The sequence below is a fragment of the Arthrobacter sp. sptzw32 genome (assembly GCF_059089735.1).
Genome location: NZ_JBNHEZ010000002.1, coordinates 1 through 56,693, shown reverse-complemented (window position 1 = coordinate 56,693; position 56,693 = coordinate 1). Strand labels below are relative to the sequence as shown.

The window sequence follows — 56,693 nt, the reverse complement described above, 5'->3', positions numbered from 1 at the left end:
TGCGGGACGTGTTGCGTGGACGTGGAGGTGGAGACGGTGAGCCTGCCCGCCGCGGCCTTCAACTCGGCAATTCCTAAGTTGCAGGTAGTGCTTACGGGTGGTGCGGAGGAAGAAGTGTTTAGCCGGCGAGCTGGCGGCCGGCGGCCGCTGCCTGGCGGGTGCCGGCCCTGCTGCGCCGTGGAAGGGCCAGCTTGTCCAGGACCTCGAGGGCGCTTTGGTGCTCGTTGAAGGTGTACAGGTGGATACCGGGAGCACCGGCCTCCAGTGCTGCGTTGGCAAGGTCCACGGTGGCGTTTACGCCGATGCGGAGCCTTTCAAGGTCAGTGTCTGCGCCGCCGAGGCGCGCGATCAGCCGGGGATCAGGTTCCACACCCGCCAGTTCGCCAAGCCGGTTCAGGCGGCGGAGGCTGGTGAGGGGCATGACGCCGGGAATGATGGGGATGGTGACGCCTGCGCGCCGGGCCCTGGTGAGCAGGTCCGCGTACTGTTCGGCGTGGAAAAAGACCTGGGTGATGGCGAAATCGGCGCCCGAACGCTGCTTGGCGAGCAGCACCTCGACGTCGTGTTCCTCGCTGGGTGATTCAGGATGGCGGGTGGGATACGCCGCGACGCCCACCGCAATTTTCCCGGCACACAGCAGCGCCGAGCGGCGCTGTTCAACACGGCGGATCAGTTCGATCAGATCCTGTGCATAGCGCAATGACCCGGGCACATGGGCCCCGCCCTCCTTGGGCAGATCACCGCGCAGGGCGAGGATGCCGCGCACGCCGGTGTCCAGCAGTTCACCGATGATTCCAGCCAGCTCCTCCGGCGTGTTTCCGACGCACGTGAGGTGTGCCAGCGGGCGGAGGGTGGTTTCGATCAGGAGCCGGTTGATGAGTTCGACGGCGGTGTCCCGGTTGGAGCCGCTGGCACCATAGGTGACAGAGACGTAGTCCGGTTCCGTGGTTTCCAGCTCGCGGATGGTGGTCCAGAGGGTTTCCGCAGCTGCCGGCGAACGTGGCGGGAACAGCTCGTAGGAGAGGGCCACCGGAGCGGCGTCGGAAAGATTAGGGTGTGTGTCAATAGGGCTGGGTGGCGACATTTGCGTCCTTGGCTTTGGGCCATTAACGGCTGCCTGTCAACAGTTGTGACAGGACGCCGGCAATGATTCGAGTTTGGGGAACACGGAGGAACTTCACGAGGACGCAGCCGCGACTGTTACGCCTGGAATGAAGTTGTCCGTAGGCAAATGTCAGGCCCACATGGGGGCACCCACACCCTCCGCAACGGAGGATCGCTGACACGTTACCGCGGTAACTTGTATAGAACTCTAGGAGCGCCAGGAAGAGCATTCAAGGTGCGGACCGAATTAAGACGCAGTCTTACGCCCCGCTTCGGCCTTGTGGCAGAACAATCTTCGTTGCAACCCTTCCCGGTGCGGCTCCCTTACCGGGCCGTTCCGACAGAAAGGCCCCTCTCCCCACTGTGCCTTTCCAGGTTTATCCTTTTGACATGAGCGAGCTTCCAGCCAGTTACAAGGAGTTTCTCGCCGACAGAAGCGAGATGTTCATCAGCACCGTCAAGCCTGTCCTGCAGCAGTCTGCTGCGGACAAGCTGCATGGCGTCCGAGTCACCTACAACCCCGGCCCCACTGGCCATCAGGCCCACCTCGACGACACCCTCCCTTACGGAGTGGTCATCGAGGACATCGACTGACGTCCGCTTCCGGGCCAGGCCGCTCGCGCTGCAGGGCCGGTTCAACCCCTCACCGCGCCCGAAAGGGCGAAGGAACTTCCGGCGCCCTTGGCGACGATGACGTACATGGCCAGGACCGGCAGTGAGTACAGGATGGAAAACGCAGCCAGCTGGCCGTAGGCGACTGCCCCGTGCTGTCCGAAAAAGCTGAATATGGACACGGCGGCCGGCTGGTTCGCCTCAGAAAGGAGCAGCACGAACGGGACGAAGAAGTTCCCCCATGCCTGGATGAACACAAAGATGAACACCACGCCAAGCCCCTGGCGCATGAGAGGGAGGACGATGGTGCGCAGTGCCGTCATCCTCGACGCGCCGTCCACCCAGGCAGCTTCCTCCAGGGAGGCAGGCACTGCATCCATGAAGTTCCGGGTCATCCAAATGGCCATGGGCAGGGCGGTGGCGGACATAAATAGGATCGTGGCCGGCATCGAGTCCAGGAGTTCCAGCTGAACGAACAGCCCGTAAACCGGCACCATGATGGCTGTGATGGGCAGGCAGGTGCCGAAAAGGACGGCGTACATAAACGGCGTGTTGAACCTGGACCGGTAGCGGGACAGCGGGTAGGCGGCCAGCACGGCCGCAGCGAGGGTGACGGTGGCCGTGCCGGCAGACAGCACCAGGCTGTTCCACAGCGGCTGGAACAGCAGCCCGGGTGTCATGATGGCTGCGAAGTTTTCGAGACCGGGTTGGGCAGGGACCCTTGTTTCGTGCCCGGCCCCGGCGTCCAGGGAAGCCAGGACCAGCCAGAGCAGTGGCAGCAGGAAACAACAGCCCAGAATCAGCAGTGACACATCAGCGGGAGTGCTGCTGCCGCGCCCTGAATGGGTCCGCGCAGGAGCTTGCCCGGAAGGAACGGCTTCCGATGCGTGGGCGGGCGCTGTCATTGCTTCGACTCCCTGAGCAGCCGGATGTAGACGGCGCCGAAGACCGCCCCGATGAGGATCAGCACGCAAGCTACGGCAGTGCCGTACCCGATGTCCCCGAACCGGAAAGCTTCCTGGTAGGCCAGGATGGGCAGCGTGGTGCTTGCGTTGGCCGGGCCCCCGGCCGTCATCACCCAGATCAGGGTGAAAACGGCCAGCGTCTGCAGCGTGATCAGCATCAGGTTGGTGGCGATGCTCCCGCGGATCATGGGCAGCGTTATGAAGGCGAGGCCCTGCCAGCCCCGGGCACCATCCATTTGTGCGGCTTCGGCCACCTCAGCGGGAACATCGTTCAGCGCCGCGCGGTAGACGAGCATTGAGAAGGCTGTTCCCCGCCAGACGTTGGCCAGCACCACCGCGGCCATGGGCCAAGAGTAGAGCCAGTCCTGCTCGCCCATACCCAGGCCGCCCAGCAACTGGTTCAGGGTACCGTCGCGGCTGAAGTAGGCATAGGCGGCAAAGGCGGCAACGATCTCGGGAAGCACCCAGGCTGCCACCACCACTGTTCCAACAACACCGGAGACAACCCGGCGGGCGCGGCGCATGAGGACGGCAAGGGCAAGCCCCAGCAGGTTCTGCCCCAGGACCGCTGACCCGATAACAAACAGCACGGTGAGCCCCAGCGACAGGGGTAACACCGGATCCACCAGCAGCCGCTGGTAGTTTTCCAGGCCGATCCAATTGGGGCTGCGAGCGTTGCGGCCGGTCAGTCCGGCGTTGGTGAAGGACGCGTGGAAAGCCCACAGCACCGGGCCGGCAAGGAAAACCACCAGGAGCAGGACGGCAGGCAGGACGGGGAGGTAACGCAGCAGGCTGCGTCCCCTCGTTCGGGCCGGCACGTTTACTTCCGGACGGTGTTGTCGCCGCCCACGATGTCCGTGACCGCTGAGTCGTACTCCTCAGCGGCCTGTTCCGGCGAGCGGTTGCCGGTGATGACGGCCTCTGTGGCCTCCTGGACTGCGGCGGAAATCCGGGGATAGTCGGACGTTGCAGGGCGGTACCGCGTCACGGAAACGAGGTCGGAGACATCCTTCACGAACGGATTTGCCGCCTGGTAGCCGGAGTCCCCGGCAACGTCGCTGCGGACAGCGATCTGCGAACTGTCCAGCGTGAAAGCGAGGGAATTCTCCCGGTTCATCGCCGTGGTGAGGAAACTGAAGGCGAGGTCGGGCTCCTTCGTGCCGGCGCCGACGGCAAGGGTCCAGCCGCCGGACATGCTCACCGCTCCCGGGGCGCCGCCGTCGCGCGTGGGGAACGGGGCAACTCCCATCTCCTGCTCGTAGCCCGGCCACTCGTAGCTGCCGCCTTCCTGCCAGAACGACGGTGCGTAGGAGCCTTCCACGGTGGCCGCGAGCTTCCCGTTCGGGAACCATTCGCCGAACACCTTTTTCCACACGTTCGCATCCAGGGCTTCCGCAGGCGTTACGGCAAGCCCTTCGTTGTAAAGGGTCTTGAGGAAGGTCAGCGAGTCCTTGAAGCCGGCGGAACCCACCACCCACTTTTTCGTTTCCTCGTCGTACAGCGCAGACCCGGTTCCGTGCAGGAGCTGGTAGAAGCCCTGCATCACAGTTGCCTCCCCGGTGCCCTTTCCGGCGTACATGTTGAAGGGGACCACCGAAGGATCATTGGCCTTGATCTTGCGTGCGGTGTCCACGATGTCCTGCCAGCTGCGCGGCTTCCAGGGGACGGTAATCCCTGCCGCTTCAAGGATCTTCTTGTTGTACCAGATGGCCCGGGTGTCGGTGCCCAGCGGCACTGCGTAAATTCCGCCGTCGTCCGCCCGCCCTGCCGCCTTGGCGCCGTCGTCGAATTTGTCCCAGTCCGCCCAGCCCTCAAGGTGGCTGTCCAGTTTAAGGAGGTACCCGGCGTCGACGTCGGAGCGGACCTTGAAGGTGTCCTCGTAGAAGACGTCCGGCGCCGTGGAGGGCGACCTCAGGGCGAGGGCCAGCTTGGTGCCGTAGTCGTCGTCATTGCCCTGGATGGGCTGCAGCTCAACTGAGACTCCCGGATTCGCGGCCTCGAACTGCTGCTTCGCTGCCTGGAACATTGTGTCCAAGGCGGTGAAGGAATCAGTCTTCTGATAAACCACCTTCAGCGTCTTGGTCTCGTCCTCGGCAGCACCTGGCGTACACGCCGTCAGGACCATCAGCGCGGAAGCAATCAGGGACATGGTCTTCAGGGCCGGGCGACGCATGGTGCTCCATTCAATCAAGGCTGCGGTGCCCCTTTGTCGGCGGGCCCCAGCCGCGGCAATACGCAAATGCTAGATCGGTGCCCAGCCCCAGGCAAGGGCACCGTTTCAGCTCTCCAGCAGAAGCCTCTGGGCGCGGGGGGCAAGGGTATGTTCCAGCACCAGGGATGCTGCGCCGATGGCGCCAACATCCTCGCCCACCCCGGTCCCCACCACCTCGATGGGATGGATCAGCCGGGTGTCGCTGTTGGCATCGAGCAAGGCAGGAATCTTGTCGAGATACCGTTCGGCGAGGCGGCTCCAGAATGGCCCGCCGAACACTACCCGCTCCACGTCCAACGTGTTGGTCACCACCGAAGCCGCCCGTGCCACCCGCACCGCGGACTTGTCGATGATGGCCAGCGCCTGTTCGTTTCCTGCGTCGGCAAGGTCGCACAGCGCGGAAAAACTTTGCTGGATTTCTGCGCCGCTGTTGCCGGACCGCGAGCCGTCCAGGATACCGGCGGCTTCGGCCTCGGCCACCAGCACCTGCGGGATGCAGGAGGACTTTACGCAGCCGCGGAGGCCGCAGTCGCAGGGCGGGCCGTCCGGGTCCACCACGATGTGCCCGATTTCGCCGGCGTTGCCGGACGTGCCCCGGACCACCTCGTCGTTCAGGACGATCCCGCACCCGATGCCGGTGCCCATGTACATAAAGATGAAGCTGCCGGCCCCGCTCGGACCGCCTGCCCAGGTTTCCGCCACTGCCGCGCTGGTGACGTCCTTGTCCATGAGGACCGAGTAGCCGGTGGCTTCCGAAAGCGCGTTGCGCAGTTCCACCCTGTCCCAGCCCGGGAGGAGCGGCGGGTCAACCACCGTGCCGTTGTCCAGGTCGATGGGGCCCGGAGCCGCCACGCCAAGGCCGGCAATCCTGTCCGTGTCCACACCGGAATCCGCGACGAGCTGGGAGATCTCGGCAGCGATGGTGGCAATGACGGAGCCGGGATCGTTTCCGCCGGGCGTCTTGATCCGCGAGTGCTGCACCACGGCGCCCACCAGGTCCAGGACCACCAGGGTGGTCACGGCAGGGTCGAGGTGGACGCCAACGGCGAACATGCCGCCGGGGTTGAGGCGGAGGATGGTGCGGGGCTTGCCGGGACCGCTGCCCTCCTTGCCGGCTTCGACAATAAGGTTCTGGTCCAGGAGGCGCCGGGAGATGTTGGAGATGGTCTGCGGCGAAAGCCCGACGATCTGGGCGAGCTCCACCCTGCTGAGCCCCCCGGCAGTCCTGCGGATGGCGTCCAGGATCACCGTGAGGTTGAAGTCCCCCATCCTGGGCAGGTTGGTGCCGCGTCGTGGTGAGGGTTGGCGGATCTCAGTCACGGCGTCCCCTTCGTGTCCGGCACATAGATGCTGATGCTTGAATCGTACGTTACCCATCGGCGCAGACCCATAGGACCGGCCGACAGCGCGGCGCACCTTTGGCTGGCCATCCCTTCGGGCTGCTCAGGATTCAGGCATGGTCAACGCGGTATGCGGCGGGTGCTTACGGTCACCGTGAACTTGGGGTTTTGGCCTTTCACGACGGTGGGCCCGACGCGCCGCTCAAGCGCGGGCAGGTACGCAAGGTGGCGGTTGTAGACGGTCCACAGCTCGCCACCGGGGGCCAGCACGCGCCCTGCTGCTTCGATCAGCTTCAGGCCCGCCCCGGCATGGACGCCGGCGCCCACGTGGAACGGCGGATTGAGCAGGATCAGGTCCGCGCTCCCGTCCGGCATAGTGCCCATGGCGTCATCCTGCACAGCACGGATCCGTCCCGCGAGGCCGTTTGCGCGGGCAGTTGCCAGGGCGGAGGCGACGGCGGCGGCTGACTGGTCTGTGGCGGTTACTGTGGAACCGGGATGCTGCCGGGCGTACATTGCCGCAAGTATTCCGGTGCCGCAGCCGAGGTCCACGGCGTGCTGGGCGGGCCGCATGGACGGCAGGAACGTCAGCAGGAACCGGGTGCCGATATCCAGCTTTGGCCCGGCAAAGACCGCACCATGGGCGGCAACGTCGAGATCGATTTCTGCCAGGTTTTCGATGACGGGAAAGTGTTCCGGGCCTTCGCTCCCCTGAGGCCCGGCGGCGACAATCACCCGGGACTTCTGCCGGGCGAGCTGCGGCGTGACGGACTTGAAGTGACGCTCCAGGACCGCATTCATGCCAAGGGACATGTGCTTTACACGGCCCCCGGCCAGCAGCACCACGTCGGGGGAAGCGTAGCGGGCCACTGAGGCCGCAATTTCATCCAGCTCTGCAAGGGTCTTGGGCAGCTGCAGCACAACAGCTTCTGCACCCTCCAGAAGCTCGCGCCCGAGGGGCAGCTGGAGGAACGGGAGGCCGCTTTCGGTCCCGGCCTCCAGCACCTCCGCGGCATTCAGGCGGAGCGCCTGCTCGCCGGTGATGAGGTCCTGGTGCACGCGCAGCACAGCGGGGCTGAGCACTGCGTAGGCACCCAGGGTCAGGGCACCGTAGCGATCGCCGATGACGGTCAGTCTGCTTCCGGCGGACACGTGTTCCGCTGCCGAATCAAGCAGCAGGCGGTCTGTGGCATCCCAGGCCTGCAGGTTGGGCGCGTCAACATCCGGCCGCCGCCGAAGCACCGCAAAGACGTCCTCAAGAGTTTGTAGTGCCACCAGGTTCCTGCCGCCTTGTCCCGTCTGCAATGTGTGCCCTGCTCCCGCCATCAGCCCCAATTTACCGTCCCGGCAGCAGGCCGGACTCCCGGCAGTTTGAGGATGGAAGCGACTGCTGCGCGGCCCGCCCGGTTGGCGCCGATGGTTGACGACGACGGCCCGTAGCCCACGAGATGGACGCGCGGCTCGGCTGCCACCCGGGTTCCGTCCATCACGATGCCGCCGCCCGGTCCGCGAAGGTGCAGCGGGGCAAGGTGCTCGAGTTCGGCCCGGAAGCCGGTGGCCCACAGGATGACGTCTGCTGCCAGGAAGCCCCCGCTGGCCAGGCGGACGCCGTCGCGTTCAATCGCTGCAAACATCGGTTGCCGGTTGAGGGCACCGCGTGCCGCAGCCGCACGCAGGGCCGGTGTCCGGATCAGCCCGGTTACTGACACCACGCTTTGCGGGGGCAGGCCCTGGCGCACCCGCTCTTCGACCAGTGCCACTGCGTCGTGGCCGGCCTTCGCGTCGAATTCCGCCTCCCGCCACACCGGCTCCCGCCGGGTGAACCAGCTGGTGGAGGTGACGCGGGATATTTCGTCCAGGAGGCCGACTGCAGAGATTCCGCCGCCAACCACGATCACATGCTTGCCGGCGAACTCTTCGGCAGAGACATAGCCGGCCACATGGAGCTGCCTGCCCCGAAACGTGGACTGCCCGGGATAGACGGGCCAGAACGGCCGGGTCCAGGTGCCGGTGGCGTTAATGACCGCCGCTGCACTCCAGATGCCGGCAGAGGTGGCAACCAACAGCCTGCCGGCGGGGTCCCGGTCCTCGCGGCTGACCGACCCCACCTTGACCGGACGCTGGACGTACAGGCCCAGTTCCTCCTCGTAGGCGCGGAAGTAACGCGTCAGGAACTCAGAGCTCGGTTCCCTCGGATCCACCGCTGGCTTGGCGATGCCGGGGAGGTCGCTGATGCCGTTGACGGTGGCCATCCGGAGGCTTTTCCAGCGGTGCCGCCATGCCCCGCCGGGACCTTCCTCGGCGTCGAGCACTACGAACTCCAGCCGCCGGCGCTGGAGGTGATAGGCGGCGGAAAGACCTGCCTGGCCCGCGCCGATGACAACAACGTCGGCGCGGGCAGGATTCACCCACCCATGATAGTCGTGCAGGGCGTGCCTGCCTTAGTCTTGGCCCCAAAGGACATAGGGAGGACTGCCATGACCACCAGCAAAGGGAACGCCGCACGACTCGCGAAAGCCCTGGCCATCGTGCTGGGCACGGAAGGAATACCGCTCCGCCTGCGCGCATGGGACGGCTCGGAGGCCGGGCCGGAAGGAGCGCCGCTGCTGGAGTTCCGGTCCCGGCGAGCCCTGCGGCGGATGCTTTGGTCCCCAGGCCAGTTGGGCCTCAGCCGTGCCTACGTTTCCGGCGACATTGATGCGCCCGGCGACGTATTTGCCGCCTTCACCGCTTTGAGCTCCGCCGGGAAGTTCGCTCAGCCAGGGCCCTTCAAGCCGCTCACCGCCGGGGAACTCTGGACACTGCTCCGGACGGCCGTCAGATTGGGGGCAATCGGCGCCAACCCCGCCCCCCCGCCGGAAGAGGCGCGGATCGCCCGAAAGGGCAGGCTCCACTCACGGCGCCGGGACTCCGCGGCCATCTCCCACCACTACGACGTCGGCAATGACTTTTACGCAATGGTCCTGGGAGCCTCGATGGTCTACTCCTGCGCTGTGTGGCCTGAAGAGGAGGACGGACTGACCCCCGCAGGGGACCGCCTTGCCCGAGGCCTGGACGCCGCCCAGGAGGCAAAGCTGGACCTGGTGTGCCGCAAGCTGGGGCTCAAGCCCGGAATGCGCGTGCTGGATGTCGGCTGTGGCTGGGGCAGCTTTGCCCTGCACGCTGCCGCAAAGTACGGCGTGACCGTGGTGGGTGTTACCTTGTCCCAGGAACAGGCCATCATGGCCCGCAAACGTGCGGCAGAGGCCGGCCTCACCGAAAGAGTGGACATCCGGGTGCAGGACTATCGGGATGTCCAGGACGGGCCCTATGACGCCATCAGCTCTATAGGGATGTCCGAACACGTGGGACGGACAGAAATGCCACGCTACACCGCGGCATTGTTCGAGCTGCTTTGCCCTGGCGGCCGACTGCTTAACCACGCCATCTCCTGGAACGCCGGGCCCACCGCGCCGGACCCGGACTCCTTTATCCCCCGCTACGTATTCCCCGACGGTGAGATGATCAGCCTCAGCGAAATGTCCGCCGCCCTGGAAGCTGCAGGCTTCGAGATTCTGGACGTGGAGGCCCTGCGCCGGCATTACGCTCTCACCCTGCGGGCATGGGTCCACCGGCTGGAAGAGCACTGGGACCAGGCGGTACAACTGACCAGCCCAGGGCGGGCCCGGGTGTGGCGGCTGTATATGGCTTCCAGCGCGCTGGGGTTTGAAAACAATCTGACGGGAGTTAACCAGGTCCTTGTCCAGCGGCCAGGCGGGGACCAGCCGCCCCTGCGGCGCAGGCAGTGGCTGTAGCGGTTCGGACCTGTAACGTCCCCGGAAGCAGAAAAGGAACCACCCGCACGGGTGGTTCCTTTTTCCTCCTGAAAGGAGGATGACCGGTGGAGCTGAGGGGACTCGAACCCCTGACCCCCTGCATGCCATGCAGGTGCGCTACCAGCTGCGCCACAGCCCCGGATCTTGCTGCCGCAGTGGGAGGGTTCCCGCCGAAGCAACCTGATCAGCTTAATGCACTTTGCTGCTGCGCGCCAATCGGCACCTTCAACCGTTTCCGCGCTTGGTAGCAGGCCGAACCAGCCGCTTCCCGGGCGGTTAAACACAAATCCGCCGGGATCCTGTGATCCCGGCGGATTATTGGTGGAGCTGAGGGGACTCGAACCCCTGACCCCCTGCATGCCATGCAGGTGCGCTACCAGCTGCGCCACAGCCCCGAATTATTGCCGCTCAAAGAGCTTTTCTTCCGGTGTTCGCCGGAGCAACTCAAATATCTTAGAACAGCAATTCCGAAAATTCCAAATCGGGCATATTCGGCCGGTCTGCGTGCCTACTCCGAGTCTGTGGAAGCAGCAGCCTTCGCCGAAGCGTCGTCTCCCAGCTGCAGGTCCACCACGGGGCAGTCCTTCCACAGGCGCTCCAGCGCATAGAAGACGCGGTCTTCTTCATGCTGGACGTGAATGACGATGTCCGAGTAGTCGAGCAGGACCCACCGGCCGCCGGAACGGCCTTCGCGCCGGACAGGCCGCAAATCCTGCTTGGCAAGTTCCTCTTCAATTCCATCAACGATGGCGTTGACCTGCCGCTCACTGGGGGCGGAGGCAATGAGGAAAACATCTGCCAGGGCGAGGCGTTCACTCACGTCCAGAGCCACGATGTCCTGGGCAATCTTGTCCGCAGCTGCCTTGGCGGCAGTGCGGGCTGTGGTGATGGATGTATCTGATGCAGTCACGCGGACTCCTTGTTGGTTTTGAAAGCTTGTGGTGCCGGCAGCGCCGGTCAGCGGGACATTCCGCTGATGATCAGGAGGATGCCGGCGATGAGGGCCAGGATCCCGAAGGCAAGGACAGAGAACTGAAGGATGCGGTTCCGGGTGGCCCGCGCCATTCCTGCCGTTGCCGCGTCCAGCGGATCCAGCCCGTGGGCCTGCCGGGCGGGCACACGGGGCAGGTCCTCGACGGCACTCCCGATGTGGTTCTCTGCCACCACTGCCGGCGCCAGGACCGCAGGCTTGGACAGAACTGCTGCCTTCGCCGCAGCCTCTGCCCGGGCTAATACCTGCGAACGGCCTGGTCCCGCGTCGGACGAGGCCGGACGGTCACCGCCCGCGGGACGCCGCTTCCTGGTGCCGGACGGCACCACTTTCGTCCCGGGGCGTGTGGTGACCGGAACGTGGCTCGTGGCCGGTGGCTTCATGACTGGCCGGTCGACGCCCGGCACCTGGACGAATTCCAGAGGGGTGACCATCGCCAGGTTGCTGGCGGCCGAGGGAGCCGGCCGCTGCGCCGGAACGGGGGCCGGCTTCGGTCCTTGCTGCCGGGGCGCGGGGTCTTTGGGCGAGTCGGTGGCGGGGGCCGGTATGCCGGTCTGTTCGGCAAGCTTCTGCTTGGCCATGGCACGCCGGTTCATCACGGCCGCACGTTCCGCCAGGGCGATCTGCTCCGCCAGGATCTCCGGATCCACGGCTTCCGGATCCAGCGAGGCGATGTGCTGCATCTTCGCGATCTGGTTTTTGGCCTGCTCTGCGATCAGTGACCTGGCTGCCAAGGCCTGTTCGACGGTCATCCCATCCGGGGCTACTGGCGCCAGTGCAGGCGCGGCGGTTCCAACGGAAGCACCGCCTGGGAAAGGCTTGCCCTTTGGCTCTTGCGGGTCCTGCTCCCCTGCCTTGTTCCTGGCGGCGGCGGCGGGGGCTGCGGGAGCCTTGCCCTCTGAACCATCCGGCACGGCCGGGGCAACGATCGGGTTGGCACTGGTAAGCGCCTGTTCCTTGAGCTGCTGCAGGCGAAGCTGACGCCGGGTGGGCTGCCCTCCCGCTGCCAGCTGACCCTCTTTTTCTTCCAGTTCCTTGATGGTGCGCAGTGCCGCGCGGTCCCGCGCGCGGATTTGCGAAGAGCGCTGGGTGTGCGTCTGTTCAGGAGCCGTGGCTGCGGTGCCCGGGGCGGGACGGTTGGGAGCCGGGTTCTTTTGGGCAGGCGAAAGCTCGTCCGTGGCGGTGGACACGGATGACTGTTGCGCGTCCCTGGCCTTCCGGAGTTCCCGGCGGCTGCGGATGGGGGGCTGTTCCTGACTCATAGAGAACTCATTCAGTGCTGGCTGGTTCGCTTGCTTCGGAGATTGGAGCACTGGCACCCGCCGTGCCGTCCAGGTAAAGACCATACTTGGCGATGTACTGGACAACCCCGTCCGGCACGAGGTACCACACCGGATTGTTGTCCGCCACGCGGGTGCGGCAATCGGTGGAAGAAATGGCCATTGCGGGCACCTCAAGCAAACTGACGTCGCTGCGGCCCATGCCGTCGAGCACATGCCCCGGCCTGGTCACTCCCACAAAGTGGGCCAGTGACCACAACTCGTCGATGTCCTTCCAGGACAGGATCTGCGCCAGCGCATCGGCGCCGGTGATGAAGAAGAGATCCGCGTCCGGGCGCTGGGCCCGGAGGTCCCGCAGCGTGTCGATGGTGTAGGTGGGTCCAGGCCGGTCAACATCCACGCGGCTGACGGTAAAGCGCGGGTTGGACGCCGTGGCGATGACAGTCATGAGATAGCGGTGCTCAGGCTCGCTGACCTGTTTGTGGGACTTCTGCCAGGGCTGGCCGGTGGGAACAAAGACCACCTCGTCCAGATCAAACTCGGCAGCCACTTCACTGGCTGCCACCAGGTGGCCGTGATGGATGGGATCAAACGTCCCGCCCATGACGCCCAGGCGCAACCTGCCGTTGGCACCGTTATGGTGAAGTGCGCGGGAAATGTTAGTGGCCCTGCCCGTGGTCGTGCTTGTTGGGGTGCTGGCGGTGCGGATCCGCATGCTCCTCCGTTGCGGCATGGCGGTTGCCAAGGTTGGAGTAGGACAGCGTGATGAACATCATCACCAGCAGGATGGCGAAGATCACCACTCCGAAGACCCACGGCTCAGCCCACAGCGGGGCGAGTTCGTGCTCTTCGCCTTCGGCGATGGTCGTGGCAATCTGCTGGAACAGCATTTTCTCCCCTTGGGTTCAACAATTGTGGCAGCGGAAAGCTCCGCCGTTTCTGACTTCTGGTATATGTTACCGCGTTGCTACCCGCGGATCTGGCCCTCGCCCTGAACGATCCACTTGGTGGTGGTGAGTTCCGTCAGACCCATCGGGCCGCGTGCATGCAGCTTCTGGGTGGAAATGCCCACCTCGGCACCCAGGCCAAGCTCCCCGCCGTCGGTGAACCTGGTGGAGGCGTTGACGATGACGGCGGCGGAATCCACTTCGGCAATGAACCGCTCCGCGTTGGCGAGGTCGTTGGTGAGGATCGCCTCGGTGTGCCCCGTTGACCAGGTGCGGATGTGCTTCACGGCCTCGTCCATGCTGTCCACCATGGCAACAGCGAGGTCAAGGTCCATGTACTCGGTGGCCCAGTCCTCGTCAGTGGCAGGTTCGGACGCGATCGAAGCGGGAAGGGATGCCCTGACACGCTCGTCGGCGTGCAGCCGGACGCCGGCCTTGCTGAGGGCGGCGGCAACGGCAGGCAGGACCGTTGACCCGGAGTGGACCAGCAGCGTCTCGACCGTATTGCACACGCTGGGCCTCTGGGTTTTGGCGTTCAGCAGGATCTCCACGGCCATGTCTTCGCTGGCGGACTCGTCAATGAAGATATGCACATTCCCCTCCCCCGTCTCGATAACGGGAACAGCGGAGTTGGTGACCACAGTCTGGATGAGCTCGCGGCCGCCGCGGGGAATGAGCACGTCCACCCTGCCGCGGGCGCGCATCAGGACATTGGCGCCGGCACGGCCGTACTGGTCAACTGTCTGGACGGCGTCGGCAGGCAGGCCCACCGATTCGAGTGCCTCGCGCAGGATACGGACCAGCACTTCATTGGTGGCCTGGGCCGCACTGCCGCCCCGAAGGATAACGGCGTTGCCGCTCTTGAGGGCCAGGCCGGCAATGTCCACCGTGACGTTCGGCCGCGCCTCGTAGATGGCCGCCACCACGCCCATGGGTACGTTAACCTGCCGAAGGCGCAGCCCGTTCGGCAGGGTCTGCCCTCGGACCACGTTGCCCACCGGATCCGGCAGGCCGGCCAGGTTATCGAGGGCGGCCACGAGTCCCGCAATCCGGGTTTCTGTGAGGGTAAGCCGGTCCAGCATGGCGGCGGAGGTGCCGTTGGCCTTTCCAGCTGCGACGTCCGCGGCATTCGCAGAGAGGATGGCGGCGGTGCCCTCCTGCAGTGCAGTGCCCACGGCGCGAAGGGCCCGGTCCTTCCAGGCCCGGTTGGCCATGGCCATCCTCCGCGCTGCGTGGCGGGAACGGTCTGCGACGGCGTGCACTGCTGCCTCAACGTCACCGGAAGAAAACGGAACGTCAGCCGGGACCGATGCTGCGGGGAACTCGACGGACGGCGCACCGGCAGGCGCAGCAGTGTCTCCGGAGTTTTCAGCGGTCTGGTGGATCAGGGCTTCAGTCATGCTCCAAGTTTAGGCGAGCCCGGGGCTCACACCAGCACGAGGTCATCTACATGAACAACTTCGCGGTCATAGCCGCTGCCCAAAGTCTCACCGAGGTCCCTGGTGGACCTGCCCAGCATCTGGGGCAGCTCGGCCGCGGAGTAGTTGACGAGTCCGCGGGCAACCACGGTGCCGTCGGCACTGGCGATCTCGACGGCGTCGCCGGCTTCAAAATCACCGTGCACGGCAGAGATTCCAGCGGGCAGCAGCGATGTGCGGTGATGGCGCACAGCTCTGACGGCGCCGTCGTCCAGCACCAGGCGGCCCTGGACGGACGCCACGTGAGCCAGCCACAACAGACGGACCGGTTTGCGGGCCCCGTTGACCGTAAACCACGTGCCCACGTCTTCGCCGTTCAGCGCGGCAGCGGCGTTGGGGGTGGATGTGACCAGGGCGTGGATGCCGGAGCCGGCGGCCATGGACGCAGCCTCCACCTTGGTCAGCATCCCGCCGGTACCAACACCGGCTTTGCCGGTCTTGCCGATGGACACGCCGTCAAGGTCGTGGGGGCCTTCCACGAGCGGAATCCTCTTGGCACCGAGCGAGGGCGGTCCGTCGTACAGGGAGTCGACGTCGGAGAGCAGCACCAGCGCGTCCGCGCGCACCAGGTGGGCCACCAGGGCTGCGAGGCGGTCGTTGTCGCCGAACCGGATTTCGTGCGTGGCTACAGTGTCATTTTCATTGACCACCGGGACCACGCCAAGGTTGAGCAGCCGGTCCAGGGCGCGGAACGCATTGGTGTGCTGGCTGCGCCGCATCAGGTCCTCGGCGGTGAGCAGGACCTGGCTGACGGTGACACCGTGTGCACCGAAGGCCTGGGTATAGCGGGCCATCAGCAGGCCCTGCCCAACACTCGCCGCTGCCTGCTGCGTGGCGAGATCGCGGGGACGCTTGGCAAGGCCCAGCGGAGCCAGGCCGGCGGCAATGGCGCCGGAGGAGACGAGGATGATCTCGGTCCCCGCATTCCGCTTGGCGGCCAGGGCGTCCGCCAAGGCCGTCAGGGACTCCTCGGAGATGCCGCCCTTGATGCTTGTCAGTGACGACGAGCCCACCTTGACCACAACGCGGCCGGCGTTCGCAAGGACGCTCCTGTCTACGGACCGGGTGAGCGGTTCCGCAGCCCCGGCCTTAGAACTCATCGCCTGCGTCCAGTCCACTCTCCTTGAGGGGCTTGGCCACCCTGCGGCTGCTGACGGACTCGGTCCAGATGCCGGCCTTGCGTTCCGCTTCCAGCTCGGCGCGGGCGGCGGCCTTGGCATCCTTGCGTTCCTGCTGCTCTTCGCGCTTCTGGCCGCGCGTGGGACGGTCACCGATGTCGGCAAAACGGATGTCGGTGCCGCGGGGAGAGGCCAGGAGTTCCGCGCCCGCCATCATGGTGGGTTCCCAGTCGAAGACGACGCCGTCGTCCCCGCCGATCACCACGGTGTCGCCGGGCTTGGCGCCCTGCTTGAACAACTCCGTCTCCACACCGAGCTTGGCCAGCCGGTCGGCCAGGTAGCCGATGGCTTCCTCGTTGGTGAAGTCCGTCTGCTTGACCCAGCGCTCCGGCTTCTCTCCCAGGACGCGGAACAGCGGCTCCAGGCCCTTTTCCTCGCGGCGGATCCTGAATCCGGATTCATTCACGGCCCGGGGCCGCAACACGGCCGGCTGGACCTTGGGCGGCGCGGCGGCCACTGCCTCGCGGGCAGCTTTAACGATGCCGGCCATGGCGAAGCCGAGCTGGCGGAGGCCCTCATGGCTGGTGGCCGACACCTCGAACACCTGGTAGCCGCGGGATTCGAGTTCCGGGCGGACGAACTCGGCCATGTCCTTGCCGTCGGGCAGGTCCACTTTGTTCAACGCCACCAGGCGGGGGCGGTGATTCAGCGGAACAACTTCCCCGTCCTGCCCGGCGTAGCTCATGTCCACGGCGTACTTTTCCAGTTCGGCCTCAATGATCGCGAGGTCGGCGAGTGGGTCCCGGTCCGACTCGAGGGTGCCACAGTCAAGGACGTGGACCAGTGCGGCGCAGCGCTCAACATGGCGCAGGAAGTGGTGGCCCAGTCCCCTGCCTTCACTGGCGCCTTCGATGAGGCCAGGAACGTCGGCGATGGTGAAGCGCACGTCACCGGCCTGGACCACGCCGAGGTTGGGAACCAGCGTGGTGAAAGGATAGTCAGCAATTTTAGGCCGGGCGGCGGACATGGCGGCGATGAGGCTGGACTTGCCGGCGGACGGGAAGCCCACCAGGGCGATATCGGCGATCGACTTAAGCTCCAGGACGATGTCGCTGGACTCGCCCTCGATACCGAGCAGGGCGAACCCGGGAGCTTTGCGCTTTTGTGATGAGAGCGCGGCGTTGCCGAGGCCGCCGATGCCCCCTGCTGCGGCTACGTATTCGGCGCCTTCACCAACGAGGTCCGCGAGAACCGTGCCGTCCTTGGATTTGACCACGGTGCCGTCAGGGACGGGGAGTATCAGGGTTTCGCCGTTCTTGCCGCCACGCCAGTCACCCATGCCCGGGCCACCGTTGGTGGCGTGGCGGTGGGGTGCGTGGTGGTAGTCAAGGAGGGTAGTGGTCTGGTGGTCAACGCGAAGGATCACGTCGCCGCCATTGCCGCCGTTGCCGCCGTCGGGACCGCCAAGCGGCTTGAACTTTTCGCGGTGGACGGAGACGCATCCGTGACCGCCGGCACCGCCGGATACGTGCAGTACTACCCGGTCTACAAAGCTGGCCACGTGGTTCTCCTCAATGCTGTTTCCTGGACGCCGCGGGGCGCCAAGACGATTGTAATGCGGTTAAAAGAACAGTGGAGCGGGCCAACTGGCCCGCTCCACCGCTTCAGAACTGTTTGTTACTCTGCAGCTGCAGCAGCAACGATGTTGACGACGCGACGACCGCGGCGGGTGCCGAATTCAACGGCTCCCGGGGTCAGTGCGAACAGGGTGTCGTCGCCGCCACGGCCAACGCCGGCGCCCGGGTGGAAGTGGGTGCCACGCTGGCGGACGATGATCTCGCCTGCGGAGACGACTTGGCCGCCGAAGCGCTTCACGCCGAGGTACTGAGCGTTGGAATCACGACCGTTGCGAGTGGAGCTCGCGCCCTTTTTATGTGCCATTTGAAATGCCTGCCTCTAAATTCTGGGGATCTGCTGAAAAACCTGAACAGTAACGAAGGTTACTGGATACCAGTGATCTTGACCTTGGTCAGTTCCTGGCGGTGACCCTGGCGCTTCTTGTAACCGGTCTTGTTCTTGAACTTCTGGATCACAATCTTCGGACCACGGAGGTCGTTCAGGATCTCAGCCGTAACAGTTACCTTGGCCAGGTCAGCAGCGGCGGTGGTGACCTTGTCACCATCAACCAGGAGCAGTGCGGGCAGCTGGATAGTGCTGCCAGCTCCACCGGCGACGCGGTTAAGGGTAACGAAGTCTCCAACGGAAACCTTCTCTTGGCGGCCGCCTGCGCGGACAATCGCGTACACCACTTGGGAACTCACTTCTCTCGACGTTTATTACAAAATTTGCGTGCGGAACCGGCCAATAAAAGCCTGGTTTCTCGCTGTGCCTCAACGCCGTGGGGTCATAACCCAAGTGTTGGCGTAAGCACCGAAGATCCAGAATACGCTAATTTTGGCTTCGGCCGCAAATGAGGCTGGTTCCGGCGGGCTGGCTGTGATAAGTACCACTGCTGAATCCCGGCCTCGGGACCGTGCCCCACCATACTACCGGCAAGGCCGCGGCCACGGTGTCAGGCATGGAGGCGCGGCGCGTCGAAGAAGTCCACTTCCAGGCGGCAGGACTGCTTGAATGCCGTGATCATGGCGGCCCACTCGGCAGCGGAGGCCCTGCGTCCCGCTTCATCCACTATGGCAATGGCCCTGCGGGTGGCGGCGGCGAAGTCTTCGTCGGCATAGGTGCGCAGCCACTCCGCGTAAGGGTGCGCGGAAGGTTCACCGGCGGCAACAAACTGGGCGTGGAGCGTGGCGCCTACCTCGGCGTACAGCCAGAAGCAGGGCAGGACTGCCGCCGCGAGGACCGCATAACTGCCCGACGCCGAGGCCGCCGTCAGGTGGTCAACGTAGGACTTGGTGACGGGGCCGAGCCGGGGCAGGACCGAGCGCGCGCCCAGCCAGGAGCGGTGAAGCTCCGACTCGACCTCCAGGCACTGCCCGGCCGAAGCAGCCCAAAACAGTTGCTCCGCCTCGGTGGGCGCCAGCGAACTCGCCCTTGCCAGAACCCGTGAATAGCCGTTGAGGTAGAGGGCATCCTGCGCGAGGTAGTACTCAAACTGGTGCTCCTGAAGGCTGCCCGTAGCCAGGTCGCGGATGAAGCCGAGGGCATAGATATCCTCCAGGTCCGGCTGCGCCTCACGCCGCAGCTGCGCCGCGAAGCTGCCTTCCGCCGGCACCGGCTGCAGGTGGTGGAAATGATGCACGGGCCCGTTGCCTGTCCCCACCTCCAGGGTTCCCGAGGCCTTGAGGGCGCCGGCGAGCCACGGCTTGGCTTCCCGGAGTGACGCTTCCCAGTCCCCCAGCCGCGCCTGGGCGGTGGCCATTGCAGAGGACAACGAACAGCCTGTGCCGTGGCTGTTCGTCGTTGCAAGCCGCTCCCCTGGCACCTCCACCACTTCATGGGACAGCAGGCCCCGGGTGTTGACCAGCGCGTCCGGGCACTCGTTGCCGTCCAGGTGGCCGCCCTTGACCAGTACGGTTGCGCCGCTGGCGGCTGCGAGGGCGCGGCCCTGGTCCAGCGCACCGGCCCAGCTGTCCTGCAACTGCCCGCCCACAAGCATGGCGAGCTCCGCGAGGTTGGGGGTGATGAGGTGTGCCAGCGGCAGGAGTTCGCGCAGGACCGTTTCGGCAGACTCGTGCAGGAGCCGGTCGCCGCTGGTGGCAACCATCACTGGGTCCAGGACCACGACGGCGGGCCGCACCTTCTGCAGCCACTGCGCCACCGTTCCAATGACGTCGGCGTTGCCGAGCATTCCGATTTTCACGGCGTCGATGGTGATGTCGTCGCTGATGGCGTCGAGTTGCTCTGCCAGGAATGCTGCAGGGGGCACGTGAACGGACCTTACTCCGTGCGTGTTCTGGGCTGTGAGGGCAGTGATGGCTGCCATCCCGTACCCCCCGAGGGCCGCGATGCTTTTCAAATCCGCCTGGATACCGGCACCGCCGGAAGGATCCGAGCCGGCGATGGACAGGACCCTGGGTACCTGCCGGCCCGGCAATGCCGGCGCCGCAGTGGCGGGTCCAGGGGTGGCTGCGGGCATTACAAGAGTCGTAGACAAAGGACATCCCTTCGCCGGTGCTAACCGGACAGGTTCAACGGGTCTGAATCTCAGCCGGCTCTCTGCGCGGCACCCCGTGTCGGTTCCCCAGCCTAGCTTTTTTGCCCGCCCCAGGCTGAAGGTGACACATTGCGACCCGAAGCCGCACGCTGATGGCGCGCAGCTCCGCATCCCGCCCTGCGGGCCCTGCACGCAAAAGTCCCCGCCCAGTGGACAAATCCCCTGGAAATTCCTGGGGTTTTGTCCACTGAACGGGGACTTGTTGAAACGCGCCGGTACGTGCCCGTGAGCGCTCCGGCTAGAGCTCCGAGGCCGGTACGCCTACGCCCAGGATGATGGGCGCCTCTGCGGGCTTTGTTGACGCTTTTTCAAGGCCGGCACCGCCGTCACCGGCCGGCGCCGGAGCCTTTGCCTCGTGGGTATGCCCTGTGCTGGCTGCCGTCACGCTTTCGTGATGCTGCACGGAGGTTTCGTTGGCTGCTCCCTGGGCACGGCTGGCACTGCGGTTGCGCCGCGGGCGCCGTTGCCGGGACTGCTCCAGCGTGTGGTCCGTGTAGTCCTTCGCCGGTTCCCCGGCAGCGGCTGCAGCAGGCACGCGGGCCGGCTGTACCGGCTCCACGCGCTCCGCCGGTTTCTGCTCCGGTTCGGTCTGCTCAGGCTCCGCTTGTGCGGGCGCCGGCTGGCCCAGGTGGGCGAACGCTTCGGCAAGCCGGTCCAGGGTCAGTGCGGGCTTCTGCGGCTGCTCCTCAGCATGGTCAACGAACGGCAGCACCACCTTCTCGCCGCCGAAGGTCAGCACGGCGGCCGGGCGCGCATCGTCGTCGCGGTTTGTTTCCACTGCGGGAGCCGGGGCAGGGGCGGGCGCGGAATGGTCCGCGGCAGCCTGCCTGGCTGCGGCCACTTCGTCGTCGTGCAAGTGGGCTGCATGCGCGGCGGCGGCGATGTTGGCAAGGGCCAGCCGGGTGGCTTCCGCCTTCGCGTGCCGCTCAGCGTCAGAGGGGTCGGGCTGGACTGTGTGGACGGGCACGGCAGGCGCGGGGGCAACCTCGGGCTGCTGGCCGCCACGGCCCCGCCGCCGCTTCCGGTCCGGACGCACGCCGGCCTGGCTGCTGTCGATGCGCGGGGCGTCATTGCGGTGGCCTTCGCTGCGGGGTTCCGGCCGGCTGTCGGTCCGCTGGACGTGGTGTTCGGCGGCCACGATGTTGGCCCGCCGGTGCTCAACGGGGTCGTCATGGGTGACGACGCCGCGGCCGGCGCACGCTTCGCACTGCTCGCCGAAGACTTCCAGGAGTCCGGTGCCCATCCGCTTTCGCGTCATCTGCACCAGGCCAAGGGAGGTCACTTCGGCAACCTGGTGCTTGGTGCGGTCGCGTCCCAGGCATTCCACCATGCGGCGCAGAACGAGGTCGCGGTTGGATTCAAGGACCATGTCGATGAAGTCGATGACGATGATGCCGCCGATGTCGCGGAGGCGGAGCTGGCGGACCACTTCCTCAGCAGCCTCGAGGTTGTTTTTGGTCACCGTCTCTTCGAGGTTGCCGCCGCTGCCGGTGAACTTGCCGGTGTTGACGTCCACCACGGTCATGGCTTCGGTGCGGTCGATCACCAGCGAACCGCCGGACGGGAGGAAGACCTTCCGCTCCAGCGCCTTGTGGATCTGCTCGTCAATGCGCCAGGCAGCGAAGATGTCCTGGTCCTTGGTCCACTTTTCGAGGCGTCCCACCAGGTCCGGCGCCACATAGGTGACGTACGCCTCGATGGTGTCCCAGGCTTCCTCGCCCGAAACGATCAGCTTGGAGAAGTCTTCGTTGAAGACGTCACGGACCACCTTGATGGTGAGGTCCGGTTCGCCGTACAGCAGCTCAGGAGCAAGGATCTTGGTGGACTTCGACTGGCTTTCGATGCCTTCCCACTGCGCGCGCAGGCGGTTGATGTCGTGTGTCAGCTCTTCCTCGGACGCTCCCTCGGCGGCGGTGCGGACAATGACGCCCGCCTGCTCCGGGAGCCGGTCCTTGAGGATGCGCTTGAGGCGGTTGCGTTCTACGTCGGGCAGTTTGCGCGAGATGCCGGTCATGGAACCGCCGGGCACGAACACCAGGTAGCGGCCGGGGAGTGAGATCTGGCTGGTCAGGCGTGCGCCCTTGTGTCCCACGGGGTCCTTGGTCACCTGGACCAGCACGGTATCACCGGACTTGAGCGCATTTTCGATACGGCGCTGCTTGCCCTCGAGGTTGACGGCTTCCCAGTTCACCTCACCGGCGTAAAGGACGGCGTTCCGGCCGCGCCCGATGTCCACGAAGGCGGCTTCCATGGAAGGCAGCACGTTCTGGACCTTGCCGAGGTAGACGTTGCCGATCAGGGAATCCTGCTGGGTCTTCGACACAAAATGCTCGGCCAGGACGCCGTCTTCGAGGACGGCGATCTGGATTCTGTCGTCGCGCTGGCGCACAATCATCTGCCGGTCGACAGACTCGCGGCGGGCAAGGAATTCGGCCTCGGTAATGACGGTGCGGCGGCGGCCGGTGTCACGCGACTCGCGCCGGCGCTGCTTCTTCGCCTCCAGCCGGGTGGATCCCTTGACGCTGGTGACGCGGTTACTGACGGCCGGTTCAGTCACGGCGCGCGGTGCGCGCACGCGGGTAACCGTGTTGGGCGGATCGTCGTCTCCCCCACCCGTCAATTCGAGGTCCTGGTCGCCACGGCGACGGCGGCGGCGGCGGCGGGACGTGACGCCTTCCTCCACCTGTCCCGCGGACTCCTCGTCGGCGTCGTCCGGGACATCTCCGTCAACATCTTCGCTGCCTTCGAGGTCGGTGTCGGCTTCCCGCTCTCCGAGGCGGCTGCGGCCGCGGCGGCCCCGTCCCCGGCGCCTGCGGCGGCCGTTGGCGTCTTCCGCATCGCCGTCCTCGGCGTCGTCCTCTCCAACCTCTTCCGCTACTGCGGGAGCCGGACGCACCACGGTGCTCAGGTCCGGCGCCTGGAACAGCACGGAGGTGGGGGAAGCGGGTTCCATGAAAAGGGAACCGAAGGGGCTGGAAGGAGCCGCGGGCGCCGTTTCCGCGGTGGCTGCCTGCGGTGCCTCAATGTTGGGAGCAGCCTGTGCGGCCTCCGGTTCGGGGGCTGGCTCTTCTGCAGCTTCTTCTGCAGGGGCCTCTAGTGCGTTCGGCCGGACTGCTGCTGCGGGCACTGCGGCGGCTGCCTCAGCAGCGCCGGCCGGAGTTACGGCTGCCGGGAGATCTGCGGGTGACTGGGTAGCGGCGGGTTCCCCTGCCGGCTCTGCCGCTGCGGCTGGGGGTTCCACTGCGACGGCAGGCGCGGAGGTCTTGCGCGTGGCAACCCGGCGGCGCCGGACGGGCTTCGTTTCAACGACTTCGGCGGCCGGCTCCGCGGCGTCGAGCCCAGGGGTCCCGGCGCTTGCACCGGCATCAGCACCGGTGTCCGGCGTGGAGTTATCGGCTGCTGATTCGGGTTCTGCGTCTTCGGCGAAGGCGGGGAGCGGTTCCGCTGCTTCTACCTTTTTCCGGGCACGCGTCCGCCGGACGGGAGCTTTGGCCTCCGGAGCGCCGGATTCCACAACACCCGCTTCCACTTCGACGGCGGCAGCTGCGGAAGGGTCAGCGCTGGCGGCGCCCTCTGCGGGAAGGTCCGTTGGCGGAGTCAGGGCCTCGGCTTTGGGAGCGGCCTTCCGGCGGGTCCTCGTAGCCTTTTTGGGGGCAGCGTCTGCCTCCGCGGCCGATGCTTCGTCGTTAACGGCTGAAACTTGTTCATTATCCATATGTGGCAACACTCCTGCCCCTGACGTACCGCCACATCCGGCACCCATTGGGGCACATATTGTCAAGACCCGCAGGCGTTGACAGAAGTCAAGTGGATACCCCCAGGTTCGCACCGGCAGTGGGGTGCGGCAGCCCGTGGGGGCCGGTGGGATGTTCTGAAACCCGTTGTTCTACGTGCCACAACCAGGTGCCGCGCAATGGAGTCGCGGGAGACTGCGTCGGTGAGACCGATGCCTGCCCTGCTCGTCATTGGCGGTCTTGGGAACAAGCCACCGGACCGGAGTCCGAATGTGGATCGGCTTCCAGCCACCATCATTCTCTCATACCCGGACTAAATCACGTCGGAGGCAGCACCGGATCCGCCGGCTGTTCCCGTCCGCCTGGACCTTCCTTCCAGCCTCCGGCGTTACAATCAGGCAAGGAGCACCGGATGAAAAGGACGCCACACCAATGCCCAGCATCTCCCCCCTCAGCAGCACCCCTGCACAGGAACGGAGCCTGAACCAGGACGCGGACCCGGCCGGGAGGACAGCAGGTGCTGTGCCGGCGATGACACGGAACAAGCCCTTCGGCTGGCTGCTGGTCATCACAGGAGTCATCGGCTGGCTCGCCTCGGGGACCCTGGTCCTGGAAAAGCTTGCAGTGCTTCAGGACCCCAACCACACCACCGTGTGCGACGTAAATCCCTGGATCTCCTGCGGCCAGGTGATGCAGACCTGGCAGAGCTCTCTGTTCGGTTTCCCCAATATGTTCATCGGGATCGTCGCGTTCGCCGTAGTTATCACGGTGGGCATGGGACTGCTGGCCGGAGCCACCTTTGCCCGCTGGTTCTGGGCAGGACTGCAGGCAGGCGTCACGCTCGGCTTTGTCTTTGTGGTGTGGCTGTGGTCGCAGGCCCTTTACGACATCCACGTGCTGTGCCCGTTCTGCATGATCGTTTGGGCGGCGATGATTCCCCTGTTCGTCTGGGTGACAATCCGGAACATCACCGCCGGGGTTATTCCGGTGCCGGCCAACGCGGCCCGGATCCTGGGCGATTCCGGGTGGATTATCACCGCACTGCTCTACGTGGCGGTCATTGCCACCATCTTCTTCGCCTTCATCCAGGTTTTCGCCGGAACTTCGGGCTTCTGACGCTGCAGCCCAGCCAAGCGAGGTGACAGATAAGGCCGATGTTCGCGAAGAACATCGGCCTTATCTGTCGTCCCGGACTGTTAGCCCTGGAACCAGATCTTGATCTCGCGCTCGGCAGAGTCCGTGGAGTCGGAGCCGTGCACCAGGTTCTGCTGGACCTTCACGCCCCAGTCGCGGCCGAAGTCCCCGCGGATGGTGCCGGGGGCGGCCGTAGTGGGGTCAGTGGTGCCGGCCAGGGCGCGGAAGCCTTCGACGACGCGGTGGCCTTCGAAGATGGCTGCTACCACCGGACCGGAGAGCATGAACTCGACCAGCGGCTCGTAGAAGGGCTTGCCCACGTGTTCCTCGTAGTGCTGCTCCAGCAGCTCACGGGATGCCTCCACCTTCTTCAGCTCCGCCAGGGTGTAGCCCTTGGCTTCGATCCGGGCCAGGATGGCCCCGGTGAGGTTGCGGGCGACGCCGTCGGGCTTGATCAGGACGAGGGTGCGCTCAGTAGTCACAACTGCTCCAATGCGTTGGTAGAGGTTTTCGGGTCAAGTCTACGGTGACTTTGTTTACGGGGACGGGGGCTGCTGGCCGGGCCCCGCGGACTCTTCCGGATGGGCCGCTTCCCAGGCCGCCTGCTCGCGGGCCCTTTCACCGGCTTCCCGGTCCAGCCGGATTCCGGTACGGATCCCGTACCACCAGGCTGCTGCGAACAGGGCACCCACCAGGAACATGGCAGGCTCGAAGATGCCGGTGAGGATCAGGACAAGCTGCAGGATCCAGCCAAGCCCAATGCCCCACGGTTTGGTGAGGAAGGCGCAGGCCACAATCATCAGCACGCTCAGGCCGATTCCCACCCCGAGGATGAGTGCGGGCGGGAACTCCCCGCGGCGAAGCCCGAACACCGCCAGGGTGGCGAAGAACATAACAAAGGCTTCCAGGAGCAGCACGGTGGACGCGAACATCATTTTGGTGGAGCGCCGCTTCCTGGGCATGCCCGGCCGCCATTCGCGCTGGGCTTTGGTCAGCTTCGCCATCGGCTATGCCTCCGTCTTCCCGAGCAGGATGCGGGCCTCGGCCACCAGTGTGATGGAGCCTGTGACCAGAACGCCGCCGGAAAGGTCGTCGTTCGCTTCGGCGCGTTCCACAGCCCACTCCAGGGCGTCATCGAGTTTCTCCGCTACGTGCACGTTGTCTTCGCCGAAGCCGAGATCGATGGCGAGCTCGGCCAGTTCGGCTGCCGGCACGGCGCGCGGTGAATTGGACTGCGTAAAGCAGAACTCCTCCGCCATCCCGCCCAGGGATTCCTTGAGCTGGCGCAAAATCTCTTCGGCGTCCTTCTCCTTGAGGATGCCCACCACCGGGACAAGCCTGGTGAAGGTAAAGGCCTCCTGAAGGGCAGCCGCGGAAACTTTGACGCCGTCGGGGTTGTGGGCGGCGTCCACCACGATGGTGGGCGCTGTGCGGACCACCTCAAGCCGGCCGGGCGAAGTGACCTCCGCGAAGCCCTCCTGGAGCACGTCGAACCCAAGTTCCTTTTCGCCGCCGAAAAACGCTTCCAGCGCTGCAACGGCAACTGCTGCGTTCTGCGCCTGGTGTGCCCCGTGGAGCGGCACCAGCAAGTCCGGGTAGCGGCCGGCAATGCCCTGGATGGTGACCATCTGGCCGCCGACTGCCACGGTCCGGGACTCGACGCCGAACTCCACTCCCTCGAACTTGAAGGGCACGCCAACGTCCTTGGCCTTCTCCAGCAGGACCTGGGCGGCGTCCAGCGGCTGGGCGGCGCTGACGAGGTAGCCGCCGGGCTTGATGATGCCGGCCTTTTCGTAGGCGATGTCTTCGGTGGTGTCCCCGAGCAGGTCGGTGTGGTCCAGCGAAATGGGTGTGACCACCGAAACCTGCCCGTCCCCCACGTTGGTGGCGTCCGTAATGCCGCCCAGGCCCACCTCGATGACCGCCACGTTAACGGGCTGGTCCGCGAAGACCGCAAAACCAAGGATGGTGAGGCACTCGAAGTACGTCAGCCGCGGCTGGCCCTCTGCCTCCAGCTCGGCGTCGACAATCTGCAGGTACGGCCGGATCTCATCCCAGATCCGGACGAAGGTCTCGTCCGGGACGGGATGGCCGTCGATGCTGATCCGTTCGGTGACCTTCGTCAGGTGCGGACTGGTGTACCGTCCGGTGCTCAGGCCGTGGGCCCGCAGGACCGATTCGATCATCCGGGCGGTGGACGTTTTGCCGTTGGTCCCGGTGACGTGGATGATCGGGAACGCTTTGTTCGGCTCCCCCAGCACGTCCATCGCCCGGAACAGCGGGGCAAGCCGCGGCTCCATCTTGTTTTCCGGCGCCCGGCCCAGCAGTTCGGCGTAGACGCTCTCTACGGAAAATTCGTCAGTCATGGATTACGCCTCTACTTTTTCGACGCCGACAGCCGGCTCTGCGATATCAGTGGGTTCCGCCGTGAGGTCCACGGTGAGCGTTTCGCCCTTGACCAGGTCAGCGTTGGCAAGCAGGGCGTCGACGACGTTCTGCGGGGCCGTCACTGAGGTCCGGATGCGGTCGCTGACCTTCAGCCCGGCGTCCTTGCGTGCCTGCTGGATGGCACGGACCATGTCGCGCGCCAGGCCTTCGGCTTCCAGTTCGGGGGTGACCTCGGTGTTGAGGACGACGAATCCGCCGCCCGGCAGGACAGCGACTGCTTTCGTTGATTCAGCAGGTCCGCCCTCGGAATCAGCCACCACTGTCTCCAGCGTGTACTCCTGCGGTTCCAGCTGGAGCCCGCCGGCGGTGACCGTACCGGCGTCGTCCACGGACCAGTCGCCGGACTTGGAGCCCTTGATGGCCAGCTGCACGTTTTTGCCCAGGCGCGGGCCGGCGGCACGGGCATTGACCACCAGCTTCTGCTGGATGCCGAACTCCTCCGGCGAGGCAGTGGCCGCATCCAGCAGGCGGACTGAGCGGAGGTTGAGCTCATCGGCCACGACGCCGGCAAAACCGGTGAGCGCGTCGGCGCCCGGTGCCACGACCGTCAGTTCCTGCAGCGGCAGGCGGACACGGAGGTTTGCTCCCTTGCGGAGGGAGGACCCGGTGGAGCAGATCTGCTGGACCTTGTCCATGGCCACCACCAGGTCCGGGTTGGCCGGGAACAGGTTGGCATTCGGCCAGTCGGCCAGGTGCACGGAGCGGCCTCCGGTCAGGCCGCGCCAGATCTCCTCGGTGACCAGCGGCAGGAGGGACGCGGCCACGCGGGACACGGTTTCCAGTGCGGTGTACAGGGCGTCGAAGGCGTCCTGGTCCTCATCGAAAAACCGCTGGCGGCTCCGGCGGACGTACCAGTTGGTCAGCATGTCCAGGTAGCTGCGCAGTTCGTCGCAGGCGCCGGAGATGTCATAAGTGTCCAGCTGCACCGTCATGTTCCGGACCAGTTCGCCGGTGTTGGCCAGCAGGTACTGGTCCAGGGTGTCGGCGTACCCGTCGTAGCGGAGCTGGGCGTCATAGCCTGCGCCGCCCGCCGCGGCGTTGGTGTACAGCGTGAAGAAGCTGTACACGTTCCACAGCGGCAGGATGACCTGGCGGACGCCGTCGCGGATCCCCTGCTCGGTGACCACCAGGTTGCCGCCGCGGAGGATGGGGCTGGACATCAGGAACCAGCGCATGGCGTCCGAGCCGTCGCGGTCCAGCACCTCCGAGACGTCCGGGTAGTTGCGCAGGCTCTTGGACATCTTCTGCCCGTCGGAGCCCAGCACGATGCCGTGGCTGATGACGTTGCGGAAGGCAGGCCGGTCGAACAGCGCCGTGGAAAGGATGTGCAGCATGTAGAACCAGCCGCGCGTCTGGCCGATGTACTCCACGATGAAGTCCGCAGGGTTGTGGGTGTCGAACCAGGCCTCGTTCTGGAACGGGTAGTGCACCTGGCCGTAGGGCATGGAGCCGGAGTCGAACCAGACGTCCAGCACATCCTCCACGCGACGCATCACCGATTGGCCCTCTTCCGGAGTGCGGGGGTCATCCGGGTTGGGCCGGGTCAGGTCGTCGATGAACGGGCGGTGCAGGTCAACTTGGCCGTCCTTGTTCAGCGGCAGGCGGCCGAAGTCCGCTTCGATCTCGGCGAGGGAGCCGTAGACGTCGGTGCGGGGGTATTCGGGATCGCTGGACTGCCACACCGGGATGGGGCTGCCCCAATACCGGTTGCGGCTGATGGACCAGTCGCGGGCGTTTTCGAGCCACTTACCGAACTGGCCGTCCTTGACGTTGCCGGGGATCCAGTTGATCTCCTGGTTCAGTTCGGACATGCGGTCCTTGAACTTGGTGACTTCCACGTACCAGGAGGACACGGCCCGGTAGATCAGCGGGTTGCGGCAGCGCCAGCAGTGCGGGTAGCTGTGTTCGTAGCTGGCCTGGCGGACCAGGCGGCCCTGGGCGCGCAGCACCTGCGTGATGGGCTTGTTGGCTTCGAAGGCCTGCAGGCCCACGATGTCGTGAAGGTCGCCGTGCTTGAAGAGCGGGAGGAACTTTGCGCCTTCGTCAACGGAGAGGATCACCGGGATGCCGGCCTCCTCGCAGACCTTTTGGTCATCCTCGCCGTAGGCCGGGGCCTGGTGGACGATGCCGGTGCCGTCGGTGGTGGTGACGTAGTCGGCCACGAGGAACCGCCAGGCGTTTTCCATGCCGTATTTTTCGTTGTCCGCGAAGTCGTGCCACAGCGGCTGGTACGCCAAGCCTTCCAGCTCTGCGCCGGTGTGCGTGGAGCTGACGGCGGCCTGCGCTGCCTCGAAGTCGTCGTACCCGAGGTCCCTGGCATAGTTAGCCAGCAGGTCCGCAGCGAGCAGGAAGCTGCCGCTCACGGGTGCGTCGGCGGAGGCGGCTTTGATGCCGTTGGGTCCCGCGGGCAGTACGGCGTAGGTAATGGCGGGTCCGACGGCGAGCGCGGCATTGGTGGGAAGCGTCCAGGGTGTGGTGGTCCAGGCGAGCGCCTGCACGCCGGCGAGCTGCCGGGACAGTTCCGATTCGCCGGCAGTCACGGGGAAGGTCACCGTTACCGTCTGGTCCTGGCGGTTCTTGTAAACGTCGTCGTCCATGCGCAGCTCGTGGTTGGACAGCGGCGTCTCATCCTTCCAGCAGTAGGGCAGCACGCGGTAGCCGTTGTAGGTGAGGCCCTTTTCGTGGAGCTGCTTAAACGCCCAGAGGACGGACTCCATGTACTCGACGTTGAGGGTCTTGTAGTCATTGTCGAAATCCACCCACCGTGCCTGGCGGGTCACGTAGTTGCGCCACTCGTCGGCGTACTTCATGACAGAGGCGCGGCAGGCATCGTTGAACTTGTCGATGCCCATGGCTTCGATCTGGGTCTTATCCGTCATGCCCAGTTGCTTCATCGCTTCCAGCTCTGCCGGCAACCCATGGGTGTCCCAGCCGAAGCGGCGCTCCACGCGCTTGCCGCGCTGGGTCTGGTAGCGGCCCACCAGGTCCTTCGCGTACCCCGTGAGCAGGTGGCCGTAGTGCGGCAGGCCGTTGGCAAACGGGGGGCCGTCGTAGAACACGAACTCATTGCTGCCGGGTTCACCGCCGGGGACGTCCGCGCTGCGCTGGTCGATACTGGCCTGGAAGGTGCCGTCCTGGTCCCAGTATTTGAGGATGCGCTCTTCGATTTCCGGGAACTTAACGGAAGCGGAGACACCTGCACCGCTGGAGGAGGTGCCACTGGTGGCGGCTGAGGCCTTGGGGTAATACGTCATTCTCGACATCCTGGGTTGAGCTGGGCGAACTGCCGGCCGGGGCCGTCAGTTCCGTTCAGGATGCGAGGACGGTTGCCGTGCTGTCCGCCTGGACTTCACGCTCACCGCGGTACCACCTCACTTACCGGCGCTGCCAGTTCCCGGGGGAACAGGCGTGCTCCGGCCTCTCATTACTGCTGTGACGGGCTTACCCGTCCGGTTCTACTGACGCTTCCCACCTGGCCGGCGGTAAAGGCGTTCTTCCGGAAGCTCACCGGTGATAGCCGGGTCGTAGCCGCTTTCGAGTCTACTATTCCCGGGCCCGGGCCACCATTCCGCCTTCCGAAAGGCGAAAGTGCTTGCTGCGCGGAAGCGGGCTGCTGCCTAAACTCGACAGCATGGCTGGTTCTGCAGACATCCGCTCGCCTGAAAGGCCTGGTCCGGCTTACAAGTGGCTGTGGGTCCTCCTAATGCTGCCGAGTGGAAGTGTGTCCGTACTTCGCGCCATCCCGGCTGTGTGGCCTTCGCCCGTGGTTCAACTGCTTTCCTTCATTCCGTGGCTGGTTTGGCCCGTTACGGTGGGGCTCCTGCTTGCCTTGCTGGGAGGGAGCCGGTGGCGAACCCTGGTCAGCGCGGCACTGGTTGCCTGCCTCGTCTTCTGGCTGTTCCCGTTGACGCCAACTAAACCGGTTTCCGCCGGAGGGCCCACACTGGAACTAAGAGTAATGAGCCTTAACTCAAAGTTCGGTGATGCCGATGCAGGCACCGTTGTCCGTCTTGTAAAGGAGAACGGGGTAGACGTTCTTGCCATCCAAGAGCATTCCCAGGCTTTTCAGGACCGGCTGTCTGCTGAAGGCGTGCATGCACTTCTGCCGGAGAGTGTCACGGATCCCTCCAGTAACGCCGGTGGCAGCGCTGTGTACTCCCGCTTCCCCCTTGAGCTTACCGGACTTATTCCCGGCACTCCCTTCGCAATGCCCACATTGAGGACTACAGTTACATCGGCCGACCGGGCCGCCGTACTCGAGATAACCAACGTCCACACAGTGGCACCGGTCATTCATCAAGTGGACCAATGGCGCAGCGATTTGGCTGCCGTTAAGAAGGTGGCCGAGGGCGCCGGGACCCGACTCCTTCTGGGAGACTTCAACGCAACGTATGACCACACTGAATTTCGCGACCTCCTAAGCGGCGGACAGGGCTCGGGCCTTGTAGACGTTGGGATTGCGTCCGGTGCACGTCTGGTCCCCACGTGGCCTATGGATGGGCAGCTGGTGCCGGGCGTCACCATTGACCACATCGTGACAAGCCCGCGCATAGCAAGCTCAGGCTATGCGGTGCACCGGGTACCTGGAACTGACCACGCCGCAGTCATGGCCGTCCTTGGTATTCCTACAGATGAACATAACTCGGGCTCACTGGCCGTTCGCCATGGCTGGCTAACCCTTGCGGATGATTTTGTGGTTGGCGGCCTGGGCCACCGGACGGATCACGATCTGGTCCAGGTTGACGTGGTGCGGTGCAGTTACGGCGTAACGGACTACCTCCGCCACGTCTTCTGCCGTAAGCGGCTTCTCAACTCCCTGGTAGACCTTTTCGGCGGCCTGCGGGTCACCCAGCCGGTTCAAGGCAAATTCCTCGGTTTGAACCAGGCCGGGCGCCACTTCGATCACCCGGATGTTGTTTGCCACTTCCTCCAGCCGCAGCGCACCGGTCATGGCGTGCTGCGCGAACTTGGCAGCGTTGTAGCCACCCCCGCCCTCGTAGGCCGATATGCCCGCCGTGGAGGTCAGGTTCAGCACAGTGCCTTCGCCGTGGGCGCGGAGCATCGGCAGGAACGCCCTGGTGAGCTTCATGGTGCCCAGGACGTTGACACGGTACATCCACTCCCAGTCCTCGGTACTTGCGTCGCCGATGGTGTCCGCTCCCCTGGCTCCGCCCGCAATGTTGACCAGGGTGTCTATGCCCCCCGCTTCGGTCACCCGGGCAAGCAGCCGGGACACGTCGTCGTCCTCTGAGATGTCAGCAGGAAGCGCGACGGCGCCAGTCTCGGCTTCGAGGGCGGCAAGACGCTCTGCGCGGCGGGCCACCGCGAACACTGTCCACCCCTGGGTTGCCAGAGCGCGGACCGTTGCCTCCCCGATTCCGCTGCTCGCACCGGTTACCAAAGCTGCCTTTTCCTGGAAGTCCGAAGTCATGGCACCACCCTAGCGCCAGCCGTCCGGCGAAGGCCGGAAGCTGTGTCGGCCTGTGAAGCTGATGCCCGCGCTGCGCGGCTGATGCCCTCCGGCAGGCGGACGTGCGGGGACATGAAACAATTGGCAGATGGCTGAAGACACTCAGGGTACAGACACGCCCAACACCGCCCCCATCAACGTTCCGGACAAGCCGGCCCTTGAAGGCCTCGAAGCTGCCTTGACGCAGCGCTGGCTCGCCGAGGGGACCTACAAGTTCAACAGGGAAACCACCCGGGAGCAGGTCTATTCGATCGACACTCCCCCTCCCACCGCTTCCGGATCACTGCACGTGGGGCACATGTTTTCCTACACGCAGACCGACGTGCTGGCGCGCTACCAGCGCATGACCGGCAAGAACGTCTTCTACCCCATGGGCTGGGATGACAACGGCCTGCCCACTGAACGCCGTGTGCAGAACTACTACGGCGTCCGCTGCGACCCTTCTATTCCGTATAACGCTGACTACCAGCCGCCGGCACAGCCAGCCAAAAACCAGCGTGACTTCGACGTCGTCTCCCGCCGGAACTTCATCGAACTGTGCGAGGAACTTGCCGTCGAGGACGAGAAGGTCTTCGAAAACCTGTTCCAGACCCTTGGCCTGTCCGTGGACTGGGAACTGACGTACCGCACCATCGATGACAACTCGCGCGCAGTCTCCCAGCGGGCCTTCCTGGCCAACCTGGCTGCGGGCGACGCCTACATGGCCGAGGCGCCCACCCTCTGGGATGTCACCTTCCGCACGGCCGTCGCGCAGGCCGAACTGGAGGACCGCGAGGTGCCCGGGGCGTACTACCGCTACCCGTTCTTCACCGAGGACGGGGAGAAGATCTACATCGAGACCACCCGTCCCGAACTGCTGGCTGCCTGCGCCGCGCTGGTGGCGAATCCCGACGACGAACGGTACCAGCCGCTGTTCGGCAAGAAGGTCACGTCCCCGGTGTTCGGCGTCGAGGTTGAAGTTAAGGCCCACCCACTCGCCAAAGCGGACAAGGGGTCCGGCATCGCCATGGTGTGCACCTTCGGCGACCTGACTGACGTGACCTGGTGGCGTGAACTGCAGCTTCCTACCCGCGCCATCGTGGGGCGGGACGGCCGGATCATCAGCGAGGCTCCCGAATGGATCACCACCGAGATCGGCCGGGAAGCCTTCGCCGCCATTGCGGGCAAGACCGTCTTCAGCGCCAAGGAAGAGGTGGTCAAGCTCCTCACCGCTGCGGACCTGCTCGAGGGCGAGCCCAAAAAGATCATGCACCCCGTCAACTTCTATGAAAAGGGCGACAAGCCCCTTGAAGTGGTGACATCCCGCCAGTGGTACATCCGCAACGGTGGCCGGGACGAGGACCGGCGTGAGCGGCTTATCGCCCGCGGCCAGGAAATCGACTTCCACCCCGCCTTCATGCGCTCACGTTATGAGAACTGGATCTCAGGCCTGAACGGTGACTGGCTGGTCTCCCGCCAGCGCTTCTTCGGCGTGCCCATCCCCGTCTGGTACCCCCTGGATGCCGACGGCAACCCGGACTACGACTCCCCCATCGTGCCGTCCGACGACCAGCTCCCCGTGGACCCGGCTGCCGACGCCGCCCCCGGCTTCGATGAAGCCCAGCGCGATGTTCCCGGCGGCTTCACCGGCGACGCCGACATCCTTGACACATGGGCTACGTCCTCCCTGACACCTAAGATCGTGGGCGGCTGGAAGCGTGATGAGGACCTGTTCGCGAAGGTGTTCCCGTTTGACGTCCGGCCCCAGGGCCACGACATCATCCGCACCTGGCTTTTTTCCTCGGTGGTCCGTGCGGACGCCCTGGAGAACAGCGCCCCGTGGAAGCATGCTGCCATCTCGGGCTGGATCCTCGACCCGGACCGCAAGAAGATGTCCAAGTCCAAGGGCAACGTGGTGGTCCCCACCGACGTACTGGAGGAATACGGCTCTGACGCTGTCCGCTACTGGGCCGCTTCGGCGAAACTGGGGGCCGACACCGCCTACGAGATCGCCCAGATGAAGATCGGCCGCCGCCTGGCCATCAAGCTGCTGAACGCCTCGAAGTTTGTCCTGAACCTCGGCGCAACAGAAGCGTCGGTGCTCTCCGGCGATCTACCGGTACTGACCAACCCCTTGGACCGGGCTGTTCTTGCCCAGCTCGCGGAGGTCGTGGCCCAGTCCACCAGGGCGTTCGAAAACTACGATTACGCCCGCGCGCTGCAGATCACCGAAAGCTTCTTCTGGCAGTTCACGGACGACTACGTGGAACTTATCAAGGACCGGGCATACGGCGCCGCGGGTGAGGCCGAACAGGCTTCCGTGCTCGCAGCACTGGCCACCACCCTGGACACCCTGCTCCGGCTGTTCGCACCGTTCCTGCCCTTTGCCACTGAAGAGGTCTGGGGATGGTGGCGCAACGGCTCGGTGCACCGGGCGCCGTGGCCCGCACCGCTGGACGTTCCCATCGGTGACACCACGATGCTTGCCACCGTCGGTGTTGCGCTGAGCGGAGTCCGCAAGGCGAAGTCCGAGGCAAAGGTCAAGCAGCGGACAGAGGTTCTCTCGGCCACCATCACGGCCTCCGAAGCGCTTACCGCACAGCTGGAGGCGGGGCTTGGCGACCTGAAGGCCGCGTCGAACGCCCGGGAAATTACCCTGCTGGTGGGCGACGGCGACCTGACGGTGAGCGACGTGGCCCTGGCTGCCTCGGAGGAGCCGGCCCAGGCCTGACCGGACTAACCGTCCCAGGGCAAAGGGGAAGCCCCATCAGCGTTTTGCCGTTGGTGGGGCTTCGACTTTTTCGGCCATCTGGTGACGCCTTGATGGTCTGGCAGAATCCTCAGAATCTTCAGGTCTTCCTACCTCGTCACTGGTAGCCTGCTTCTAACTTTGCCGATGGCTGCGTTTGAATACATGTCACTGAATCTTTGGTTTCTGCGTCCCTCTTCTTTCGAAGGGGGTAAAACCATTCTTGTCCTGCCCTCGGGGAAGCACAAGAGCCCCGGTGAAACTACAAACGAGTAGTTCCAGCGGGGCTCTTCGGCTCCCTGCCGCGGGGCCGGCACCACATGATCAGTCGAATTCGGGCCGCCCTGTGCGGCTGCGCTTGAGTTCGAAGAAGTGCGGGTAGGAAGCGATGGCCGTGGTGGCGTCCCAAAGCTTGCCTGCATCCTCGCCCCGCGGGATCCTGGTGAGGACCGGGCCGAAGAACGCCGTGCCGTTGAAAGCGACCACAGGCGTTCCCACGTCCTCGCCCACCAGCGAAATGCCTTCTTCATGGCTTGCACGCAGATCGGCATCGAAGGCATCGGTAGTGGCGGCTGCCGCCAGGTCGGCAGGCAGACCGCACTCCGCCAGCGCCTTCGTGATTACGACGGCGCGGTCCTTCTCGCCGCGCTCGTGGATCATCGAGCCCATGGCGTCGTACAGTGCCTTAACCGCTTCCTGGCCGTAGTCCTTCTGCGCCGCGATGATGACGCGGACCGGGCCCCAGGCGTTGTCCATGGATTCCCGGTAGGCGGGCTCGAGGTCACGGCCCTCGTTCAGGACGGCAAGGCTCATGACGTGCCATACAGTTTCAATGTCGCGGACGCCCTCCACTTCGCCAATCCACCGGGAAGTGATCCAGGCGAAGGGGCACAGCGGATCGAACCAGAAGTCCGCCTTGTTCCGTGCAGGTTCAGTACTGGCAGCAGCTTCAGTCATGGAGAGTCCTTCCGGGGTGGGTGGCTGCGCAGGGGGCAGCCACAACTGGCGTAGTGGTACGCCGCCTGTATCAACACGAGGGCCCGGGCAGGCGCCGGATCAGGCAGACTTCCGGCGCTTGGTGACGTGCGGGATCATGGTGGGCTCGGCGCCGTTGAGGACGACGTCCTCGGTGATGACCACGCTGGCCACATCTTCACGGCTGGGAAGATCGAACATCACAGGAAGCAGCACTTCCTCCATGATGGCGCGCAGGCCGCGGGCACCGGTGCCGCGTTCCAATGCCTGCTCCGCGATTGCGTCCAGGGCGGTGTCATCGAACACCAATTCCACGCCGTCGATCTGGAACATCTTCTGGTACTGCTTCACCAGCGCGTTCTTGGGCGTGGAAAGGATCTGAATCAGGGCGTCCCGGTCCAGATTGGACACGGTGGTGATCACGGGGAGCCGGCCGATGAATTCGGGGATGAGTCCAAACTTCAGCAGGTCCTCCGGCATCACTTCGCCGTAGGAGTCGATCTTCTTGCTGGCCTCATTCAGGGGCGCGCCGAAGCCGATCCCCTTCCGTCCGGACCGCGAGCCGATAATTTCCTCGAGGCCGGCGAAGGCGCCGGCGACGATGAACAGCACGTTGGTGGTGTCGATCTGGATGAATTCCTGATGCGGGTGCTTCCGGCCGCCTTGCGGAGGAACGGAGGCAACAGTGCCCTCCAAAATTTTCAGCAGGGCCTGCTGGACGCCCTCGCCGGAGACATCGCGGGTAATGGAGGGGTTCTCGCTTTTACGGGAGATTTTGTCGATCTCGTCAATGTAGATGATGCCCTGCTCGGCCTTTTTGACGTCGTAGTCGGCGGCCTGGATGAGCTTCAGGAGGATGTTCTCCACGTCCTCGCCCACGTAGCCGGCCTCGGTCAGGGCCGTGGCGTCGGCTACAGCGAAGGGCACGTTCAGGCGGCGGGCGAGCGTCTGGGCCAGGTAGGTCTTTCCGCAGCCGGTGGGGCCGATAAGGAGGATGTTGGACTTGGCGATCTCGACGTCGTCATGATGGCCGCCCTCGGCCAGAGTGCCCGACTTCGGCGCGTGGCCGGCCTGGATCCGCTTGTAATGGTTATAGACGGCGACGGCGAGGGAGCGTTTTGCAGGCTCCTGGCCGATCACATATTCCTGCAGGAAGTCGAAGATTTCGCGGGGCTTGGGAAGCTCGAAGCTGCCGAGGTCTGCAACTTCCGCCAGTTCTTCTTCGATGATTTCGTTGCAAAGCTCAATGCACTCATCACAGATGTAGACACCGGGCCCGGCAATGAGCTTGCGCACCTGCTTCTGGCTCTTTCCGCAGAAAGAGCACTTCAGCAGATCCGTGCTCTCGCCAATCCGAGCCATATGTGAACCCCTTAGTATTTTGCTGCCAGGCAGCCTTGCACCGTTGCTGGAATCCCACCCAGCCTGCGTGGACCGGTTGTGACAACATCCACTCTAGGTCACATTCGCTTCCGAGGGTGGAAGGAAAAGGCCGGTGGAGCCAAATGATTGGCGCCACCGGCGCTTTACTTTACCGCTACCTGCTGATGGCCTGCGGTTTGATCTTGCGTGAATCCAGGACCTGGTCGATCAGGCCGTACACCTGCGCTTCTTCTGCGGTGAGGATTTTGTCGCGTTCGATGTCGTTGTTGACCTGTTCGGACGTCCGGCCGGAGTGGTGCGCCAGCGTGTCCTCAAGCCAGGACCGCATGCGCATGACCTCGGCGGCCTGGATCTCAAGGTCCGAAGCCTGGCCGCCCTGGCCGCCGGACAGCGCCGGCTGGTGGATCAGGACGCGGGCGTTAGGCAGGGCCAGCCGCTTGCCGGGCGTACCGGCGGCCAGCAGGACGGCCGCAGCACTGGCCGCCTGGCCCAGGCATACAGTCTGGATCTCGGGGCGGATGTACTGCATGGTGTCGTAGATTGCCGTCATGGCGGTGAAGGAACCGCCGGGCGAGTTGATGTAAAGCGTGATGTCCCGGTCCGGGTCCGTGGACTCCAGGACCAGCAGCTGCGCCATGATGTCGTCAGCGGAAGCGTCGTCCACCTGGACTCCGAGGAAGATGATGCGGTCCTCGAAGAGCTTGGTGTACGGGTCCTGGCGTTTGAAGCCGTAAGGGGTCCGCTCCTCAAACTGGGGCAGGACATAGCGGCTGGACGGAAGATTACCGGCGGACCACCCGAAGTTGTAGTTCATGTTTTTGTTGCTCCTGATCTGAGTGTTCTTGTGCCGGTTTAGTTCTCGGAGGCTGATTCGCCTGAGGTGCCGTTCGACGAGGTGCCGCCGCCGCCGGCAACGGAGCCTGCGTGGGCAGCGATCTTGTCGAAGAAACCGTATTCAAGCGCCTCGGTGGCGGTGAACCACTTGTCGCGGTCGTTGTCCTTGAGGATGGTGTCCACAGTCTGGCCGGTCTGTTCCGCGGTCAGTTCCGCCATCACCTTCTTCATGTGAAGGATGAGTTCGGCCTGGATCTTGATGTCGGAAGCCGTGCCGCCGATGCCGCCGGAGGGCTGGTGCATCAGGACGCGTGCGTTCGGGGTGGCGTACCGCTTGCCCTTGGTGCCGGAGGAAAGCAGGAACTGTCCCATGGAAGCGGCAAGGCCTGTGGCCACGGTGACGACGTCGTTCGGGATGAACTGCATGGTGTCGTAGATCGCCATGCCCGCGGTGACGGAGCCGCCGGGAGAGTTGATGTAAAGGTAGATGTCCTTTTCCGGGTTTTCCGCGGAAAGGAGGAGCAGCTGCGAGCAGATGGCGTTGGCGTTCTCGTCACGCACCTCTGAGCCCAACCAGATGATCCGCTCCTTGAGGAGGCGGTTGTAGATGTAGTTGTCCTGGGCTGCAGGATCGACAGTAGCCATCCGGGGGGCCTCTGCGTGCTGTGACATGTGTATTTACCTCTCACTGGTGACGGTGACATCACTGAAAATCTCTACTTGGACACTAACCGGTTTCACTGACGTTTTGTTCGCGCACCGTGGGCTGTTCGCTGACGGCGCACGATCGGCGGGCCCCTGCTGGAAGCACGCTCCGGTCCAACGCAGACGGCCCCCGGATCCAGGGATCCGGGGGCCGTTCGAAATGCTTTACAGCAAGGAACCGCGTTTACGGCAAGGACTAGGCCTTGGCCTCTGCCTTGTCTTCCTCGACAGCAGCCTCGGGTGCTTCGGCTGCGTCGTCGGCCTCCACTGCCGGAGCTTCCTCTTCACCGCCGGGGTTGACGAAGCTGGTGAGGTCAACGGTCTTGCCCTCGGTGTCGGTCACTGTGGCCTGCCCGAGGACAACGGCCAGCGCCTTGCGGCGGCGGACCTCGGAGACCATCATGGGGACCTGGCCGCTCTGATCGATGATCTGGGCGAACTGGTTGGGGTCCATGCCGTACTGGCTGGCGGTGGTGACGATGTAGTCGATCAGCTCGTTCTGGCTGACGTTGACTTCTTCCTTCTCCGCGATGGCGTCGAGGATGATTTCGTTCTGGAAGGCGCGGGCAGTGTTGGCCCGGACCTCTTCGCGGTGCTCCTCGGTGTCGTGCTCGCCCTCACCGTGGCCGTTGCCCTCCTTGAAGTGGGCTTCGAGCTGCTCTTCGACCACCGAGTCCGGAACGGGAACCTCTACCAGCTCAACGAGCTTGTCCAGGACCTTGTCGCGGGCTTCGACGCCCTGCTCCACAACCTTGGAGTCGGCCGCCTGCTTGGCGAGGTCTTCGCGGAGCTCGGCAAGGGTGTCGAACTCGGACGCCAGCTGGGCGAAGTCGTCGTTGGCCTCGGGGAGTTCGCGCTCCTTGACGGCCTTGACCACTACCTTGACCTGAGCTGCTTCGCCGGCGTGGTCGCCGCCCACCAGGGTGGTGTTGAAGATGGCGTCTTCATCAGCGCTGAGGCCGGTGACGGCTTCGTCGAGGCCCTCGAGCATGGTGCCGGCGCCGACCTGGTAGGACAGGCCTGCGGCGGAGTCCACCTCTTCGCCGTCGATGCTGGCGTTGATGTCGATGGTGAGGAAGTCGCCGTCGGCAGCGGGACGGTCCACGGACTTCAGCGTGCCGAAGCGGCCGCGCAGTTCGTCCAGTGCCTTGTCAACGTCTTCATCCGAGGACTGGGCTGCAGCAACTTCAACCTGGATGCCGGCGTAGTCCGGAAGTTCGATTTCGGGGCGGACGTCAACCTCTGCCTGGAACTTCAGTTCGCCATCGGTGGAGGTGGGGTCTGGAACCTCGGTGATTTCCACCTCGGGACGGCTCAGGGGGCGGATGCCGGATTCCTGAACAGCGGACTGGTACCAGCCGTTGAGGCCTTCGTTGATGGCGGTTTCCAGGACGTAACCGCGGCCAACGCGCTGGTCGATGAGCTTGGCCGGCACCTTGCCCTTACGGAAACCGGGGACCTGGATCTGCGAAGCAACGGTCTTGTAGGCCTCGTCGATGCTGGGCTTCAATTCCTCAAAGGGGACCTCAACATTGAGCTTGACCCGCGTGGGGGTGAGGTTCTCGACAGCGCTCTTCACGGTCTAAGTACTCCTGGGTTTGTGGGATGGGTTTCTGCAAACGCAATGTTCTTGCCCGGGCCGGGGGCCAGGGCGGCAGAGTCGGGGTGACAGGATTTGAACCTGCGACTTCCTGCTCCCAAAGCAGGCGCTCTAGCCAAGCTGAGCTACACCCCGTAAGTGCACAGGCAAGTCTACGGTGATACGCGCCGTGTTTGCACATTTGACACGTAGGCCATGAATTAGGTTTAGTTATATCCGGCTTGAACAGCCAGCCCGGAGTTGCCAGCCTGCCGGCTCTACGCAGTGCAGATGGTTCTTCTTTCGGGGACGTAGCTTAATGGTAAAGCCTCAGTCTTCCAAACTGATTACGCGGGTTCGATTCCCGTCGTCCCCTCCACAAGTAAAAGGCCCCTCAGCTGAGGGGCCTTTTTGTTGCGCCGCGGCCCACGGCCGGCCTGTCGCTCCTACGACTGCTGGCAGTACGGGCACCAGTAGAGCTTGCGCGCCACCAGTTCGGCCATCAGCACGGTGGTGCCGCATACCCTGCAGGGCAGGCCGTTCCGCTTGTAGACGAAGTGGGCGTTTTCCCTGGCAGGAAAGGTGTCGCTCTTGAGCGAGGCATTCTCCGCCGCAGCCCTGGCCGTCCTGCCGTCTCCGGACCAGTACCGCGGCGTTGTAGTGATGATCCGCCCGTCCGCCACGCCGTCGCTCATGACGGAGACGACGTCGCGCCACAGCCTGCGTGCCACAGCGTCAGGGACGTTGGTGCCCGGCAGCCACGGATCGAGCCGCCGCCGGAAGAGGACCTCCGCCCGGTAGACGTTGCCCACCCCGGCGATGACCTTCTGGTCCATCAGCAGCGCGGCCACCGGCGTTGTGCGGCTTCGGAGCGTCTCAGCAAACCGCCCGGCATCCCCCCGCCGGTTCACCAGCGGATCCGGACCCAGCCGGGCCAGGACGGCGCCGGCTTCGCCGGCGGTGATGGTTTCGCAGGTGGTCGCCCCCCGCAGGTCGGCCCAGCCGTTGCTGCCGACAATCCGGACCCGGACTGCCCCCACCGGCGCCGGCGGACCGGCGTACACAGTGGAATCGCCGCCGTCGCCGTCCCCGAAGGTCTCCTGCTCCCCCACCCGGCGCGGGGCACCGATGCTGGAGGACCCTGTAAACGTGCTGTCCCCGCCGAAGGTCCAGGCCCCGTAAAGGCCCAGGTGGACGTGCAGCACCAGCGTGTGGTCAAAATGCAGGAACAGGTGTTTTCCGTGCGCTTCGGCAGCAACGAGGGTGTGCCCGTCCAGCAGCGCGGCTCCACCGGTAAACCTGCCCTGCGGGCTGGACACCGAGAGCCGCTGGCCACCGAAGACGTCCCCGAACTGCCGCGCCAGGCGCCGCAGTGTATGCCCTTCCGGCACTACTCGATGACCTCACCGGTAGTTTCGTAGGCGGCGATTTTGCCAATCCGGCGGACGTGCCGTTCATCGTTGCTGAACGGCTCGGCCAGGAAGGCTTCGATCAGCTCCGTTGCTTCCTCAACCGTGTGCTGGCGGCCGCCCACGGCCACCACGTTGGCGTCGTTATGCTCCCGCGCGAGGGTGGCGGTGGAGTGGTTCCATGCCAGGGCTGCCCGGATGCCCTTGACCTTGTTGGCCGCGATCTGCTCGCCGTTTCCCGACCCGCCCAGGACGATGCCGAGCGCGTGCACGCCGGCCTGCTGGTCTGCCACCACTGCGAGGGCTGCGTTGATGCAGAACGACGGGTAGTCGTCCAAAGCGTCGTAAACCTTGGGACCGTGGTCCACCACTTCGTAGCCCTTGGCGGTGAGGTGGGAAACCAGGTGGGCGCTGAGTTCCATGCCTGCGTGGTCGGTGGCAATGTGGACCCGCGGGAAGGCAGGGGAAGAAGTCACGAGCAGAATCCGTTCGGTGTGGGCGCTGGCGGCCGGCACGGAAGGTGCGGGCCGTGGTCAACAACACCCACAAGAATACTAGGACTCGGGCTTGCCGGCCGCGGCCGAACCGCCTCCGCGGTGTGCCCTCGCGGCCACCCGGGTCAGGACTTCGGCGAGCCGTGCAGCGGAGTCCTCGCTTCCGCTGCTCACTGCCAGGCTCTGCCCGTCGGTCTTTTTCACGACGACGGCGGGGCCGCTGCTGACCAGCATGGCTGCCGTTCCACTGTGGTGCCGGTAGCCCCACCCGCCGTAGTCGGCAGCGCGGACGTCCGCTGCGCTGGCTGCCGAGATGGCGCCGGCGGGGACATCCATGACGGGGACGACGCCGGCCAGCAGGACTTTCAGGCCCCGCCGGTCCGCCTTGATCCTGGCACACAGGAAAGCCGCGCCGATAACGGCCAGGACCACGAGCAGCACCCCAAGCCAGGGCACGGCGATGGCAATCAACGCGGCCGGAAACAGCGAGGCTATGCCGATCATGACGAAAACAGAACTGCGGGCATGGACCCAAAGCCGGATGCTGTCCCGTGCCAAATCGGGATCCAGCTCCCTGGCGATGGCAAGCTGGAGGGCCCTGTCGTCATTGGACGACCACTGCTGGTCCGCCTTGTAGACGAAGCCCATAATCACCCCCAGGGACACGGCGGCTCCGCTTCCCAGCGCAAGCACGGTGAGGTCCACCCGGGACTCCCGGGCGTCCGCCAGGCCGGTCTGCCCAACAAGGCCCGCAGCGAGCGCCGTGGCGACGAAGAGGCACAGGAAAAGTCCGGCGCCCATCATGATCCGGCGCATGGGCACGGGCCGGCTGAGCGGAAGGGCCTGGAAGAGGACCAGCCAGCCCGCGGCCACAATCAGCAGGGCGCCCACCGAGACATAGGCGGGAAAAGGCGCGAAGGCGGCGCCGCCGTCGTCCGTCCACCGGATGGCGAGCGGCTCAGGAAGGTCCGGCCGAAGCAGAAAAGCACACACTGCGAACGCGGCCCCGACCACCAGCGGGAACCCCGCGACAAAGCGCAGGGCCTTGGTGTCCACCGACTCCATGAACTTCCCCATGATTTAACGCTACTCCCGACGCCGGCCGCTGACTTGGTACCTCTCTCCGTACCCACTGTGAGCTGCGCTACCTGTTCGGGGGTAAAGGAATGCAAGAATGAGCAGTGCCGCCGCTGGGCACCGCCAGCCGGCAGACGCCATTATTCCGGAGGCCCCACTTTGCCAGGTATGAATCTGACCCGCGCCGAAGCCCGTGAACGTGCCGAACTGATCACCGTCCAGTCCTACGATGTCAGCCTGGACCTGACCCGCGGCGGGAAGGTCTTTGGCAGCACCACCACCGTGAAGTTCAGCGCGGAAGCCGGAGCCTCCACCTTCATCGACGCCGTCACCGCTGCGGTTAACAGTGTCACGCTCAACGGCCGCAGCCTGGATCCGGACACGGTGGCGGACGGCGTCCGGATCCAACTGCCGGATCTCGCGGAGGACAACGAGCTCACCATCGTGGCTGATGCGCCCTACATGAACACCGGCGAAGGCCTGCACCGCTTCGTGGACCCGGTGGACAACGAGGTGTACCTCTATACGCAGTTCGAGGTCCCGGATTCACGCAGGATGTTCGCGGTGTTCGAGCAGCCGGACCTGAAGGCTGCCTTTACGTTCACGGTCACCGCGCCCTCGCACTGGGATATTATCTCCAACTCTCCCACGCCGGTGCCCGTGGAAACCACCCCCGCGGACGACGGCGGTGCCCGCTCCGTGTGGTCCTTCTCCCCCACTCCGCGGCTCTCCTCCTACGTCACTGCCCTGATCGCCGGTCCCTACCAGTCCGTGCGCAGCGAGGTGAAGAGTTCCGACGGCCGGGTCATTCCGCTGGGGGTCTTCACCCGGAAGTCCCTGATGCAGTACCTGGACGCGGAGAACATCTTCGAGCTGACCCGGCAGGGCTTTGAGTTCTTTGAGGTGCAGTTTGGCTGCCCCTACCCGTTCGAGAAGTACGACCAGCTCTTCGTTCCGGAATTCAACGCCGGCGCTATGGAGAACGCCGGAGCCGTGACCATCCTCGAAGGCTACGTTTTCCGCAGCAAGGTCACCGGGGCGCAGATCGAACGCCGGGCCATCACGGTCCTCCACGAGCTCGCGCACATGTGGTTCGGGGACCTGGTGACCATGCGCTGGTGGAACGACCTGTGGCTCAACGAGTCCTTTGCCGAGTACATGTCCCACCTCGCCGCCGTCGAGGCCACGGAGTTCACCAGCGCCTGGACCACCTTCGCGTCGGTGGAAAAATCCTGGGCCTACCGCCAGGACCAGCTGCCCACCACCCATCCCATTTTCGCTGACATCAACGACCTCCAGGATGTTGAGGTGAACTTCGACGGCATCACGTACGCCAAGGGCGCCTCCGTCCTCCGCCAGCTGGTGGCGTGGGTGGGACCGGAGCAGTTCATGGCCGGGGTCCGTGAGTACTTCGCCAAGCATTCCTGGCAGAACACCGAGTTAAGCGATCTTATGGTTGAGCTGGAAAAGGCCAGCGGACGCGACCTGGACGACTGGGGCCGGCAATGGCTGGAGACAGCCGGCGTCAACACCCTCAAGCCGGACCTGGAAGTGGGCAGCGACGGGCTGCTCACCTCGTTCGCGATCCTGCAGTCCGCCGTCGAGGAGTGGCCCACCATCCGTCCGCACCGGCTGGCGGTGGGGTTTTACAACCTGAACGACGCCGGAAAGCTTGAGCGGGTGCACCGCGAGGAACTGGACGTGGACGGTGTCCGCACCGAGGTGCCTGCCCTGACGGGGATGGCACAGCCGGACCTGATCCTGGTGAACGACGACGACCTTGCCTACGCCAAGGTCCGGCTGGATGAAAGGTCCCTTGCCACCGCCACCGCCCATCTCAAGGACTTCAGCCAGAGCCTGCCGCGGACGCTGGTGTGGAACTCCGCCTGGGACGCCGCCCGGGATGGTGAGACCCCTGCACGGCGTTACGTGGAACTGGTCCTCGCCAACGTGGCCGCCGAGTCCGACTCCTCGGTGATCCTTGTCCAGCTCCGCCAGCTGGCCACCACCCTGAACTTCTACGTGGCTGAGGAGCACCGGGAGGCAACCACCGCGGCCGCGGCGGACCGGCTCTGGGAGCTGGCCTCCGAGGTACCCGCCGGCTCGGACGCCCAGCTGCAGTTCGTGAAATCCTTCGCCTTGCTGGCTGGCAACGGAAGCCAGCTGGACATCGTGGCGGGTCTCCTCGACGGTTCGCTGGTCCTGGACGGGCTGGCCGTTGACCAGGACCTGCGCTGGGAACTCCTGACGTCGCTGGTGGTGGGCGGCCGCCTGGGCCAGGACGGCATCGATGCCGAGCTTGCCCGGGACCACACGTCCACCGGACAGAACGCCGCCGCGCAGGCCAAAGCTGCAATTCCCACCCCCGAGGCGAAGGCCGCTGCCTGGGATTCGATCGTGGTGAAGGGCGAGCTGTCCAATGCCCTTCAGGGCTCCGCGGTCAGCGGGTTTATGCGCGTCCTGGACCGGTCGCTGCTGGAGCCCTACGCGGAAAAGTATTTCCAGGCGGTGCCCGCCATCGTCGAGACTCGGACCCACGCCCTTGCCCAGCAAATCGTCGTCGGGCTCTACCCCGCGCTGCTGACCACGCAGGCGACAGTTGATCGAACGGACGGCTTCCTGGCATTAATTCCGCCCCACAGCGCCGCCCTGCGCCGGATGATGCTGGAAAATCGCGACGGCGTTGCCAGGGCCCTGCGTGCCCGCGCCGCTGATGTCCTGCCCGGCGAAGCAGGGCCGGGCCTGTGAATTTCGGTGAGCACCACTATGCGTTGACGGTGCAGTGGACGGGCAACCAGGGGGAAGGGACGTCGTCGTACCGCGGCTATCTGCGGGACCACGACATCCTGATTCCCGGACTGCCGGTCCTCAAGGGTTCGGCCGATCCCACCTTCCACGGCGACCGGGCGCGCTACAACCCGGAGCAGCTGCTTCTCGCCGCCCTGGCGCAGTGCCACATGCTTTCCTTCCTGCACGTGGCGGTGAAGCACGGGGTGGTGGTGACGGACTACCGGGACGAGGCCGCCGGGCTGATGAAGCTCAACAGGGACGGCAGCGGCCAGTTCGAACGGGTGACGCTGCACCCGCAGGTTACGGTGGCAGACGAACAGCACGTGGCGATGGCCGCGCAGCTCCACCATGAAGCCAACCAGGTGTGCTTTATTGCCCGCAGCGTGAACTTTCCCGTGGAACACATGCCGGTGACGGTGGCGGCCTAGGACTGCCCGGGGCCTCCTGCCAGGCGTCAGCTTGTGTGTCCGCCCTGCAGGAGCCCAACCAGCCGCTTTTCCGTTTCCGGAGTTAGGCCCGCCTTGCGGGGCCGGTTCAGTCCGAGGCGGCGTTCATCAGCCAGCGCGTCGGCGAGTGTCTCCTGCCAGGGCCGGATCTTCAGGCCGGCATCAACGGCAGCCTTGTTGCTCCTGGCCATAAACCCCTCATGCCGGGGAGGGAGCCAGAGGGGCAGCGAGTCGGGCCCCGCCCAGTAGCCGACGCCCTGGTCCACGAGCCAGTCCCCGGCCGCCGGCACCACCTCGCCGCCATGGCCCGCCGCCTGCCGGGACGCTCTGATGTACTCCCCGAACGGTACCTGGTCCCCCAGCGCGTTCAGCGTTCCAGTGGTCCCCTGTTCTGCCGCGAGCAGGATCCAGGCGGCGAGGTCCCGTACATCGATGACTTGGGTGGCGTGGCTGTTGATGGCAGGGACGATGGCGGGACGGCCGTCCCGGGCAAAGCGGGCCGGCCAGTACCCGTAGCGGTCGGAACCGTCACCCGGTCCGCCGATCAGGCCCGCACGGCACACATGCGCTTTTCCGCCCGTTGCCCTGACGGTGGACTGCTCGATGGCGGCTTTGGACTCACCGTAGGTTTCCGGCGTCGAAGGAGTACCCGGCGCCAGCGGCGGGAGGAGGCCGGCGTCCTCAGCCGCGCCGGGAACCGATGCGTCGGCATAGACGGAGCAACTGGAGACGAAGGTCCAGTGGGCGGTGCGGTGGGCGATGGCGTCCAGCGCTTCGGTTGCGGGCACCGGATCGCGGGCGACGTCAATGACCTCATCCCACTTCCCCTTGACGCCGCGGTAGGCATCGGGACCGAGAGAGCGGTCAGCTTTCAGCCACGCCGCTCCCTCCGGAGGATCAGCCGCGGAACCACGGGCAAGGCACGTGACCTGATGCCCCCCGGCAACGGCCTGGCGGACAATTTCTGCTGACAGGAAGGCCGTCCCGCCGAGCACAAGAATACGCATGCAGCCACGCTACGGCGCTAGGGTTGAAGGAGAACAGAGCCTTCCGCGCCGGGCGAAACCGGCGCTCCGGAACCCTATCCCGGCGCCGCCGGGGAACCCCAGGAGTATTTCCCACCTATGGTCAGCATGTTGTCGATCCTTCCTTCCGCCGCCACCGCGCCCGACGGCATCAGCATCACGGGCATTGTGATCAGCCTCGGGGTGGGCGTTGCCATCTGGCTGGCTGCCACCTTTGTCATTTCCCGGATCACCACCCGCGTGGCCGCAGGCAGCAACTTCTTCAAGCGGCCCACGTTCAAGTGGGCGGCGCCGGCACTGCGCGCCCTGGACCATGAACGGCGGGTCCAGCGCGCGGAAACGATCGGTTCGCTGCTGAACAGCATCGTGGGCGTGCTGGTGGTGGTCATCACCAGCATGTATGTCCTGCAGAACCTGGACATCAACATCGCCCCGCTCCTCACCAGTGTGGGTATTTTGGGTGTAGCCATCGGTTTCGGCGCCCAACAGCTGATCCGCGACTTCCTCGCCGGGATTTTTATTACCATTGAAGACCAGTACGGAATCGGCGATGTCATCGAAACCAGCGAAGTTGTTGGTGTTGTGGAGTCCATGGGCCTGCGCATCACCCGCGTGCGGTCCGACGACGGCGCCATCTGGTACCTGCGCAACGGGGAGATCCTCCGCGTAGGCAACCGGTCCCAGGGCAACTACGTGCCGCTGCACGAGGGACCGGACGGCACCACGGACCAGGCAAGCGATCACGGCACCGAAATCAAAAAGACTGACCAAAAGGCCGGAGACTAGCAAATGACCATCCCCATCGAACCGCAGCGGCCCCGCCAGCTGATGCAGAACGATCCGTTCAGCCGGCCCGGCTACACCGACAACTTTTATGAAGCCGTGGGCGGCCACGAAACCTTCGTTAAACTGATTGACGTCTTTTACGACGGCGTCGCAACGGATCCGCTGCTGCGCCCGATGTACCCGGAAGAGGGCCTGGCCCCGGCCAAACGGCGGTTCCTGATGTTCCTGGAACAGTACTGGGGCGGGCCCACCACCTACGGGGAAGAGCGCGGCCACCCCCGGCTGCGCATGCGCCACATGCCCTTCACGGTGACGCCCGAAGCCAAGGACCGCTGGCTCTTCCACATGCGCACGGCGGTGGACGCACTCGAACTGCCGCCGCTGTATGAGGGAACCCTTTGGGACTACATGGAGCGTGCAGCGCTGTCCATGGTCAACAGCCCGGCCGGCTAGCCGGTCGCAGGCTGGCGCGGCTGCCCCTGCGCGGCGCCCCTGCCGTCAGAGAAGCCCGCTTCCCGTCCGCGCCAGGACGTGCCCGCGCGGGCCGCTGAGACGGAACCAGCGGCCGGCGCGGTAGAGCTTCTGTTCGCCGGCCGCAAGGAAACCAAGGGCCAGGGCGGCAAAGGCGGCGCCGGCCGGCAGTCCGGAGTTATCGAGTTCCCTGCCCCACACCGCAGCCCGGGCGTTGTTGACGATCAGCGCCCCGGGCTTCTCCGGCACAATTCCTGCCACTTCCCCGATCCCTGCTTCTGCAGCCGTCCGCAGGGACGCATCGCTTCGCGAACCCAGCAGTTCCCACCCGCTGCGGGGGGCCCCGACACCGGTCCAGGACTCCGTGACGGTGGACGGCGGCACCGGCAGCTCGACGTCGTCCTGGCCCGCCCGCGCGATGCGGTCCAGCACCGCCGCCAGCGGAACAGTGACATCGGTGCCCGACGGTTCAGCCAGCGCCATGGTCCGCAGTCCCAGGATGGTGGGGGTCGATTCACCAAGCACCCGCGGCCGCAGCACGCAGACGTACGCGGCGAGAACGGAACCTGCCGCCTGAAGCCGGATGGCGCCGTCGTTAATGGTTTTCGCGCGCGTGGCGAAGGTTTTCAGGTCGGCGAGATCCTGCGGATCAGCGAACCGGAAGGAGGAGGTGAGTAGATCAGACACACCAAGAACACTACCGGCTGCACCTTTGTTGAGCGGTGCCGGGGCGCCGTCTAGAGTCAAACCATGACTGAAGCCGACGCCGAAATCCTGGCGCTTCCCAGCGAAGACCCCACCTCATCGCTCATCTCCCTGCTTGACCTTGGCGAGCTGGAGGGCGCCCGGACCGATGAGGACATCTTCCTGGGCCCGTCCCAGCAGCAGCCCCACCACCGGGTCTTCGGCGGACAGGTGCTGGCGCAGTCACTGATTGCGTCCATCCGGACCGTTGACCCTGCACGGTTTGTCCATTCCATGCACGGTTACTTCCTCCGCCCCGGGGATGCCAACAAGCCCATCACCTTCGGAGTCCAGCGCCTCCGCGACGGCCGGTCTTTTTCAGCCCGCCGGGTGCACGCATACCAGGAAGGCGTGCCCATCCTGTCGATGATTGCCTCGTTCCAAGGCGAGGACGAAGGCGTTGAGCACGGGTCCGTAATGCCCGGCGGCATTCCCGACCCGGAGTCACTGCCCAGCACGGCCGACCTGCTGGGCCAGTTCGACCACCCTGTGGCGCGGCACTGGGCCTATGAGCGGCCCTTCGACATCCGGCACGTTGACCCGCCGCTGTATGTATCGGCAAAAGGTGAAAGGGAAGCACGCAATGCGGTGTGGATGAAGACCTTCGGCCCTATGCCGGACAACCCCAACCTGCACCGCGCCGCCTTGGCTTACGCCAGTGATTACACCCTGCTGGAGTCCATCCTGCGCCGGCACGGGCTCAGCTGGATTACTCCCGGAATGAACGTGGCCAGCCTGGACCATGCCATGTGGTGGCACCGTCCCGCGCGGGTGGACGAGTGGCTGCTGTACGTCCAGGAATCGCCGAGCGCCCAGGGTGCGCGCGGGCTCGCAACCGGCAAAATCTTCAACCAGGCCGGACAGCACGTGGCCTCGGTGGCACAGGAAGGGATGGTCCGTGTGCCCACCGACCTGAAAAACAAGGTTGCGGGTGCATTCCAGTCAAAGGTGATGGAGCACCGGATCCGGAAAGCCGGCCGGGGCTAGCCTTCCGGTCTTCAGTCCCGGCCGGCTGTGCAGACGGCGCTCGGCCAGAGGCAGTTTTCGGGGGCTGCGTCCGGGGAACCGCAAACAGGCCGGGTAAAACGCAAACAGGCCGGCACCCGTGGGTGCCGGCCTGTTTCTGCCTGTAGCCGGTAACGCTTTTGCGTTCCCGGCGCCGGAGACGGTCAGTCGCGGGTCAGACGGCGGTGCGTCACGCGGTGCGGCTTAGCCGCATCCGGGCCAAGGCGCTCCACCTTGTTTTCCTCGTACGATTCGAAGTTGCCCTCGAACCAGTACCACTTGGACGGATTTTCCTCGTCACCTTCGTAGGCCAGGATGTGGGTTGCCACCCGGTCCAGGAACCAGCGGTCGTGCGAGACCACCACGGCGCAGCCGGGGAATTCCAGCAGGGCATTCTCCAGGCTGCTGAGGGTTTCGACGTCAAGGTCGTTGGTGGGCTCATCGAGAAGCAGCAGGTTTCCGCCCTGCTTGAGGGTCAGCGCAAGATTCAGCCGGTTGCGCTCACCACCGGAGAGCACACCTGCCTTCTTCTGCTGGTCCGGGCCCTTGAAGCCGAAAGCGGCGACATAGGCGCGGGAGGGCATCTCCACATGGCCTACCTGGATGAAGTCCAGGCCATCCGATACGACTTCCCACAGGGTCTTGTTGGGGTCGATGCCGCCGCGGCTCTGGTCGGCGTAGGAGATCTTGACGGAGTCACCGATTTTCAGGTCGCCGCCGTCCAGCGGTTCCAGTCCCACGATGGTCTTGAACAGGGTGGTCTTGCCGACGCCGTTGGGGCCGATAACACCTACGATGCCGTTGCGGGGCAGGCTGAAGGTCAGCCCGTCGATCAGTGTCCGGTCCTCGAAACCCTTCTGCAGGTTCTTGGCCTCGAGCACCAGGCCGCCCAGGCGGGGTCCCGGCGGGATCTGAATTTCTTCGAAGTCCAGCTTGCGGGTGCGGTCTGCTTCTGCAGCCATCTCCTCGTAGCGGGCCAGACGGGCCTTGGACTTGGTCTGGCGGCCCTTGGCGTTGGAGCGCACCCACTCAAGTTCCTCGCTGAGGCGCTTGGCCTGCTTGGCATCCTTCTTGCCCTGGATCTCCAGGCGCGCACGCTTCTTCTCCAGGTACGTGGAGTAGTTGCCCTCGTACGGGTACAGGTGGCCGCGGTCCACTTCGGCGATCCATTCCGCTACGTGGTCCAGGAAGTAGCGGTCGTGGGTGACGGCCAGGACTGCGCCGGCGTAGGTGGAAAGGTGCTGTTCGAGCCACAGCACGCTCTCTGCGTCCAGGTGGTTGGTGGGCTCGTCCAGGAGCAGCAGGTCCGGCTTCTGCAGGAGCAGCTTGCACAGGGCAACACGGCGACGCTCACCACCGGAAAGGTTGGTGACGTCGGCGTCGGCCGGAGGGCAACGGAGCGCGTCCATGGCCTGCTCCAGCTGGGAGTCCAGGTCCCATGCGTCCGCGGCGTCGATGGCTTCCTGCAGGTGTCCCATTTCCTCGAGGAGGGTGTCGTAGTCAGCATCCGGGCTGGCCATTTCCTCCGAGATTTCGTTGAAGCGCTGGATCTTGCCGTAGATCTCACCGACACCTTCCTGGACGTTGCCCAGGACGGTTTTTTCTTCGTTCAGGGGTGGTTCCTGGAGGAGAATGCCTACGGTGTAGCCGGGGCTGAGCCGGGCCTCGCCATTCGAGGGAGTGTCCAGCCCTGCCATGATCTTGAGGATGGTGGACTTACCGGCACCGTTCGGGCCCACAACACCAATCTTGGCGCCGGGAAAGAAGGACATGCTTACGTCGTCCAGAATGAGTTTTTCGCCAACGGCTTTTCGGGCCTTGGTCATTGTGTAGATAAATTCCGCCATGGTTCCAAATCTAGTGGGTTGGCGGGCATATCTCACATTCGGTGCGCCCGGATCAGGAGCCTACAAAGCACTTGCCGCTGGCCAGCACCGGAAGAACGGTCACCGTGACCGCACCTTCCCGGACCTGCCCGATGACACAGTCCCGGCCCTGCAGCACCGAGGCTTCGATGGCGTCAGCCTCCAGGCCAGTGGGGGTCCGGCTCTGGGAAACCTGCAAAGAAGCAGGCGCGATGCCCGCTCCGGTCAGGGCGTCCGTGACCTGGGCGGTGGCCGGCTTCGGTGATCCCGCAGCCAGACGTTCAAGGGCATCCGTCACGGTTTTCCTGACCGTTTCGGTGGCGGCGGCGTCTGCGTCAGCTGCCCGCTGCCCTCCGGGTCTCTCTGCCGGTGGTTCAGTATACGCTGTCCCGGGTGCGGCCGTGCCTGCGGCACTGCCGGCGGTGGTTGGCGCGGCGATCACTGGTTCGGTTGCCCCGGGTTGGAGGACCGACTGCCCCCCGCCCACGCATCCTGCCAGCACGGCAGCCAGCGCGGCTCCGGCGACTGCTGCCACCAGGGGACGCGCGGCGAGGACCGGAGCGGAAGGAGCGGCCGATGATAAACCTGACATACGTTCTTGCCGGTGGTCAGGAGTGGTCCGCATGGTGTCATTCTGCCATGCGGTCCGGCGGCGGATGCGCGGCCTGGGCGGGCAAGGCGTGGCCGGGGGTGCCGCGGTCCTGCCCGCCCAGGAATTTAAGGGCGACGTTGATACAGGGAATGCCTAGACTCCGGATTCGGCCAGTTCCCCCGTCTCCAGATCCAGCGCGAGCAGCTCGCCGTTGCTGTCTTCGATGTAGGCTGCGGCCGGATCGCCGTCGCCGGGAAGCTCTTCTTCGTTGTCCTCCGGCTGGTCGAAGGGACCGTCCGGGTTGCGGTGGGGATCGGCCTCGAACCCCGGTTCCTGTTCCACAAGCGAGAGGAGTGGCTTGGTGGAGGACCGGGTGAAATTTGCCGTGCCCCAGGTGAGATCGTGGCCCACGGCGTCAGCGTCAATGGTGTGTGAGTAGTAGACCCGGCCGTCCTTTTCCCAGCTCCGGATCTTCAGCTTCCCCACCACAATGACTGGCTGGCCTTTCCTGATGCTGCAGCCCATGCTTCCCGCCAGGTGCCGGTAGCCCTGAACCAGGAACCAGTTCGTGTGGCCGTCCGACCATGTGCCCGATTCCTTGTCATAGCGGCGGGAGTTGGATCCGATGCGGAAGGAGGCGGTGGCCACTCCCCCCGTTGTGGTGGAGCTCTTGATCTCGGTGGCAACGAAGCCCCGGATCGTTATGGTGTCGCTCATCTCTTCGTCCTGTCTCCTAGTGATGCCTTAGCAGGCAAAACCAGCATCGCGCCCGCGCCGGGCGCGGCGGGAGGCAGCACTTTCCCTATGTGCACAACTCTGCCCCTGGTGTGCCTGTGGAGGAAGAGTCCGCCGCTGCACGCAGTGACGGCACCTGCACTCCAGGCAATGTAAACTTTTTGAGGCGCCGGACTTCAGCTCCGGAGCCATTTGCCTCAGTAGCTCAGGGGATAGAGCAGCGGCCTTCTAATCCGCCGGTCGGGGGTTCGATTCCCTCCTGGGGCACTTCGAGAAGCGGCTTTGGCCTGCGGGATGCAGGCGAAAGCCGCTTCCTGTGTGTTCTGCCCGGGTCCGTAGTCAGCGGCGCACGCCAACGGTGGCGCGATGCTAGGACTGCAGCCGGTGCGGTGCTTCCAGGAGGGACCGCACCACACTGCCGGCGGCCCCCAGCAGGGCGCCATTCTCCCCGGCGGCAGCCGTGGTGATGTGCTCGGGCAGAAACTTCCCCGGCGCATACCGGCTGAGGCTGTCCAGCAGCGGCGGGCGCAGCCACCGCTCGAGGACGGCGAAGTGCCCACCGAGCACCACCGCCCTGATATCCACCACCCGCGATGCGGACGCAACGGCCACGCCCAAGGACTGCCCGGCTTTCCGGACGGCCAGCAGCGCGGCGGGTTCGCCGGCGGAGAGCGCTTTTGTCAGGGCAGACATGCTTTCCGACCTCGATTGCCGTTTGGCTGCTATGCCCGCCGCTGAAAAAATGGCGTCCTGCCCCGCTACAGTCTCCAGGCAGCCTGTCCCGCCGCAGGAGCAGGCGCTGCCGTCAGGGTCGACAACTATATGGCCCACCTCCCCCGCATGCCCTTCCGGGCCGGTGAAGAGCTCAGACCTGATGATCAGCCCGCCGCCGACGCCCACTTCGCCGGAGATGAAGAGGAAGTCCTTCCTGCCACTGGCGCCGCGGGCCAACTCCGCAAGGGCAGCAGCATTGGCTTCATTGAAGAGCCTGACACCCAATGGCAGGCCGGGGAGCAAACCGGCAACGTCAAGCTTTGCGTCCCGCCAGCCCAGGTTAGGGGCAGTGATGACGGTGGAAGTCCCGTCGTCGACAAGTCCAGGAACCGCGAGTCCTCCGCCCAGGATTTCGACCCCCTTCGCCGAGGCCGCCTTCCGCACGCCGGCGGCCACCGCTGCCAGGGCAGTCATCACCGCCCCACTGGCACTGTCCCGGTTATCCAGTTCCCGGATCTCCTGAACCACTTCGGCTCCGGTCAGATCCGTAACGCCCGCGGCAATGTAGTCAACGTTGATTTCCATGCCCATAACGCCCCGCGCCGGATTCATTTCCAGCCCCACGCCCGGCCGGCCCCGTTCACCCTGGGGGTTCAGGCCTAATTCCCGCAGGATTCCGGCGTCGAGGAGGTCCAGGACAATGCTTGATACTGACGCCTTGGTCAGCCCGGTGGCGGCGGCAATCTGGGCCCGGGTGAGGTGGGACGCCGTGGAGGACGCGGCCACCGTGCTGAGGACCAGGGCAAGGTTGCTCCTGCGTACGTCTCCCATGCTGCCCGGGGCTGCGGCATTGGACGGTGCAGGCGCTGTGGCCGTGTTCGCCATGCCGGTCTCCCTCATCGATACGGGACCGTTGTCGGGTTCCCAATTTGCTATTGACCCTAGCGTACCGATGGTTATATAGTTCAGGCAATAAACTAACTGGCCGGACAATCGGCGCAACCGAGTGCAAGGACGCATCATGACTCTTTCCCCTACCCCTGCTGATAAGTTCACTTTTGGTCTGTGGACTGTGGGCTGGACCGGTGCTGACCCGTTTGGTGTGGCAACCCGTGCGGCGCTGGATCCGGTAGAGGCGGTGCACCGGCTCGCTGAGCTGGGCGCGTATGGCATCACGTTCCACGACAATGACCTGGTTCCCTTTGAGGCCACGGCCTCGGAGCGGGAGCTGATCCTGAAGAACTTCAAGGCGGCGCTGGCCGAGACCGGTTTGAAGGTCCCGATGGTGACCACGAACCTGTTCAGCCACCCGGTGTTCAAGGACGGCGGGTTCACCTCCAATGACCGTTCCATCCGCCGCTTTGCCCTGTCCAAGGTTTTGCGGAACATCGATTCGGCCGCGGAGTTCGGCGCCGAGACGTTCGTGATGTGGGGCGGGCGTGAAGGCAGCGAATACGACGGGTCCAAGGACCTCGCCGCGGCCCTGGACCGGATGCGCGAGGGTGTGGACACCG

The 56,693-nt window shown here is 65.1% G+C and carries 48 protein-coding genes, 5 tRNA genes, 2 pseudogenes and 1 riboswitch (1 of these 56 running past the window's edge); of the genes and pseudogenes, 14 read left to right on the top strand and 41 right to left on the bottom strand.

The genetic code is table 11. The features are described 5' to 3' along the window. Both metE and AC5RVN_RS03735 read right to left on the bottom strand, forming a co-directional pair. A pseudogene (gene metE / locus AC5RVN_RS03740) lies at positions 1-65 on the bottom strand (5-methyltetrahydropteroyltriglutamate--homocysteine S-methyltransferase); its annotated part reaches 1,301 nt to the left of the window's first position; the annotation flags it as partial. Between the two features lie 53 nt (positions 66-118). Next, positions 119-1,084 carry a methylenetetrahydrofolate reductase gene (locus AC5RVN_RS03735; protein WP_494039874.1) on the bottom strand — a complete coding sequence of 322 codons (966 nt, stop codon included), beginning with the start codon at positions 1,082-1,084 and terminating at the stop codon, positions 119-121. Positions 1,085-1,494: 410 nt separating this feature from the next. Between AC5RVN_RS03735 and AC5RVN_RS03730 the strand changes: the two genes are divergently transcribed. After that, positions 1,495-1,698: a hypothetical protein gene (locus AC5RVN_RS03730; RefSeq protein WP_494137121.1), complete on the top strand. Its 204-nt coding sequence runs from the start codon at positions 1,495-1,497 to the stop codon at positions 1,696-1,698. Positions 1,699-1,739: 41 nt separating this feature from the next. Here AC5RVN_RS03730 and AC5RVN_RS03725 read toward each other — a convergent pair whose 3' ends face one another. From AC5RVN_RS03725 to AC5RVN_RS03700, 6 genes are all read right to left on the bottom strand, one after another. After that, positions 1,740-2,621 carry a carbohydrate ABC transporter permease gene (locus tag AC5RVN_RS03725; protein ID WP_494137120.1) on the bottom strand — a complete coding sequence of 294 codons (882 nt, stop codon included), beginning with the start codon at positions 2,619-2,621 and terminating at the stop codon, positions 1,740-1,742. After that, entirely contained in the window at positions 2,618-3,499 is an 882-nt protein-coding gene (locus AC5RVN_RS03720; protein WP_494137119.1) for a carbohydrate ABC transporter permease, read from the bottom strand. Before AC5RVN_RS03720 ends, AC5RVN_RS03725 begins: the two co-directional genes overlap by 4 nt. A 2-nt stretch (positions 3,500-3,501) precedes the next feature. Continuing rightward, positions 3,502-4,854 (bottom strand): extracellular solute-binding protein, encoded by a 1,353-nt coding sequence (locus AC5RVN_RS03715; RefSeq protein ID WP_494137417.1) that lies wholly within the window; start codon positions 4,852-4,854, stop codon positions 3,502-3,504. Between the two features lie 105 nt (positions 4,855-4,959). Further along, positions 4,960-6,162 carry an ROK family transcriptional regulator gene (locus AC5RVN_RS03710; protein WP_494040143.1) on the bottom strand — a complete coding sequence of 401 codons (1,203 nt, stop codon included), beginning with the start codon at positions 6,160-6,162 and terminating at the stop codon, positions 4,960-4,962. 191 nt (positions 6,163-6,353) lie between these two features. Further along, positions 6,354-7,508, bottom strand: coding sequence for a class I SAM-dependent methyltransferase (locus tag AC5RVN_RS03705; RefSeq protein WP_494039878.1), 1,155 nt, complete (start codon positions 7,506-7,508; stop codon positions 6,354-6,356). Between the two features lie 50 nt (positions 7,509-7,558). After that, positions 7,559-8,641 (bottom strand): FAD-dependent oxidoreductase, encoded by a 1,083-nt coding sequence (locus AC5RVN_RS03700; protein ID WP_494137118.1) that lies wholly within the window; start codon positions 8,639-8,641, stop codon positions 7,559-7,561. 69 nt (positions 8,642-8,710) lie between these two features. Between AC5RVN_RS03700 and AC5RVN_RS03695 the strand changes: the two genes are divergently transcribed. Continuing rightward, complete coding sequence (locus AC5RVN_RS03695) at positions 8,711-10,027, top strand: class I SAM-dependent methyltransferase (RefSeq protein ID WP_494137117.1); 1,317 nt, start codon at positions 8,711-8,713, stop codon at positions 10,025-10,027. An 87-nt stretch (positions 10,028-10,114) separates the two neighbouring features. Here AC5RVN_RS03695 and AC5RVN_RS03690 read toward each other — a convergent pair. From AC5RVN_RS03690 to AC5RVN_RS03630, 13 genes are all read right to left on the bottom strand, one after another. Beyond that, a tRNA-Ala gene (locus AC5RVN_RS03690) sits at positions 10,115-10,187 on the bottom strand. 180 nt (positions 10,188-10,367) lie between these two features. Next, a tRNA-Ala gene (locus AC5RVN_RS03685) sits at positions 10,368-10,443 on the bottom strand. A 113-nt stretch (positions 10,444-10,556) separates the two neighbouring features. Further along, complete coding sequence (rsfS, locus tag AC5RVN_RS03680; protein ID WP_494137116.1) at positions 10,557-10,958, bottom strand: ribosome silencing factor; 402 nt, start codon at positions 10,956-10,958, stop codon at positions 10,557-10,559. A gap of 47 nt (positions 10,959-11,005) precedes the next feature. Continuing rightward, positions 11,006-12,301, bottom strand: a complete 1,296-nt coding sequence (locus tag AC5RVN_RS03675) for a hypothetical protein (protein WP_494137115.1) — start codon at positions 12,299-12,301, stop codon at positions 11,006-11,008. A gap of 7 nt (positions 12,302-12,308) precedes the next feature. Next, entirely contained in the window at positions 12,309-13,034 is a 726-nt protein-coding gene (gene nadD, locus AC5RVN_RS03670) for a nicotinate-nucleotide adenylyltransferase (RefSeq protein WP_494039883.1), read from the bottom strand. Next, on the bottom strand, positions 12,979-13,209 hold the full coding sequence (locus AC5RVN_RS03665) for a hypothetical protein (protein ID WP_494039884.1): 231 nt from the start codon (positions 13,207-13,209) through the stop codon (positions 12,979-12,981). The genes nadD and AC5RVN_RS03665 overlap by 56 nt, the downstream gene beginning before the upstream one ends. A 77-nt stretch (positions 13,210-13,286) precedes the next feature. Further along, on the bottom strand, positions 13,287-14,666 hold the full coding sequence (locus AC5RVN_RS03660) for a glutamate-5-semialdehyde dehydrogenase (protein ID WP_494137114.1): 1,380 nt from the start codon (positions 14,664-14,666) through the stop codon (positions 13,287-13,289). A 26-nt stretch (positions 14,667-14,692) separates the two neighbouring features. Continuing rightward, positions 14,693-15,844, bottom strand: a complete 1,152-nt coding sequence (gene proB / locus AC5RVN_RS03655) for a glutamate 5-kinase (protein WP_494137113.1) — start codon at positions 15,842-15,844, stop codon at positions 14,693-14,695. Next, positions 15,834-17,423, bottom strand: a complete 1,590-nt coding sequence (gene obgE / locus AC5RVN_RS03650; protein ID WP_494039887.1) for a GTPase ObgE — start codon at positions 17,421-17,423, stop codon at positions 15,834-15,836. The genes proB and obgE overlap by 11 nt, the downstream gene beginning before the upstream one ends. Before the next feature lie 116 nt (positions 17,424-17,539). Then, the gene (rpmA, locus tag AC5RVN_RS03645) at positions 17,540-17,803 is read right to left on the bottom strand and encodes a 50S ribosomal protein L27 (protein ID WP_009372867.1); all 264 of its coding nucleotides are present in this window, start codon (positions 17,801-17,803) and stop codon (positions 17,540-17,542) included. Between the two features lie 59 nt (positions 17,804-17,862). Then, the gene (gene rplU / locus AC5RVN_RS03640) at positions 17,863-18,171 is read right to left on the bottom strand and encodes a 50S ribosomal protein L21 (RefSeq protein WP_306639081.1); all 309 of its coding nucleotides are present in this window, start codon (positions 18,169-18,171) and stop codon (positions 17,863-17,865) included. Between the two features lie 263 nt (positions 18,172-18,434). Further along, entirely contained in the window at positions 18,435-19,958 is a 1,524-nt protein-coding gene (gene thiD, locus AC5RVN_RS03635; protein WP_494137416.1) for a bifunctional hydroxymethylpyrimidine kinase/phosphomethylpyrimidine kinase, read from the bottom strand. Between the two features lie 7 nt (positions 19,959-19,965). After that, positions 19,966-20,063: riboswitch (TPP riboswitch) on the bottom strand. 211 nt (positions 20,064-20,274) lie between these two features. After that, positions 20,275-23,751 carry an Rne/Rng family ribonuclease gene (locus AC5RVN_RS03630; RefSeq protein WP_494137112.1) on the bottom strand — a complete coding sequence of 1,159 codons (3,477 nt, stop codon included), beginning with the start codon at positions 23,749-23,751 and terminating at the stop codon, positions 20,275-20,277. A gap of 451 nt (positions 23,752-24,202) precedes the next feature. Between AC5RVN_RS03630 and AC5RVN_RS03625 the strand changes: the two genes are divergently transcribed. Then, on the top strand, positions 24,203-24,886 hold the full coding sequence (locus AC5RVN_RS03625) for a vitamin K epoxide reductase family protein (RefSeq protein WP_494039889.1): 684 nt from the start codon (positions 24,203-24,205) through the stop codon (positions 24,884-24,886). Positions 24,887-24,966: 80 nt separating this feature from the next. Here AC5RVN_RS03625 and ndk read toward each other — a convergent pair whose 3' ends face one another. From ndk to ileS, 4 genes are read right to left on the bottom strand one after another with little or no spacing between them, the layout of a single operon-like run. Next, entirely contained in the window at positions 24,967-25,386 is a 420-nt protein-coding gene (gene ndk / locus AC5RVN_RS03620) for a nucleoside-diphosphate kinase (protein WP_494039890.1), read from the bottom strand. A gap of 54 nt (positions 25,387-25,440) precedes the next feature. Continuing rightward, positions 25,441-25,908: a DUF4233 domain-containing protein gene (locus AC5RVN_RS03615; RefSeq protein ID WP_494137111.1), complete on the bottom strand. Its 468-nt coding sequence runs from the start codon at positions 25,906-25,908 to the stop codon at positions 25,441-25,443. A 3-nt stretch (positions 25,909-25,911) separates the two neighbouring features. Next, a complete protein-coding gene (locus tag AC5RVN_RS03610) occupies positions 25,912-27,270 on the bottom strand; it encodes a bifunctional folylpolyglutamate synthase/dihydrofolate synthase (protein WP_494039892.1) in 1,359 nt (452 codons plus the stop codon). A 3-nt stretch (positions 27,271-27,273) separates the two neighbouring features. After that, positions 27,274-30,606, bottom strand: a complete 3,333-nt coding sequence (gene ileS / locus AC5RVN_RS03605) for an isoleucine--tRNA ligase (RefSeq protein ID WP_494137110.1) — start codon at positions 30,604-30,606, stop codon at positions 27,274-27,276. Positions 30,607-30,983: 377 nt separating this feature from the next. Here ileS and AC5RVN_RS03600 point away from each other — a divergent pair. After that, positions 30,984-31,937 (top strand): annotated as a pseudogene (locus AC5RVN_RS03600) (endonuclease/exonuclease/phosphatase family protein); the annotation flags it as partial. A gap of 87 nt (positions 31,938-32,024) precedes the next feature. On the opposite strand, the gene AC5RVN_RS03595 reads toward AC5RVN_RS03600, so the two are convergent. After that, positions 32,025-32,783, bottom strand: coding sequence for an SDR family oxidoreductase (locus AC5RVN_RS03595; protein WP_494137109.1), 759 nt, complete (start codon positions 32,781-32,783; stop codon positions 32,025-32,027). A gap of 127 nt (positions 32,784-32,910) precedes the next feature. Between AC5RVN_RS03595 and valS the strand changes: the two genes are divergently transcribed. Beyond that, positions 32,911-35,532, top strand: coding sequence for a valine--tRNA ligase (valS, locus tag AC5RVN_RS03590; RefSeq protein ID WP_494137108.1), 2,622 nt, complete (start codon positions 32,911-32,913; stop codon positions 35,530-35,532). 342 nt (positions 35,533-35,874) lie between these two features. Here the strand turns inward: valS and AC5RVN_RS03585 are convergent, their stop codons facing one another. From AC5RVN_RS03585 to AC5RVN_RS03560, 6 genes are all read right to left on the bottom strand, one after another. Next, positions 35,875-36,507, bottom strand: coding sequence for a mycothiol-dependent nitroreductase Rv2466c family protein (locus AC5RVN_RS03585; protein WP_494039896.1), 633 nt, complete (start codon positions 36,505-36,507; stop codon positions 35,875-35,877). Positions 36,508-36,606: 99 nt separating this feature from the next. After that, a complete protein-coding gene (clpX, locus tag AC5RVN_RS03580) occupies positions 36,607-37,887 on the bottom strand; it encodes an ATP-dependent Clp protease ATP-binding subunit ClpX (RefSeq protein ID WP_494137107.1) in 1,281 nt (426 codons plus the stop codon). A gap of 175 nt (positions 37,888-38,062) precedes the next feature. After that, positions 38,063-38,722 carry an ATP-dependent Clp protease proteolytic subunit gene (locus tag AC5RVN_RS03575; protein WP_494039898.1) on the bottom strand — a complete coding sequence of 220 codons (660 nt, stop codon included), beginning with the start codon at positions 38,720-38,722 and terminating at the stop codon, positions 38,063-38,065. A gap of 38 nt (positions 38,723-38,760) precedes the next feature. Then, a complete protein-coding gene (locus AC5RVN_RS03570; protein WP_494040145.1) occupies positions 38,761-39,387 on the bottom strand; it encodes an ATP-dependent Clp protease proteolytic subunit in 627 nt (208 codons plus the stop codon). Between the two features lie 256 nt (positions 39,388-39,643). Next, positions 39,644-41,026, bottom strand: coding sequence for a trigger factor (tig, locus tag AC5RVN_RS03565; RefSeq protein WP_494137106.1), 1,383 nt, complete (start codon positions 41,024-41,026; stop codon positions 39,644-39,646). Positions 41,027-41,107: 81 nt separating this feature from the next. After that, positions 41,108-41,182 (bottom strand) — tRNA-Pro (locus AC5RVN_RS03560). Positions 41,183-41,331: 149 nt separating this feature from the next. On the opposite strand from AC5RVN_RS03560, the gene AC5RVN_RS03555 reads away from it, so the two are divergent. Then, positions 41,332-41,405 (top strand) — tRNA-Gly (locus AC5RVN_RS03555). A 67-nt stretch (positions 41,406-41,472) separates the two neighbouring features. Here the strand turns inward: AC5RVN_RS03555 and AC5RVN_RS03550 are convergent. The 3 genes from AC5RVN_RS03550 to AC5RVN_RS03540 form a co-directional block, all read right to left on the bottom strand. Continuing rightward, positions 41,473-42,417: an Fpg/Nei family DNA glycosylase gene (locus AC5RVN_RS03550; protein ID WP_494104893.1), complete on the bottom strand. Its 945-nt coding sequence runs from the start codon at positions 42,415-42,417 to the stop codon at positions 41,473-41,475. Next, a complete protein-coding gene (locus AC5RVN_RS03545) occupies positions 42,417-42,911 on the bottom strand; it encodes a ribose-5-phosphate isomerase (protein WP_494039901.1) in 495 nt (164 codons plus the stop codon). The genes AC5RVN_RS03550 and AC5RVN_RS03545 overlap by 1 nt, the downstream gene beginning before the upstream one ends. A gap of 78 nt (positions 42,912-42,989) precedes the next feature. Continuing rightward, positions 42,990-44,006, bottom strand: coding sequence for a hypothetical protein (locus tag AC5RVN_RS03540; RefSeq protein ID WP_494039902.1), 1,017 nt, complete (start codon positions 44,004-44,006; stop codon positions 42,990-42,992). 168 nt (positions 44,007-44,174) lie between these two features. Between AC5RVN_RS03540 and pepN the strand changes: the two genes are divergently transcribed. Together pepN and AC5RVN_RS03530 are read left to right on the top strand one after the other, a co-directional pair. Beyond that, positions 44,175-46,754 carry an aminopeptidase N gene (pepN, locus tag AC5RVN_RS03535; protein ID WP_494137105.1) on the top strand — a complete coding sequence of 860 codons (2,580 nt, stop codon included), beginning with the start codon at positions 44,175-44,177 and terminating at the stop codon, positions 46,752-46,754. Then, entirely contained in the window at positions 46,751-47,224 is a 474-nt protein-coding gene (locus AC5RVN_RS03530) for an OsmC family protein (RefSeq protein ID WP_494039904.1), read from the top strand. The genes pepN and AC5RVN_RS03530 overlap by 4 nt, the downstream gene beginning before the upstream one ends. Positions 47,225-47,250: 26 nt before the next feature. Here the strand turns inward: AC5RVN_RS03530 and AC5RVN_RS03525 are convergent, their stop codons facing one another. Then, entirely contained in the window at positions 47,251-48,249 is a 999-nt protein-coding gene (locus AC5RVN_RS03525) for an NAD-dependent epimerase/dehydratase family protein (protein WP_494137104.1), read from the bottom strand. A 117-nt stretch (positions 48,250-48,366) separates the two neighbouring features. Between AC5RVN_RS03525 and AC5RVN_RS03520 the strand changes: the two genes are divergently transcribed. Next, positions 48,367-49,053 (top strand): mechanosensitive ion channel family protein, encoded by a 687-nt coding sequence (locus tag AC5RVN_RS03520; protein ID WP_494137103.1) that lies wholly within the window; start codon positions 48,367-48,369, stop codon positions 49,051-49,053. Between the two features lie 3 nt (positions 49,054-49,056). Beyond that, on the top strand, positions 49,057-49,506 hold the full coding sequence (locus AC5RVN_RS03515) for a globin (RefSeq protein ID WP_494137102.1): 450 nt from the start codon (positions 49,057-49,059) through the stop codon (positions 49,504-49,506). Positions 49,507-49,551: 45 nt separating this feature from the next. On the opposite strand, the gene AC5RVN_RS03510 is transcribed toward AC5RVN_RS03515, so the two are convergent. Further along, positions 49,552-50,211: a DUF8185 domain-containing protein gene (locus AC5RVN_RS03510; RefSeq protein WP_494137101.1), complete on the bottom strand. Its 660-nt coding sequence runs from the start codon at positions 50,209-50,211 to the stop codon at positions 49,552-49,554. Between the two features lie 63 nt (positions 50,212-50,274). On the opposite strand from AC5RVN_RS03510, the gene AC5RVN_RS03505 reads away from it, so the two are divergent. After that, positions 50,275-51,255, top strand: a complete 981-nt coding sequence (locus tag AC5RVN_RS03505) for an acyl-CoA thioesterase (protein WP_494137100.1) — start codon at positions 50,275-50,277, stop codon at positions 51,253-51,255. Between the two features lie 182 nt (positions 51,256-51,437). Here the strand turns inward: AC5RVN_RS03505 and ettA are convergent, their stop codons facing one another. Beyond that, the gene (gene ettA / locus AC5RVN_RS03500) at positions 51,438-53,120 is read right to left on the bottom strand and encodes an energy-dependent translational throttle protein EttA (RefSeq protein ID WP_494039910.1); all 1,683 of its coding nucleotides are present in this window, start codon (positions 53,118-53,120) and stop codon (positions 51,438-51,440) included. Positions 53,121-53,172: 52 nt separating this feature from the next. Further along, positions 53,173-53,763 carry a DUF6993 domain-containing protein gene (locus tag AC5RVN_RS03495; protein WP_494137099.1) on the bottom strand — a complete coding sequence of 197 codons (591 nt, stop codon included), beginning with the start codon at positions 53,761-53,763 and terminating at the stop codon, positions 53,173-53,175. Between AC5RVN_RS03495 and AC5RVN_RS03490 the strand changes: the two genes are divergently transcribed. Then, positions 53,762-53,887, top strand: coding sequence for a hypothetical protein (locus AC5RVN_RS03490; protein WP_494137098.1), 126 nt, complete (start codon positions 53,762-53,764; stop codon positions 53,885-53,887). The genes AC5RVN_RS03495 and AC5RVN_RS03490 overlap by 2 nt on opposite strands. Here AC5RVN_RS03490 and AC5RVN_RS03485 read toward each other — a convergent pair. After that, positions 53,884-54,447, bottom strand: a complete 564-nt coding sequence (locus AC5RVN_RS03485) for a single-stranded DNA-binding protein (RefSeq protein ID WP_494137097.1) — start codon at positions 54,445-54,447, stop codon at positions 53,884-53,886. The genes AC5RVN_RS03490 and AC5RVN_RS03485 overlap by 4 nt on opposite strands. Before the next feature lie 212 nt (positions 54,448-54,659). Here AC5RVN_RS03485 and AC5RVN_RS03480 point away from each other — a divergent pair. Next, positions 54,660-54,732: transfer RNA gene (locus AC5RVN_RS03480), tRNA-Arg, on the top strand. A 102-nt stretch (positions 54,733-54,834) separates the two neighbouring features. Here AC5RVN_RS03480 and AC5RVN_RS03475 read toward each other — a convergent pair. After that, positions 54,835-56,064 (bottom strand): ROK family protein, encoded by a 1,230-nt coding sequence (locus AC5RVN_RS03475; protein WP_494137096.1) that lies wholly within the window; start codon positions 56,062-56,064, stop codon positions 54,835-54,837. A 136-nt stretch (positions 56,065-56,200) separates the two neighbouring features. Here AC5RVN_RS03475 and AC5RVN_RS03470 point away from each other — a divergent pair. Further along, the coding region (locus AC5RVN_RS03470; RefSeq protein ID WP_494137095.1) for a TIM barrel protein at positions 56,201-56,693 on the top strand (493 nt) is incomplete at its 3' end.

Excerpts from the sequence above, each read along its gene's own strand:
- AC5RVN_RS03505 (WP_494137100.1), top strand. The coding sequence starts at position 50,275 with ATGACTGAAGCCGACGCCGAAATCCTGGCGCTTCCCAGCGAAGACCCC.
- nadD (WP_494039883.1), bottom strand. The coding sequence starts at position 13,034 with ATGCGGATCCGCACCGCCAGCACCCCAACAAGCACGACCACGGGCAGG.
- AC5RVN_RS03735 (WP_494039874.1), bottom strand. The coding sequence starts at position 1,084 with ATGTCGCCACCCAGCCCTATTGACACACACCCTAATCTTTCCGACGCC.
- AC5RVN_RS03630 (WP_494137112.1), bottom strand. The coding sequence starts at position 23,751 with ATGGATAATGAACAAGTTTCAGCCGTTAACGACGAAGCATCGGCCGCG.
- AC5RVN_RS03675 (WP_494137115.1), bottom strand. The coding sequence starts at position 12,301 with ATGAGTCAGGAACAGCCCCCCATCCGCAGCCGCCGGGAACTCCGGAAG.
- clpX (WP_494137107.1), bottom strand. The coding sequence starts at position 37,887 with ATGGCTCGGATTGGCGAGAGCACGGATCTGCTGAAGTGCTCTTTCTGC.
- AC5RVN_RS03710 (WP_494040143.1), bottom strand. The coding sequence starts at position 6,162 with ATGGGGGACTTCAACCTCACGGTGATCCTGGACGCCATCCGCAGGACT.
- AC5RVN_RS03695 (WP_494137117.1), top strand. The coding sequence starts at position 8,711 with ATGACCACCAGCAAAGGGAACGCCGCACGACTCGCGAAAGCCCTGGCC.
- AC5RVN_RS03715 (WP_494137417.1), bottom strand. The coding sequence starts at position 4,854 with ATGCGTCGCCCGGCCCTGAAGACCATGTCCCTGATTGCTTCCGCGCTG.
- AC5RVN_RS03725 (WP_494137120.1), bottom strand. The coding sequence starts at position 2,621 with ATGACAGCGCCCGCCCACGCATCGGAAGCCGTTCCTTCCGGGCAAGCT.
- AC5RVN_RS03520 (WP_494137103.1), top strand. The coding sequence starts at position 48,367 with ATGGTCAGCATGTTGTCGATCCTTCCTTCCGCCGCCACCGCGCCCGAC.
- ettA (WP_494039910.1), bottom strand. The coding sequence starts at position 53,120 with ATGGCGGAATTTATCTACACAATGACCAAGGCCCGAAAAGCCGTTGGC.
- AC5RVN_RS03615 (WP_494137111.1), bottom strand. The coding sequence starts at position 25,908 with ATGGCGAAGCTGACCAAAGCCCAGCGCGAATGGCGGCCGGGCATGCCC.
- AC5RVN_RS03625 (WP_494039889.1), top strand. The coding sequence starts at position 24,203 with ATGCCCAGCATCTCCCCCCTCAGCAGCACCCCTGCACAGGAACGGAGC.
- AC5RVN_RS03515 (WP_494137102.1), top strand. The coding sequence starts at position 49,057 with ATGACCATCCCCATCGAACCGCAGCGGCCCCGCCAGCTGATGCAGAAC.
- AC5RVN_RS03495 (WP_494137099.1), bottom strand. The coding sequence starts at position 53,763 with ATGCGGACCACTCCTGACCACCGGCAAGAACGTATGTCAGGTTTATCA.
- AC5RVN_RS03585 (WP_494039896.1), bottom strand. The coding sequence starts at position 36,507 with ATGACTGAAGCTGCTGCCAGTACTGAACCTGCACGGAACAAGGCGGAC.
- AC5RVN_RS03595 (WP_494137109.1), bottom strand. The coding sequence starts at position 32,783 with ATGACTTCGGACTTCCAGGAAAAGGCAGCTTTGGTAACCGGTGCGAGC.
- AC5RVN_RS03475 (WP_494137096.1), bottom strand. The coding sequence starts at position 56,064 with ATGGCGAACACGGCCACAGCGCCTGCACCGTCCAATGCCGCAGCCCCG.
- AC5RVN_RS03730 (WP_494137121.1), top strand. The coding sequence starts at position 1,495 with ATGAGCGAGCTTCCAGCCAGTTACAAGGAGTTTCTCGCCGACAGAAGC.
- AC5RVN_RS03610 (WP_494039892.1), bottom strand. The coding sequence starts at position 27,270 with ATGACTGACGAATTTTCCGTAGAGAGCGTCTACGCCGAACTGCTGGGC.
- AC5RVN_RS03660 (WP_494137114.1), bottom strand. The coding sequence starts at position 14,666 with ATGACTGAAGCCCTGATCCACCAGACCGCTGAAAACTCCGGAGACACT.
- AC5RVN_RS03540 (WP_494039902.1), bottom strand. The coding sequence starts at position 44,006 with ATGGGGAAGTTCATGGAGTCGGTGGACACCAAGGCCCTGCGCTTTGTC.
- AC5RVN_RS03575 (WP_494039898.1), bottom strand. The coding sequence starts at position 38,722 with ATGAACTACAACTTCGGGTGGTCCGCCGGTAATCTTCCGTCCAGCCGC.
- pepN (WP_494137105.1), top strand. The coding sequence starts at position 44,175 with ATGAATCTGACCCGCGCCGAAGCCCGTGAACGTGCCGAACTGATCACC.
- AC5RVN_RS03570 (WP_494040145.1), bottom strand. The coding sequence starts at position 39,387 with ATGGCTACTGTCGATCCTGCAGCCCAGGACAACTACATCTACAACCGC.
- AC5RVN_RS03485 (WP_494137097.1), bottom strand. The coding sequence starts at position 54,447 with ATGAGCGACACCATAACGATCCGGGGCTTCGTTGCCACCGAGATCAAG.
- AC5RVN_RS03525 (WP_494137104.1), bottom strand. The coding sequence starts at position 48,249 with ATGCGTATTCTTGTGCTCGGCGGGACGGCCTTCCTGTCAGCAGAAATT.
- AC5RVN_RS03490 (WP_494137098.1), top strand. The coding sequence starts at position 53,762 with ATGGTGTCATTCTGCCATGCGGTCCGGCGGCGGATGCGCGGCCTGGGC.
- proB (WP_494137113.1), bottom strand. The coding sequence starts at position 15,844 with ATGAGTTCTAAGGCCGGGGCTGCGGAACCGCTCACCCGGTCCGTAGAC.
- valS (WP_494137108.1), top strand. The coding sequence starts at position 32,911 with ATGGCTGAAGACACTCAGGGTACAGACACGCCCAACACCGCCCCCATC.
- AC5RVN_RS03665 (WP_494039884.1), bottom strand. The coding sequence starts at position 13,209 with ATGCTGTTCCAGCAGATTGCCACGACCATCGCCGAAGGCGAAGAGCAC.
- rpmA (WP_009372867.1), bottom strand. The coding sequence starts at position 17,803 with ATGGCACATAAAAAGGGCGCGAGCTCCACTCGCAACGGTCGTGATTCC.
- ileS (WP_494137110.1), bottom strand. The coding sequence starts at position 30,606 with ATGACGTATTACCCCAAGGCCTCAGCCGCCACCAGTGGCACCTCCTCC.
- thiD (WP_494137416.1), bottom strand. The coding sequence starts at position 19,958 with ATGCCCGCAGCCACCCCTGGACCCGCCACTGCGGCGCCGGCATTGCCG.